Raw genomic sequence first — 46,976 nt, forward strand, 5'->3', positions numbered from 1 at the left:
GCGCCGCTTCGTCTTGCAACCACGCCGGCGCTTCATCGGCAGCGGCAGCCGGCCATGCATCGGCAGCAGGTGCCTCGGCTTCGCGCAGCCAGGTTGGGATGTCGGCAGAGGCTTCAGGTTCAGAACCGGCAGGCGTCATCCCCGAAGGAGCAGACAGATCGACACCTTCCTGCCCGGGTACAACAGCACGACTATCGGCCAGCAACGTTGGCGCGTCAGGCGGAATTGCAGGTGAAGTCGATGATATTGAAGACTCATCTTCGAGCAACCAGGAAGGTAAATCAAGACGCACCGAACCTGGTGCAGCAGGTGGCTCATCACCAGCAACATCCTGAAGCCAGGCCGGTAGAGCCGGTGCCGAAGGATCAACAGTCGGTGGCTGAGTGGAAGACAGCCAGTCAGGAACATCAGTTGCAACAACCGTCTCAGCATTTGCGCTACCGGCTCTTGCCCAGTCATCCTCTGAGGCCAGTCGGGCCAAATCATCCAGCCAATCGGTTGGAGTCTTTTCAGACGCTTCCTTCGCTTTAACCGGAGGGGTCGTCTCTACTGGTGGTAAAGACGCTAAGGCTTGCGAGACATCCTCTTCACTTAACTCACGTAACCAATCGGGAACACCGGCGTTTGGATCAGGGGGTACCGGTTCTGGCGTTTGTTCTGCTGGAGCCGACTCAACCTCGTCTTCATGGCCCATACTGCGCAGCCAATCGGTCGGGCCGACCGGCATCCGCAGGCGCGAACTGGTCGTCGGTGGCGGTTCAGACGGTATCGCCGGGTTAGTTGACGCCTCCCCCCCTAACCCTTGCAGCCAGCCGGTGGCCCCAAATGTTGAAGGACGTTCGGTTGGCGGTTCTGCCTCAACACTACCCAACCATTCAGCGGCGGTTCCGGTATCAGCAAGCGGATCGGCAACCTCTGCTTGCAATTCGGCCAGCCAGTCAGGCACACTTGCCGACTCGGCTACCGCCTCAGAGTCTGGTTCAGATTCAGTAAGCCAGGCAGGAGGATGGTCTGTTGCTGGCGTCGCCTCAGGAGGGGCAAAACTATCAATACCGCGCAACCAGGCCGGCGTCTCATCATCGGCGTCAGTTGGCGGTGGAGGCAAAGGTACATTACGCAACCACGGCGGTAGGTGTTCCATAGACATTCGGGTACCGCTACCCAACCGGATCAACGGTCGGCATACGGCATATCAAAACCAATTAGCAGACGGACTCCGGCCACCAGCGCTCCAATCGCAGAGCCAAGCAGCAGACCGCGCGCTCCGGCCGCAACCAGATAGTCATTCACCCATTGTACCGTCTGCCCAATTATTGGAATGAGTGTTAATGGTGGCAACTGAATAATCAACGCTATAATCGCCACAGCCACCACAAACACAGCCTCGAGGCGGCCACTACGCATTGCGCGCAGCATAGCACTGAGCGCAAAAAATGAAAGCAGCGCTAACAGACTGGCGGCTAACGGTTCATAAATCAGACGGAAAACAGTACGGATTGGTGGATCAGCGAGCGTTGCCGGTAACGACAAACCGGTTGCAGTACGGGTTGGGTAGAAGATTCCGGCCACAATCACCACAATCATACCGGCCAGAAGTACAAGGCTATACCCGGCCTCCGCTGATCTGCTCCGAGCACGGTGTAGATGAACGAAAAACACACTTAACACACCAATTGCAACCGCAATCGCTGTAATCAATGCTGCCCAGCGCACCAAAACGACTGCTACCGCACTTACTGCCGGGCCGGCACCAACAAAATCGAGCAGCACAATCAGACCGCTCACTCCAGCAATTAATACAGTGATAAGCTGACGAGGATTGCGCAATGGTGATGACATTACCTCACCATCCCGGTAAAGCCGTCCATCCAAATGCTATCCGGATCAGACCGTATCCGAAAGCCATCAACATGAGCCAGATGATCACCGTGCGCAGCGCATCATGAGTAAGCAGTCGGGCCTGTGGGGCGGGGGCAATCGAGAGATGTGCATCAGCAGCGTACAGCTCTTCACCAACCAGCACGTGTGGAGTTGTGAGTGTCATCAAACCCAATGCTGATGGGTGAGTACTCCCCAGTACCTGCGGTATCGCCCGCTGAGCACCGGTTTCAGCCGCCAGCAACACCTCTTGCCCAAATGCTCCGCTGAGCACACTGGCTTCCAATTGCGCCTGCTGATAATGTGCTGCAACAGCAGTCGCGTATGCCATCGCATCAGCATGCGCCCACAACTCAATCTGCCGCGGGTCAAACGACTGAGACTGCCCCAGGGCCTGATAAGCCTGCCGTACCACACCACGTAAGGCCAGATGAGCAACCGCATCAGCCGAACTAACCTCAATTGCTGCTCCTCCGGCCGCAGCCCGGCCAGCAGCCTGGCTTATCATACTCAAGCCGGCCAACAGCTCGGCTGTACTGGCCCGTTGTCCTTCTCCGGCACCAATGGTGCTTGCACCCGGCGAGAGATGAACCGGTCGCCCGGTTTCGGCACTGCGAGCAAGAGCAGAGCGCAGGACATCAAAGGCAGGTAACGACCGACGTTCCGGTAGCCGACCAGAGAGTACACGGGCATGATGCAGCCAGACCAGAGCAACAACGACAACCAGTGTAACGATTAAGAAGATTGCCGGCAGGGTCATGAATATCCGTTCCTTCCTTCCGCCAACAAGCAATCTTTTACAGACTAATGACCAATTTCTTATTGAGTTTAACCCACGAGATCGGGTTTGTCAATTATTTTCCGTGATCAGTTTTGAAGACATGCTGTTGATCAGTCTTCGCGTTGCAAACGACTCTGCACCAAATCGCGTAATGTCGGCCAATGACCGGGGACAGTGAGCGTATCAGCAATGACAGCCCAACGAGTTCCCCGCAGCAGGGGCACCAGTGTCTGTACCATCTGACTACACACCACATCAAACGGTGCTGCTATGTGCAGAAGTATCGCGACCGGTACATTAAGGCCGGCTCTTTCAATCTGATCGGCCAGTTGTTGCAGCGGATACGACGGTTGCATGGGGGGATTGCTCCACTTCGCGACGCAAAGCCTGCAGAAATTCCATTGCCAGCTTCTCGAAGCGTTTACGCTGAGTCGAATCGATGAGATGTGCCACCAGATCGGGCAACTCCAACTGATCCAGACGCTCGATACGGTAACGACCATCCTCTAGTGGGATCAGACGACAGCGATTAACACCTTGAAACGGTGGAAAGCTGATACGAAAACGGGTTGCCCGACTGAGTGGCGTATAATCAATCACTTCCATATCAGCGTGCACGAGTAGACCGTGCAACTTAAACCGATACCCCTGGCGAGGATGCTCGTTGGGAGGCAACTCAATACGCACCCGTTCAAGTGATGGCATCCAACGCGGCCAGTTGCCAAAATCATCCAGCACCGCCAGTACCCGCTCCGGCGGCGCTGTGGTCACAGTTGTTGCGGCGATCTCGTAGCGGATCATCTCGTCATACCTTTATCCTTATCCTGTCGCTAAACCTGCCATGTGATCAGAGTTCATCGCCGAAGGCAATCCCCAAACTACGCGCACAGAGCACCAAATCGCTGTGTGGACGTACCCGATTCAGGTAGCCGCAAGCTTCGGCCAACGGTACCGTCACAATGTCTTGCCCGCGGAGAGCCACCATTTCGCCATAGATACCACGGGCTGCCGCCTGCACCGCTGCCGCACCATAGCGGGTCGAAAGGAGCCGATCATAGGGCGATGGCGAACCACCACGCTGTAAATGGCCCAAAACGACGACCCGAACCTCTTTGGCGGTCAGCTTTTCGAGCTGTTCACCAACCCAGTGACCAATTCCACCCAACCGGCCTTCGGCGATATACATCTCACTACCACCGCGAGGGCGGGCACCTTCAGCCACAACGATGATGCTGAACGAGCTACCCTGATGGTCACGTGCCATGACCTTCTCGGCAACTCGCTCAATCGAAAATGGAATCTCGGGAATCAGGATAACATCAGCACCACCGGACAGACCGGCATGGAGAGCGATCCAACCGGTATGTCGGCCCATGACTTCCAATATCATAACGCGATTATGGCTGGCAGCGGTCGTGTGCAAGCGATCAATTGCATCGGTCGCTACCTGCAACGCTGTATCGAAACCGAATGTACGATCAGTTCCGGCGAGATCGTTATCAATCGTTTTCGGTACGCCAATCACCGGCGCACCCAATTTATGCAGTTCAAGAGCAATCCGCTGCGTCCCCTCACCACCGATAGTGATCAGTGCCCGCAGCCCCATCTCCTCAATCGCCTTTACCGCCCGCACATACGGATCGGCCTCTGACAGCTCATCGCTCCGGCGCGGGCAAAAATGCCCCTTGTTCGTTGTGCGCAGGATTGTGCCGCCCCGTGGCAATAATCCCTGTACGTCAGCATTGGTGAGAACCCGGTAACTCTTTGTCCCTAATAATCCCTCAAAACCATCGTGAATACCGATCACTTCCCAACCCAGACCGGACGCCGACTTGACGACTGCACGGATGACGGCATTGAGTCCTGGCGCGTCACCGCCACTGGTAAGCACGCCGATCCGCTGCTTTTTGCTCGCCATGGCTTACCCCTTTGGATTTGCGTTATCGTTTCACCCCGACAAACAAATTATACCACTCGCAACTATGTTTGCGAGTGAAAGACTGGTTTTTTCGGGTTGTCAGATAGCTATGCGAAACGCCCTGACCTGACAGCACATTACCCGGTCGTCGCCAAAGCAAGGTGGATGATCTGCGATTGCTAGCCTTGGCAGACTGTTTGCGTGCCATCATCGTATCGGCTATAATGAAAAAAAGCGTAGAGGCCAGCGTCCCTGGCGGACACTGGCCTCTCGTAGTGAAGATCGGATAATGTGTTATCGTGTCTTCACCAGGGTACGCATGCAGCGGGTGCAGATACGAACCTGGACGGATTGTCCGCCCGGTACCGTCAATGTCGTCTTCTGAATGTTGGGACGCCAGATGCGGTTCGTGCGGCGCTTCGAGAAGCTGACATTATGACCAAATGAAGGTTTTTTACCGCAAAGTTCACAGGTTGCCATACGTTTACTCTCCGAAAGATACATCTTTGTAATAGTCACACTTTGTGAGACTATACCATATTGCATTCGCTTTGGCAAACCGCTCCGGAAGACAGGGCAGACCATGGCTACAATGAAAGTTATTACCGACGGCGCAAGTGACATTCCGTTTGATATTGCGCACGAACTTGAGATTGAAGTGGTACCACTGCTGGCACGTATCGATGACCGTCTTTATCGGATTGGCATTGACATTAGTGAAGATCAGGTCTACGATCAGCTCTTCAGCGGCAACCAGCGGGTCGAGATCGTCAAACCAAACGCAACGACCTTTGAGACGCTCTACCGCAGCCTGTTAGGACGCTATGATTATGTCTTTTCGATTCATCTGAGCCGGCATCTCGGCGAGATTTACAGTGAAGCACTGGCCGGACGTTCCCGTTTGCCGGCGTCGAGTACCCGGATCGAGATCATCGATAGTAAGCTGGCCGGCATGGGGCTTGGCTCGGTGGCCATTACAGCGGCACGGGCTATTCGTGATGGTATGACACCGGCTGAAGTGAATGAACGGATCGGACAAACGATTCGCCATACCCATACGGCATTTTTCGTCGATACGATGGAGTACCTTGAGCAGAGTGGACTGCTTACCTTCAGTGGTTCACTGATTGGTTCGATGCAGCGGATTAAACCGTTGATGATTCTCGATGAAGGTGAAATCGTACCTTACGAGCGCACGCGCACACGAGCGAAGGCGATAGAAGGGCTATTCACCTTTGTCGAGGATTTTCCGCACGTTGAAGATGTGATCATTCACTACGCGACGACGCCTGAAGATGTTGAGAAACTGCTTGAGAAGCTAGACCCCATCTTTTCCCGTGATCGAGTCCAGGTATCGCGGATGGGGCCGGCAATTGCTGCCTGCCTCGGCCCCGGTGCAATGGCAGTGACCGCATTTGAAGGTTTCGATGAGGTATGACCGAGGCTGAGCGACAGCAGGTAATAGCGCTCGGCAGGTTGCTGGCCGCCGAGCGCCGTGATGGATGCGCGGATCGGGTGTCACCTGATGGCCTGGTGGCGTACCTCAACCGGTGGAATTCAGCGGCAGGAAGTGCAGCACGTTTGCCTGCGGTGCAACGTGCGCTTGGTTGTCTGGTCGGCTACGATGGCATGACGCTGGCCGAGCGTGATCAGGCTCTGGCAGAGGCAATCGACATGCTGCGCTCACTCTTTCGCGCTGCCCCTACTGCACCAGTTGAACCAACAGCGCCACCGTCGCCAGCAGTTGCCGATCCTGCACACGATACCGGCCACGTACCGGTAACCAAACGTAGCACTTCTGCCCGGCAGTCACGCAAGCGCACAGCTAACGTGGCCCAGCGCCCGCTGGCTGAACTCGGCCTCGATGCGCCGCTTGAGCAGATCGCGGGCATCGACTGGCGGCTGGTCGGTGGTTTTCGGCGCCTGGGAGTGCGTACTATCCACGATCTGCTGTACCACTTTCCCCGGCGCTACGATGATGTGAGAAATCGACGTTCGATTAGCGAATTACAAGTCGGGGCAGAGGAAACGGTGATTGGTGAGGTGACCGATGTGCGCACTATCGGCACCGGCCCCAAATTACGAGTACGGGTCGAAGTCAGCGACGAGACCGGATCAATCGAGGCGATCTTTTTCAATCAACGCTGGATTGCGCAGCAGATTCGGGTCGGGCAGACGATTGCACTTAGCGGTAAAGTGACAACCTTTGGCGGGAAGCGGCAGTTTAGCAGTCCACGCTGGGAACGCTATACACCTGATCCTGATGCACTCTTACACACTGGCCGCCTGGTGCCGATCCATCCCTTGACGCAAGGCTTGCACGAGAACCAGGTGCGTCGCTTCATCAAGCAAGTGGTTGATACAATGGTCTCACGGGTCGAGGATCATCTGCCGCCTGCTCGCATCCAGCAGGCCAGGTTGATACCGCTAAGTGAAGCACTGGCGCAAATCCATTTTCCGACCGACCATACCAGCCTGGCTGCGGCACGTCGCCGGCTGGGATTCGACGAATTTCTGTTTATTCAGATCGGTGTGTTGCAGCGTAAACGCCTCTGGCAGCAGGAGATGGGCTATGCCTTCACCATCGATATGCAGGTACACGCCGAACTCCAACGCCTGTTGCCGTTTCAATTGACCACTGCCCAACGGCGGGCAATCGAGGAAATCTTCAGCGACCTCCGCCGTCCATCACCAATGGCTCGCTTGCTGCAAGGCGATGTTGGCAGCGGTAAAACGGTGGTGGCCGCAGCCGCGCTGCTACAGGCCGTTGCCAATGGCTTCCAGGGCGCCCTGATGGCACCGACTGAAATTCTGGCCGAGCAACACGCTAAAAACCTGAAACAACTTCTCAGTCGGGTGCGTGTGCCGCGTAAGACAACCACAGCCGCTACGTCTTCTGCGTATCAGCAAGCCGATTGGCGATCACTACTCGATCCTGAAGAAGCAGCGCAACTGGCCGAGATCGTCTCCATTCTCGGCATGTCTCCCGAAGAGGATATGGATGGGCACGGAGTACGGGTCGCTTTGCTCACCGGCAGTCTGGGGACACGCGAGCGGCGGCGGGTGCTGGAAGGAATTGCGCGCGGCGACATTGACCTGGTAGTAGGAACCCATGCGCTGATCACTGAAACGGTGCAATTCGCTCATCTGGGGCTGGTGGTGGTTGACGAGCAGCATCGGTTTGGGGTAGAACAGCGTCTGCGCCTGAAGAATAAAGGCTACAATCCGCACATGCTGGTGATGACTGCCACCCCGATTCCGCGCACGCTCACGATGACTATCTACGGCGATCTGGACGTATCGGTGCTCGACGAGCATCCACCGGGCCGGCAAGAGATTCGCACAAAGCGGGTGGGCCGGGCTGAGCGGGCAAAGGTCTACCGACATATTCGGAAGCAGGTCGCTGAAGGACGCCAGGTGTATGTCATCTGCCCACTGGTTGAAGAGAGTGAAAAACTTGACCTGCCCTCAGCCGAAGAGATGTATGAACGCCTTCAGCACGAAGTCTTTCCCGACTTGCGCGTGGCATTGCTGCACGGCAAACTGTCGGCCCGCGAGAAAGACGATGTGATGCGGGCATTTCGCGATCATCAGTACGACATTCTGGTCGCAACTGCGGTGATCGAGGTGGGGATTGATGTACCGAACGCCACAACAATTGTTATCGAGGGGGCCGAACGGTTCGGCCTGGCGCAATTGCACCAGTTTCGCGGGCGGGTCGGGCGTGGCCATCATCAGAGTTACTGCATCCTGATCAGTGACAGCGATAATCAGCAGTCAAAAGAGCGATTGGCGGCACTTGAACAAACAACCGATGGCTTCAAGCTGGCCGAAATTGATTTACAATTGCGTGGGCCGGGTGAATTTTTCGGTACGCGCCAAAGTGGGACACCCGATCTGAAGATGGCCCAACAAGGCGATACCCGCCTGCTGGCCGAAGCACGGGCATTGGCCGACGCTATTCTCGTCGATGATCCTGAACTCAAGCGTTCCGAACATGACCTTTTGCGCCGAAAAGTGAACGACTTTTGGTCTGCGGCGACGCAGTCCGGTTGAAGCGATGAGGCTTGAAGATGCAGGTACAAACCATCAGCATCCCCCCAGCGTTAGGTGAGGCGACGTTACTGGAATGGCTGGTTGCCGTTGGCGAGTCGGTCACACCAACAACGCCACTTGCCCGTGTCTTAACCGTACATGCCGAGTGGGCTATCCCGGCTCAGTGCGAGGGAGTGGTGGCTGAGCATGTGGTTACCGCAGGAGAAACAATTCCGGCAGGAGGTGCGCTGGCCCGTTGTACTCCGCCACCACGGGTACGGGCGACACCCCTGGCACGCCAGCTGGCAACTGCGTTGGGAGTTGATCTGGCGGCTCTTACCGGGAGTGGCCCTGGTGGTCGCATCATGCGTGCCGATGTTGTCAAAGCTGTGGATGTAGCTTCCGGCTCATCAGACTCTCTCCCTCCACCGGCAGCGGTAGGAGATACGGCGCCTGCTAGAGCGGTAGCGGATGAAACGGTCGGTACGATTAGGTCGTCGACCACCGAGCTACGAATTGTTGAGGCGCAGCCGATACCGCTTGCCAGCGCGACGGTTGCGGCTGTGGATGTAGCTTCCGGCTCATCAGACTCTCTCCCTCCATCGGCAGCGGTAGAAGACACGGCGCCTGCTAGAGCGGTAGCAGATGAAACGGTCGGTACGATTACGTCGTCGACCACAGGGCTGCGCATTATTGATGCACAGCCAGTACCGCTCGCCAGCGTAACGATTGCAATTGATCTGCAATCGGTTTTGTACCAATGCCGGGTGCAGAACGCGACGTTTGCAAGGTATGGCCTGCAAGCGACCCCTCTGAGCGCTCTGATCGCAGCCGCAGCCAGCCTTTTTCCTGAGCATCCGCTGATCAATGCCGCCTGGACTGAGACGGCTATCGTGCTGCGCCATCGGTATCACGTAGCTGCCGGTTTAACCGATAGCCGCTGGGTGTTGATTCGCGATGCCGGCGATCTCAACGAACGCGGCATTGCCCGCGCCTTGACCGGAACGGGCCACGATCTGGGGATGGCAACCTGTGCGATTGCCGTTACTGCTGATTGGTGGCAGATCACGCCGCCCTTGCCGGGAACAGTAGCAGCATTGTCGCTGAGCGAAGCGCAGCATAAGCCGGTGGCCCTCAGTGATACGACAATTGCAGTCGGGGCAGTGGCACACCTGAGTCTCTGCTACGATGCGCGTGTGATTGATCATCTGACAGCGATGGCATTTCTGAACGCACTCTGCCGGCGACTCGGCGTCAGGGCACTGGCCGAACCGCAAGAGGATGAGGTCGGCCTTGTGTCATCAGGTATTGTCTGAAGCGCATGGTTTGGGCAACACGTTGCAGGAGCGTACAAGGCGAGTATATCCACTTCAGCGCGTGATACTGCCGCCTGTACAACGAAGTGCATCTTCCAGCATCATCCTCATACGTCAGTATCACCGGCGTCATGGTAGCTTATGCAACATGCACCCGCTACAAAACGCGCAATGTGCGTATGCTGCTCTCAGTGCTAATCTGCGACACACCCCACCCTAACCCGCCCCCGCTGGGGGCGGGTAACACCCGTGCAGGGTATGCTCCGCTGTCGTGTACTGGTTCAGTCGTGCGCTTCTCCGCCAGAAGCGGAAGTGAACGGAGTAGCGAAGAGGGCAGAGCGTACAGTTCCGGGTGAGGCGAGCCGGAGGCTCGCGCTCCCAGTAGGCTACCAGCACCGGCCTACTGTGGTGGGTCATGCACAACCGCAGTGCCAGGGCAACATTAGCTTGCGCGTCCGGCAAGGCGAGCCGGAGGCTCGCGCTCCCAGGGTCCTACCAGCATTGGCTCGTGGTTCACACACATCATCCGAACCGACCAGAGATATACTGCTCGGTGCGTTCATCCTTCGGGTTCTGGAAGATTTGTGATGTCGGGCCATACTCGATGAGTTGCCCGGCGCGGTCACTGTCCATCAAGAAAAAGGCCGTATAGTCAGATGCGCGTGACGCCTGCTGCATGTTGTGGGTCACGATCACAATCGTGTAGTGCTGACGAAGCTCGAACATCAGCTCTTCAATCTTCAATGTCGAGATTGGATCAAGAGCTGAACATGGCTCGTCCATCAGGATCACTTCTGGCTCCACGGCCAGGGCACGAGCAATACAGAGTCGCTGTTGCTGTCCACCGGAGAGAGACAGGCCATTCTGGTTCAGCTTATCTTTCACTTCATCCCACAAGGCAGCACCGCGCAATGAACGCTCGACCAGCTCGTCCATTTCGCCCTTTGAGAGCCGCCAGCCATTGATACGCGGGCCATAGGCGACATTCTCGTAGATGCTCTTCGGGAACGGATTTGGTTTCTGGAAGACCATACCGATCCGACGGCGTACATTGACCGGATCAATACCCGGCGCATAGATATTTTCGCCGTGGAACAGAATTTCTCCTTCCACTCGTGCCGAGGGTACCAGATCGTTCATGCGATTGAACGAACGCAGCACTGTACTCTTACCACAGCCTGAAGGGCCAATCAACGCGGTGATACGATTCTTCTCAATCGCCAAACTCACATTCTTCACCGCCCGAAATGAGCCGTAATAAACGCTCATGTTGCGTGCTTCCAGCGCGTTCGGATTATTCTGATCTAAGTCGTGGACTATCATTGCCAACCTTCACTTGTGATTAGTAGCGCTTCTGATAGCGATTGCGCAAATAGATTGCCAGCGCATTGATTGTCAACAAAATTGTCAGCAATACCAAAATACCGGCAGCGGCCAGCGCACGAAATTCATCCTGTGGTCGCGACGTCCAGTTGAAAATCTGGATCGGCAAGACAGTAAAGATATCCAGGATATTTCGGGGCAAGAATGGTACGAAGGTCAATGCTCCAATAGTGATGAGAGGAGCAGTTTCACCAATTGCCCGCGAGACCGCCAGAATACTGCCGGTAAGAATACCGCCGATGGATTGCGGGAGAACGACGTGCCAGACAGTCTGCCAGCGGGTCGCGCCAAGTGCATAACTGGCCTGTCGCAAGCTCAACGGTACTGCGCGGATCGACTCACGCGATGCCACAATGATGATCGGTACAACCAGCAACGCCAGGGTCAAGGCACCGGTGAGAATACTACGACCGAGAAAGAGCCAGCGGGCAAACACTTGCAGACCGAGCAGACCATAGATGATCGATGGTACTGCCGCCAGGTTACTGATATTGATTTCTACCAGACGGCTAAACCAGTTATCACGGGCATACTCCTCAAGATAGATAGCAGCCGCAACACCAAGCGGAAACGCAAACAGGATGGTTAAGGAGATAGTATATAGCGTGCCGACAATCGCAGCCTTTGCACCGGCCCGCTGCGGAAAGCGCGAGTCAAAGTTGTTAAAGAAATCCCAGGTGAGCCAGTTCGTACCACCGCTAAAAATACCGGTGGCCCGACTAATCACATCCAGTATCAGAATGAGCAGAACGCCCAAACCGAAAATAATACTCAGCCAACCAAAGATGGTCAGCAATGTTCCCTTAAAATGTCGCCACTTTAGATTACCACCACCCCGATCAACGATAGTCTCGGCCGTCTGAGCACTTACTCGAATCTGTTCCTGTGCAGACATTAATCGTAAACCTCCCGGAACTTGCGCACCATCCAATAACTAAAGATGTTGAGCACGAAGGTGAAGAGGAAGAGCGTAAAACCAACCGCGTACAGCGTGTAATAGCTGAGTGAGCCATATGGCGTATCACCCAGGCTGACCTGCACAATGTACGAAGTCATTGTCATCACCGGTACCGTTGGATCGAAGGTAAAGCGGGGATTTTGCCCGGCAGCAATGGCAACAATCATCGTCTCACCGACAGCACGGGAAAACGCCAGGACAACAGAAGCCACAATCCCCGAAATAGCTGCCGGCGTCACAACCCGGGTAGCAACTTCAAATCTAGTCGAACCCAGACCATACGCTGCTTCACGGAGCGAATTGGGTACTGCCGATAACGCATCTTCACTCAATGAAGCGACAAACGGTATCAGCATGACTCCCATCACAAGCCCGGCACTGAGTGAATTAAAGATGCTAAGGGTTGGAATGAAGTTCTTGAGAAATGGTGTTACCACTGTGAGAGCAAAATAGCCGTACACAACGGTTGGAATACCGGCAAGGATTTCGAGCAGAGGCTTCACCGTGCGCCGAATGCGATCTGAGGCAAATTCACTAAGGAAAATCGCGGACACCAGACCGAGCGGCACTGCAACCAGCATCGCGATTGCAGATGTAAGGACGGTTGCCGACACCAATGGCAAGATACCATACTTCTTAATTGAAAAGAGAGGTGTCCATTCTGTTTCGGTGAGGAACTCGATGATAGAGACTTCTCTGAAGAAGGCAATTGTTTCAAAGAGGAGAGAAAAGACGATTCCAGCAGTTGTCAAAATAGAAACGGTTGCTGCAATGATCAGTAAAACCTGAATCATTTTCTCGCCAATAGCACGAGCCAGATTTGGTTGCCCACGGAGGTCAGTAGTAGCCACACAATCCTCCCTTTAAAGTGTTTTGTTTCTCTGTTCTCTAGCCTACCATAGAGACGCGGTATGAGCAAGCGCCATGAAGCTCTGACTCATACCGCACCACGATTAGAACGTTACTTTCCTAAGTAGCGATCCAGGGTCAGACCAACCTCCTCACCTGGTTTGACCAGGGTGCCCAGCACGCGGTCGTTGAAGCGTTTGGCAATCGCGGCATACAGCTCGTCCGACAGCTTCACGTAACCGACCTGCGGGGTCTGGATAATCGGAGTGAACTCGGGGCTGAGGTAGAAGTTGACAAACGCCTGTACCTCTGGCCGCTCGGCAGCTTCCTTGCGCACGTAGATGAACAGCGGGCGCGACAACGGCTGGTAAGAGGCGTCGGCAATGGTCTCGAAGCTCGGTTCGACACAGCCATTGCCGTTGTCAATCGCAACCGGCTTTATCTTGCCCTGGTTCTCCACTACGTAGGCGTAGCCGAGATACCCCATCGCATTCAGATCACCATTCACCCCGGTAATCGTCACGTTGTCATCTTCGGTGGCCTGATAGTCACCCCGGCTTGCCTTGGCCTCGCCGTTGATCGCCTCGGTGAAGTAGTCGAACGTACCCGAGTCGGTGCCGGCACCCAGCAGCACCAGCGGTCGATTCGGGAACTCTGCACGCACCTGATTCCAGTTCGTGATCACACCCTGTGCTTCCGGCTCCCAAATCTTCTTCAGCTCGGCTACGGTCAAGCAGGTGGCCCAATCGTTCTGCGGGTTGACCACTACCGACAGACCGTCATACGCCACCGGCAGCTCGATGTACTCGATCCCGTTCTGCGCACAGATCGCCTGTTCCTCTTCACGGATCGGGCGTGAGGCGTTTGAGATGTCGGTCTCACCGTTGCAGAACTTCTTGAACCCGCCACCGGTACCCGAAATACCCACGCTCACCCGCACATTCGGGGCCAGCCGCAAGAATTCCTCGGCAGCAGCAGCGGTCGGCGGATACACCGTTGATGAACCGTCAATAATGATGTCGCCACTTAATGAAGCCAGCTCAGAGGCAGGCGGAGTGGTCGGGGCTGGAGCTGCGGTGGGCTGGGCTGCCGGTGCCGCAGTCGGCTGGGCTGCCGGTGCCGCAGTGGGCTGAGCTGCCGGCTGTGTACCACAGGCGGCAATGACCGGTACGATCAGTGCCATCAGCATGAGGCCGTAGATCCATCGTTTCGGATTTCTTACCATAGTGAGTGTCTCTCCTTCAACTACTGTCTGCAATCTGCAAGCGCAACCGGAAGCCAGGACATCACATTACCTGACTACCGGCACTTCAGGGTGCGCCACTCTGTGAGATGCAGAGAGCAACGCTTGCAGCGATACAATACACGCACTAATTTAAGACAGCATCATTGAATTGTTAAGCAAATATTAAATACAGGTGAACGTTCGAGGGACGCAATGCGAGTTGGCAGGTTGATTGCATAACAATGTAAGGTTCAATCTGCGGCAAGGTTTGTTATAGCACATTTCACTCAACAATGTGCGTCGTTTAGAATTGATAGCCGTGCTGAATTACTATGAGCGAGCCGCAGGTGGGGCATCATAGTATGAGGTATGAGCGCCGGTGCAGCACTTGCGCCACCATCAGGGGAAGGTAGCAAACGATGGTGGGCAGGTTTGTTGCCTGCCCGACACTTTTGCACGATTCACGCCATCCCGCGCCCATCATCCGATGCATGGGTGCTCAGACCTGTTGTGTACGATACAACCTTCTTGTCATGACCATCATCAGCAGAGTCACCACTGCACCATGCGTCTGCACACCAGCACGGCCGGTGCGGAAGCGTGGCTTCCGCACTCCAAACTCTGCGACACGGACAATCCTATTGGGGAAGGACATCCTCGCCAGCGTGGGATACCGCAATGTTATGCGACACGCCCCCACCCGCCCCGCCTATGCATTACCCACATGTCACGCTGCGGTAGGCTGGACTGCAAGCGCTCCCCGTGACGCGGACTTTCAGCCTGCGTGGAGGTATCATCGCCACCGCCAGCAGGTGCTGGCCGTGGCCGCTAGTGCGCAGGCACGAACCTGGTATGAGCAAATATCTACACGCGGGTAGCGCAGGCATGCCTGACCGACTCGATGATCGGCACGATCCCATCCAGCACCCCCGTGACCAGGATGGGGAACGATGTACCACACGCCGGATCGTGAGCGCGGCTGCTGCGGCAGCGTGGCTGCCGCACTCCAAACCCTGCGCCACGCACATGATGGGCGCGTGAGGCAACCCTTTCAGCACGTACTGGCACGACTGGCGCTGTGCGCTGCCACCGAGCCCGTCGCCCACACCAGCACCTATGACGATCATAACCGCTGATACGCACGTGGTTGACACCAGGTGTGGGTAATGCATAGCTGCTGGGGGCAAGAGTCACCTACTCTGACCAGACTTGATGTTACTGGATCAGCGATTGATCTGCGGGACGTAAACACTGTAGACTGCTGCAACAACCTGCACCTGCGTGCTCCCCACTGCACTGCCCGGCCCGCTGAGTGTGATTGTCAGGGGGCCGAGATCGGCAACATCTGTCATTGTCAGGGTGACCCGTAACCGCTGGCTATCAAGGAAGGTGGTTGCACGCGGTTGACCATCGATAAATGTCTGGGTAGCACTGGTAAAGTCAACGCCATGCAGAATGAGCGGTGGCGGTGATTGATTGCGGACCAATAGCGAAGGTGTTGCGACCAGAAACACCTGCAATTCAAATGCGCCGAGATCGCAGGCGTTTAGTTGCGGGCGAGCAATTCCTCGTTGATCGGTTGGCGGGCAGCCGCTACCGACGTCACGGGCCGGGCTATCAGCAGGAATAGCCATTGTCATCGTCAATCCGCCATTTGCAGCCAACGGCCTGAGCAGTGGATCGCGAAACTGGCTATCGCCCGTCTGAGATGGTGCGCTCTTGCCGGCAAAGCAGGTGACATCGTTCCAAAAGTTTGCCCCGGTGAGACGGGGCGGGTATTGCAGGCTACGACCATCATGCGTTAATTCACGTGAGCAATGCTGCTGAATGTTCCAGCCATTGCCACCGTTTCCGGCTGTGTTGTAGGCAAACAGGCTATTACTGACACTACCATTACCCGAATGACTGATTGCCCCACCGACCCAGCCAGCATAATTTTCGGCAAAGGTGCTGGATTCAATAACAAATGGCTCAGAACGATTGTTCAAGACGTATAGCGCCCCACCGTTTGCATTGAAGCCGGTTCCTTCGGCGCGATTGGCGACGAAGGTCGAATTGACAATCCGTAGACGCACCTGCTGCGGGAAAGCAATCGCGCCGCCGGAGCCATCTTCACGTGGATTACCGTCGGCACCCGGTGTGCGTCGGGTACGATTGGCATGAAACAAACTGCCACTGATAAGAATCTCAGGATTACCGGTACCGGCACCGATAGCCGTACCCCCACCGCCGATAGCTCCGCCCTGCGCACGCTGACCGCCAACTACCGCATTGGCGATGAATGAACTATCGATCACCTCCAGGCGGCTACTGTCTTCGTACAGATTAGCGTGAATGGCACCGCCCGAATTGTACGCCTGGTTCTGCTCGAAGCGACAACGGACGATACGTAAACGGCGATCCGGCCCACCCAATCCATCCGCCGAAATCGCACCACCAAAACTGTCTTGCGGACGCGCTCCAATGGCGGTATTGCTCAGAAAGATGCTATCTTCAACTGATAGACTGCTCTGCAACAAATGGATCGCACCGCCAGCTCCATTGTTGGCGTGATTGTTTTCAAACTGGCTATTGGTGACAATGACCGCACCACCACGACTGTAAATTGCACCACCACCGTAGTCATAGGCATCTCTGCCGGGAGGGACTGCGGTCAGGGTAGTTTGATTGTCGCGAAAGATCACTCGATCTATCACCAGTGTGGGAGTGAAGGTTGAATTGGCCGCTGCAAAATAACTACGAATCGCACCACCACTGCCATCGACCGCCGACTGATCGGTTCCACCACCGCTGGCCCGGCCACCGGTAATCGTCAGATTACGCAGCTCAAGGCGGCTGGGGCCAATATTCCCATACGTGAAATGGTCAATAATCCGCCCACCACCACCCTGTAAGGTGATTAATCCACCGCCATCGATCAAAGTCTGAGGTGCGTTGATGATCAGTGGCGAGGTCAGGATAATGGTATGCGGATTTGGGCCGCAATCAAAGCTAACTTCGCCACCACCGGCCACTGCGTTCACCAGTGCGGCAGCCGTGCAACTGGCCGGTGTACCGGTACCGACCACCTTTGGCGCAGCCTGTACCGGTAGCGATGGCCAGAGAAACATAACAACAGCGGACAGCAAACCCGCAAGGTGCAGCCAGCGATGAAGGTTCATAGCGCCTCAGTGAAGGTTAACACGGGTAAGATTAGCTCCTCGCCGGACAGTGTACGCTTCAGAATGAACGATCAGGATAACGCTTCGCGCAACGCACCGAGCGGCAATCCACTCAATACCTCGTCATCACTACCGGCCAGACTCGTCCAGAGCACAATCGCATCGGGTGAGAGGCGGTAACGGGCGTCGAGTTGGTGTAACAACCAGCGTAGTGCACGAATTTGTGCATCCGTATCACCGGCGTCACGGGTTGCCGGCCAGCCAGCCGGACGCTCCAGTGCGATACCGATGCTGATGCGGTTCAGGTTATACCGGACACCGCCACCGGTAGCAAACCCGGCATGCCAGGCCGCTTTGGCTTCATCAATCAGGCGGTAGATACGACCATCAAGGCCGATCAGGTAGTGGGTTGCAAAGCGGGCATTGAAGTCGGTCATGGCAGCAATCGTATCAGCCACCGCACCGGGTACAGCGTGCAGCACGACCATACTCACGCGCTCGCCATGACGCTCGCTGAAAGCCACAGCCGGTGGTGTCACCTGGGTGATGCTGAAACCACCATCGTCGGGCGGGTTCAGACTCTCTGCCGACACAGCCAGCCCGGTTGACATAGCCATCCCTAACACCGGCATCCCATGCTGACGCGCCAGATCACTCAATCGTTTCACATCACTCCAGTTTGGCACTACGTTGTACAGAACATCGAGCGCAAACGGCTGAAGCGCATACGTCGTCTGCTCAAGGGTGATCTGGTAGCTATTGGCCAGCGGAGCACCAATCGCCCACTGCCGGGCCAGTTGATGAAATGCCCAATCGGGACGATAGGTCGTACCGGCCTGTTTGAAGGTTTCAGAGAGAAGGGCATCGCGCAGCCTGACCGTCGCTGGATCGGTGGCAGTTCCAATCTGGCTCAACTGACGGACATCACTCCAGTTGGGGACAAGGTTGTAGAGCGTGTCAACGGCAAATACCTGATACGCATACTGCTTCCCGTCAACCGTAATCTGCGCACTCTTACCGACCGGCGGCCCCAGACGACGGGCGACGGCGTATTGATGAAAAGCCCAATCTGGACGAAACGGCGAACCGCCCGCTTGATAGGTAGCATCAAGCAAGGCACGGCCCAGGCCACCCGGTGGAATACTGCCACCCAGTAACTCACTCAGGGTCTTGACATCACCCCAATTCGGCACCTCGCAATAGAGTGTATCGCGAGCAAAGGGCTGATAGTTATACTCTTTGCCTGCCACAGTGAGCCGGGCGCTCGGCCCCATGGGCATACCAAGCTGGTGTTCGAGCGCATAGGCGTGAAACGCCCAATCGGCATTGTAACCTTGACCATTGGTCTTATGTTTGTACCCCTCTTCGAGGAGGGCTTCGATCAAGCGTTCATCATCAGGTGTGGGCGTACCGATTTGGCCGGGCGGTAGGGTCGGAGGTGTCGAGCTATTCAGATAGGATTCAACCTGTGACCACACCCACTCTTTGGTTACTGCCCAACCGGGACAGCTCTTTTGATTGGTGTAGTCGCGGTGAAACGAGATCAACTGTCGCGGTGGAATCTGCAACCGACGCGACAATTCCCCCATAACCGCCAGCGAATGCTGCCAAACCTTCCCGGATGGCAAGACCTTATCGAAATAACCGACCATCTCCAGGCCGATGGAATACCAGCCTTTGGCGAGTGAGCCATTGCCGGCACCGGCGTGAATGCCGATCTGCGACATCGGGGTCGCCAGCCAGATACCATCAGGAGCGGCGAAAATGTGAGGGCCAGCCGTCCAGCCTTTGCCGGCGTAGAACTTCTGTATTCCGCGCATGGTGGTCAGGCCACGCCATGAGGTTTCATCCGGTCGGTAGGTATGGTGTAGCACCAGACGGGTTGGTGTCAGCTTACCAAAATCGTAATTGGCAACGTATTCGCGCCATTCGGCAATCGTCAGCATCCGATTGATAAACGGTGGCGAGCCTTCGGTGGGAAAATCGGGCATAGTGTCGCTCCTTCCAGATTAATCGGTTGCGCTGGCCAGACGACGCGACCGAATAAGTGATGCCACCACAGACGCTAGCAAGGTGACGACAATCACCCCCAACGAGATGGTCGTCGGAATATGAACGCCATGACCGCCGAGGAACCAGCCGGAGACTAGAGGAGTGAGCATCTTGACACCGATAAACGACAGAATAATGGCAAGGCCGAAGCGCAGGTAGTAGAACGATTCCATCACCCCGGCCAGCAGAAAATACAACGAACGCAAGCCGAGGATAGCACAGATATTCGAGGTATAGACAATAAACGGATCGTGGGTAATGCCAAAAATGGCCGGGATTGAGTCGACTGCGAACAGCAAATCGGTGCTCTCAACAATGAGCAACACCAGGAAGAGGGGTGTGGCACTAAAGCGATCCGCTTCGCGCACAAAAAACCGATCACCGCGCATATCGGGCGTAATCGGCAACAAACGACGGGCCAGTCGTACCAGCAGATTTCGCTGTGGGTCTACTTCAGGCTCATCATCCTGGAAGATCAGGCGTACCCCTGTCACCAGAAGGAAGGCACCAAACAGGTAGAGGATCCACTCAAACTGCTCGACCAGCGCTGAGCCTAACAGAATCATCGTCCCGCGCATGATCAATGCGCCGAGAATACCCCAAAAGAGTACCCGATGTTGATACTGGGCCGGCACGCGAAAATAGCTGAACAGCAGTACAAAGACAAAGATATTATCAACACTCAGCGAATATTCAACCAGATAACCGGTCAAAAAATTCAGACCATCTTCCGGGCCACGCCACAGCCAGATAATGCCATTGAATATCAACGATAGCGTTATCCAGACCAGTGTCCACAAACCGGCTTCACGGATCGAGACTTTATGCGAATGGCGATGAAAGACTCCCAGATCGAGGGCTAAAACCAGAAAAACGATTGCATGGAAACCGATCCATGCCCAAAGTGTGATGTCCACAATCCCTCCAGAAAGATCATGCAAAGTGCTTAGACTTCAATGCGATCATCATCGATAATGCGCTGTGGAAAACGAATCCTGGCCCGCATCCAACCGGCTTCTTCATCGCGAATTAGCGAGAACGATCCATTCAGGTCACTGTTGACCAGTGTTTCAATAATTTGCAATCCCAATCCACTACTGTGTCGTGACGGCGGTGGCGGATGACGAGGACCATCATCGCGCAGCTCAACCAGCACATAACCATTATCACGCACCGCTTCAACCTCAATTCGTCCACCTTCCACAGCCAGACCATGGGTCAAGGCATTATCAACCAGCTCATTAATCACCAGTGCCAGCACGGTTGCGTCACGCGAACCGATGCGCACCTCATCACCGAGAATAGCAAAATCAACCCGAATATCGGTCTCGAAAAGGGTACTTTGCACGCTCTCGATCACCTGACGCGCCACGGCACCAACGGTCGTTACTCCAATATCATCACGCGAGAGCAGGTTATGAATAGCAGCAATGGCTTGAATACGCGCTGCACTCTCACGCAGAGCTTTAGCACCGGGGCTGGCCGGATCGAGTCGTCGCAGTTGCATTGACAGTAATGCCGCAATGGTTTGCAGATTGTTGCGCACGCGGTGATGCATCTCTTGCAACAAGGCCGACTTGATCCGCAAAGCACGCAAACTCTCTTCATAGAGACGTGCGTTTTCAATGGCGATGGCCGCTTCGTCGGCGAAGGTATTGAGCAGCCGTACCTGTTCATAATCGAACAGATGCGGTTCACGACGGTAGAGACAAATACCGCCGATTGTGTGGCCACGCGCACGCAACGGCATGCAAAAGAGGGAATGAAAATTCTCTGCCCGGGCCACTGCCGGCAACTGCGGAAATCGGGCATCTTGATAGGCATTCATAACCGCCAACGGACGGCCATCGCGTACCGTCTGAATGACCAGATCGCGCACGCCATCGCCTTCACCACCATAACTGGCAACCAGCTTGAGCTGACCATCTTCCGCCATTTGAAAGATAGCAGCCCGATCCACTTTTGAAAGGTGAACAGCCTTCTCAACGATCAGATTGAGCACATCCTGGAGACCGATCTGCTCGGCAATCAGTTTTGAGACCTGTTGCAAGGTGGTCAATTCACGCAATTTCTGGTGCAACCGCTCATCGGTCTGCTGATAGAGCTGGGCATTCGCGATAAAGAAGGCCAGCTCACCGGCAGCCGTCTCAACGAAAGAAATCTCCTCTTGCGTGAACTCGCGTGGTGCGATTGTTTGCACATTAATCACACCCTGCAATTTATCGGCGCTGAACTGAAACCGCTCCGCCGAGAAGAGCACAATCGGCACCGCCAGCATCGAGCGAAACATCTCTTCACCGAGCTGGGGTTCGCGATGATAGCGCGGATCTTTGTAGACATCACTCACTGCCACCGGATAGCCCAGTTGGGCAGCCCAACCGGTAACTCCTTCGCCAAGCCGGGCCACAACCTGACCAATGGCAGCACGGTTCAAACCGTGGGTTGCCCGCAGCACCAGATCATCGCGATGCTTATCGTAGAGGTAGATCGAGCAGGCTTCAACATTCATCACCTGCGCGACAGTTTCGACGACCGTTTGCAGTGAAGTATCAAGATCAAGCGTAGAATTGGCTGCTGAAATAATCCGGTGTAGACCATCAAGCTGCGTTGCTCGTGCAACTAAACGAGCCTCCCATTCGCGTGTGCGTTGCTCTTCCTGGGCCGCACCAAACGCCAGCAGTAATTCACTAACGACAATACCCTGCGCCATTGGTAGGCGGGCTGCAAGATGCAGACCCAGCTCGGTCAACACTTCAGCCATTCCACCGCAGGCGTACCACTCGGCGCCAATCTGCCGTAACAGGCTCAGCCGCAGCGTCGGGTCAGACTGCTGCTCAAGTGCATCGATCAACATCCCGATGGATGGGATCGTCTCGCGCAATACACCAACCAGATCGGGTGGTTGAGACGTAAGCACCTCATACATAGATCTGGCCGTCACATCCTTCATAGACCGCTCCTTGAGAGCCTACCCAATCCACGCAGGACTACAGACCGGGTAGGGGTTTTCGGATTGGCTCCTGGCGTGGGGTGGCGATCAACGGGAAATGGCAGTGAGCAATCATCGGTTTTCCTATCTGAATATCGGCACCGTGCAGAGTACGTCCGCGCAGCGAACATTATCGCAATCTCGTTTATTTTGAGACAATTATACCCGTTTGCGCAAGAGCGTTAGCGCCAGCGAGTCAAAATCTCTTCCCGTTGAAAGACGCTAGTTGCCAGCCAGATCAGACCTGCTGCGATCAGCGCCAACACCAGGACAAAGATGAGTGCAACCATAACATTCAACACAAAAAGACCTAGCATCTGACCAAAGAAAAGCAGCATCACCGGTACAATCAGCGCTCCGGCAATCTGTTGGGCGCTACGTGGATCGTTTACCCGTGACGAAATCATTACCGTAAGTGCGACTGAAATAATGGCTAAGAGCGGACTGGATAAGAGCAGTGCTACTACCCACCCTGATTGCAGCACAAGAGCAGGTACACTCGGATCGACCGCAATAATCAATAAACCCACAGCAAAAACGACGGCACATCCCCAGGTCAGTACAATGCCTGGAATAATTGCGGCCAACACCTTACCGAGTAGTAGCTCGCTTACCCTGATCGGCGCTGCCAGCAATGGTTCGAGGGTGCGTCGATTCTTTTCGCCAACGATACTGTACGAGGCAAGCACATTCGGAATGATCATCGGCAACAACAGAAACAGGGTCGAAAATTGCCGCCCGAAGATAACCTGAGCCAGTGCCTCCAGACCCAGATTGGCCAGCGCCGGATCGACAACCGCTGCCGGAATGTCGGCGGTATCCGGATCGCTAAACAGACCCATTGCAAAGATGAGGCCAAGTGCAAACAGCGGGAGAAAGACCGGCGGCAACAGCGTGCTTAAGAGCAATCCTCGCGACCGCTGTAGTTCCAGCCATTCTTTGGCAATAATCACCTTGATCGGTTCCCAACGCAGCATAATTATCTCTCTGGCAGAGGGGTTATTAGACGTCATCATTGACAGGCCCAAAGATCGTGACGGTAACGAACGTCGAAGCAGCAACCAGCACAGTCATCGTGCGACACGCAACCGGCACCGGACACGGCAGGGAAAGCATAGCTTCTTCACCCTAAACCATACGAACCATGTGATATCCAATCCAGCAGGTATGCATAATATGAGCTTCACATCCTCTGGTGTTGTTAATAGAAACAGCTTTGTCGCATGAACCCGTAACCACCAGCTACACCTGCCTCTGTCCGGCGACCGACTCTTGGATCAACTCCAGATACACCGCTTCGAGAGAAGGGGTAAACGGTTCGATATAGCAGACATCAGCTCCAGCAGCGACCAACGCCCGCACCAGAGCAGGATTGTCCCTTTCGGGATTGGTCAATTGCACCAGTAACGTGCGTTCATCATCAACTGTTACGTTCATGACAAACGGCAATTGCTGTACCGGCAGAAGAAGTGGTGTAGCCGGGCCAGCCAGCACCACTCGCACACTCTGCCCAAACAGGCGCGTACGCAGGTTTGCCGGGGTATCAAGGGAGATGAGACGAGTGCGGAACACCCCGATGAGATCACACAACTCATCAGCTTCGGCCAGGTTATGGGTGGTGAGAAAGATCGTACGCCCACTAGCCCTCAGACTCTTAATCACCTCACGCACTGAGCGAGAGGCCGATGGATCGAGACCAGAGGTCGGCTCATCGAGGAAGAGAACTGCCGGATCGTGTAACAATGCGCGCGCAATCGCCAGTTTCTGACGCATGCCCTTGGAAAAGCCAGCGACCGGATCATTGCGCCGTTCCCATAACTCAAAAAGGCGCAAATAGTATGCAGCCCGTTCTGATGCCTGGGTCGCTGAAAGGCCGTACAGGCGAGCAAAAAAGGTCAGATTCTCAAGCGCACTCAGCGTGTCATAAAGAGCAGGGGTCTCTGTCAGAATCCCGGTATTGGCCCGTACCGACTCAGCCTCAGTCTGAACATCAAAGCTGGCTACCCGTGCACTGCCAGATGAGGGGGCGATCAGTGCACAGAGCATCCGAACTGTAGTCGTCTTACCGGCACCATTAGGGCCAAGAAATCCAAAGATCGTTCCCGCAGGAACTACCAGGTCAAGGTTATCGACGGCGGTTATGGTTTGAAAGCGACGACTGAGCTGATTACATTCGATGGCATTCATCGTTGTATCCACAACAGAACGGTCTATTTCCTGTACATTGTACTACGCCAGGCAACAGCACTCGATACGATAATCATGTGAAAGCCAAAGGATGCTTGCTTTTAAGGGATAGATGAATCACTCTGCGCATATCGAATACGTGTATGATACATATGGGCAAAGACACACGCTACCACCTGACTTGTGATCGAATGCGCATATTATCACACACAGGCAAGAGCGAATTCTCTATAATAGCGAGTGTACTGATTATTTGCGTAACAATGGAGGGCGTATGACGCGGCAAGATCTGGCCAGTCTGATCCGGAACATTCCCGACTTTCCAATACCCGGTATTCAGTTTAAAGATATTACCACGTTGATCGGCAACGGTCAGGCATTCAGTGAGGTTATTGATCGTCTGCACGAACGTTACCGGAATCAAGAGATTGATGCGGTAGTCGGGATCGAGTCAAGGGGGTTCATTTTTAGTGCGCCACTGGCCTACCGACTGGGGGTTGGATTGGTGCCGATTCGCAAGCCGGGTAAACTGCCGGCTGCCACGTATCAGATCGAATATCAGCTTGAGTATGGCACAAACCGGCTAGAGATTCACCGCGACGCCTTCCAGCCCGGTGCACGTGTGCTGGTAATCGATGATCTGCTGGCAACCGGCGGCACGATTGCCGCAGCCTGTGATCTGATTGAAATGGCAGGCGGACAGGTTGCTGAGCTGGCATTTGTGATTGAGCTAACATTTCTCAACGGTCGTGAGCGGCTGCGTGAACGACCGGTTTTCTCACTGATCCAGTTTTAGAAGGTATCTCATCTGACAGACTACATGCGAAAGCACACATCATCCCCGTGACCAGCAGGGTGAACGGTGTGACAGGCGCATGGCAGCAAGCACGGCTGGTGCGGCAGCCATGCTGCCGCACGCCAAACGTCGCGACACAGGGATGACAGGCGGGCAAGGCACCCAATCCAGTGTATGCCAGCACGACCGGAGCTGCGCGCTGCCAACAGGCTCAGGAGCAGAATAACTGTCGTTAGCAATTGGCAAGCGTTCATGCGCCTGTACGACAGTTTGGGAGCACAATAGTACAGCTTTTTTGAAATAAGTTCCAGGAGAGGGGAACGAGGAAAGAGAAAAATAGAGGAGAGGTAGGGAGGAAAGAGAAATTAATTTCAAAAAACATCTCCTGAAAGCGATCTCAATTCATTCCTGACAGACTCTACATCATGACGAGCACATCCAGCATCCCCGTGACCAACAGGGTTAACGGTGCACCACACACCAGATCGTGAGCACGGCTGCGGCGGCGGCGTGGCTGCCGCACGCCAAACGTTGCAACACGGGGATGACAGGCGGGCAAGGCACCCAATCCAGCATATGCCGACACGACCGAAGCTGCGCACTGCCAACGGACAAGGAGCAGAATAGACTGTCATTGATCATTGGCAAGCGTGCACGCGCTGGTGCGACAGTTTGGGAACACGATAGCACAGCTTTTGTGAAATAAGTTCTACTTGCCTTGATCTTGACATTTGTGTTATACTATCGCTAAATCCCGAACACAATACAAGAGTAGCGTCCTGATAGAACGGTGCTGTCAGCGCTATCGAAGAGAACTCCCCTGTGTTGCATAGCCGTTCTGGCACTACCAGATAAACATCTGCGCATTTGAGCATAACTTGCTGGTTTCATCACATTGTGCAAAAACATGGTGCGTTGCTATTTTTCATCTGTCGCCCCTGAGATAACGACACGACAGATGAAAATCATTCACTGTCAGATACAGGGTCTACTTTCTATCTCATTGACTTCAAGGAGCATGCATCGTGATGACAGTTGCTGAGCTTGAAACAAAAACTCTCGCCGATTTGCGCGAAATGGCGCGTAAACTTGACATTTCAGGGATCAGCTCATTGAAAAAACGCGAGCTGATCGATAAATTAATTCAGGCGCAGACGGCAACGCAGACAATAACAGTTACCGAGCCGCCAGCTCTACCAGATCTCAATCCGATTGAAACGTCAACCGTTGACCGAACGCCCATCGAGTTCGGCACGATTTACAGTGATGGCATCCTGGACATTATGGCAGAAGGTTTCGGTTTCTTACGGGGTAATCGGATGCTGCCCAGTCCAGAAGATGTCTATGTCTCACAATCACAAATTCGTCGCTTTGCCCTACGCAGTGGTGATCGGATTTGGGGGCAAATTCGTCCGCCAAAAGAGAGTGAGCGCTATTATTCATTGTTGCGGGTTGAAAAGATTAATGATCAGGACCCGGAAACTGCTCGTAAACGACCATTTTTTGATCAACTGACACCCATTTTTCCCAACGAACAGATTAAGTTAGAAACTGAACCAAATCTTCTGCATACTCGTCTGGTCGATTTGATTGCCCCAATCGGTCGTGGTCAGCGAGGTCTAATCGTTTCACCTCCCAAAGCAGGAAAGACGATGCTTTTGAAGGCAATTGCCAACGGCATCACGACCAACTATCCTGACATCATTCTGATGGTACTGTTGATTGGTGAGCGCCCGGAAGAAGTTACCGATATGCGCCGTTCTGTACGCGGCGAGGTTATCTCTTCAACATTCGATGAACCGGTCGAGAATCATACTAAAGTAGCCGAGATGACGCTGGAACGGGCCAAACGTCTGGTAGAAATTGGACACGATGTGGTTATTTTAATGGACTCCATCACCCGACTGGCCCGGGCGTATAACGTTGCCATGCCACCGAGTGGACGTACCCTGTCTGGTGGTATCGACCCGGTCGCTCTGTATCCGCCAAAACGCTTTTTCGGTGCTGCCCGCAACATTGAAAATGGTGGATCGTTGACGATTATTGCCACCTGTCTGATCGATACCGGATCACGCATGGACGATGTGATCTACGAAGAGTTCAAGGGTACCGGTAACATGGAACTTCACCTTGATCGGAAACTGGCCGAAAAACGTATCTTTCCGGCAATCGATATTCAGCGCTCTGGTACGCGCCGCGAGGATCTCCTGCTCAGCCCTGACACGTTACGCCAGGTATGGACACTACGGCGAATGGTAAGCATGCTTGGTGAGAATGAAGGTACCGAACTCATGCTAACCCGGATGGCGAAAACCAAATCGAATGCCGAGTTTTTACAGACTCTCAGTAAGAGTTAGGACGATGCAACTTTGGTTCACTGATGTACGTACAGTATTGCACCTGGCATGATACATCTGGCAACAGGAGGTCTTGGTTATGAATTGTCCACAGTGCGGCGCTCCGGTAGCTCCAAACGCTCGCTTTTGTACAAATTGTGGCGCTCGCTTGACACCAGCAGCCGCAGCGCCGTCTCCGTTTATCCCGCCATCAGGTGAGTCGGTCAGTATGGCTGATGTGTACGATAATCGTCCCGGTGAACGACTCGATCTCCCTGAACCAACGATTGCCGGTACTGGTGTCGGGGCAAGCGGCGTGCGCTACAAAATCATTGGCACGACGATGCAGGCTGTTGTGCTTGAAGTTCCTGCCGGACAAACGATCTTTTCAGAGCGCGGTGGCATGAGCTGGATGAGCGCCAACGTACAAATGCAGACAAATATGGAAGGCGGTCTGGGTGGCGCATTTAAGCGCATGTTCTCTGGTGAGTCGATCTTCATGGTCAACTTTACACCACAGGGAGGGCCAGGTATCATCGGTTTTTCGGCAGAGCTGCCGGGCAAAATTGTGCCACTGAATCTGGCAGCGGGCCAGACGATGATCTGCCAGAAAGATGCGTTTATGTGTGCCGAGCGGAGCGTCTCGCTCGATATCCACTTCCGGCGCAAGCTCGGTGCAGGGTTCTTCGGTGGTGAAGGTTTTATCATGCAAAAGCTGACCGGTCCAGGGCTGGCATTCGTGGAACTGGATGGCGAGATCGTTGAATACACGCTCGAAGCCAATCAGATGCTCAAGGTAGATACCGGCCACGTGGCGATGTATGAGCCAACGATCAACTTCGATGTCGAGATGGTGCGCGGGTTCAAGAACATTCTCTTCGGTGGCGAAGGTCTATTCCTCACGACACTGCGCGGGCCGGGTCGGGTCTGGCTCCAGACAATGCCGGCGATGAATCTGGCGAAGAAATTGGCCCAGTATATGCCGACAACAAGCAGTTCCAGTAGTGGCGGTGGGATCAACCTCGGTAATCTTTTCACAAACGATTAAGGAAGGTAGCGGTTCTTGAGAACAACGGGAGGAGTATCAGGTTGATGCTCCTCCCGTTGTGTTGGGCAACGTACAAGACACTTGGAGATGCATGTGTTGAGAGAAATGTGGAAACGCTGCCGCTGGTGCCAGTTGTACACATGTGTCATCAGGCAACGAGCCGGGTGGCAATAAGAGGTGATCTCACTCTCTGTTGTCGGGAGCTGTGCTGATGCATACGTCGCTGGCAAGTCACCTTATGTCAAATCCTGACGAGAAGTTATCTCATTCATTACTGCCAGACTCTATGATCGTGACAAGCCCATACAGCATCCCCGTGACCAGCAGAGTACACAGCGTGACACGCGCCTGACACGAAGCACGGCTGGTGCGGCAGCGTGGCTGCCGCACTCCAAATGCCGCGACACGCGCATGATGCACGGGCAAGGCAATCAATGCAGCGGGTGATGGCACTATAAATGGGCGTCGGCGCTACGCTCTTCCATACCGACGTGATATGCTGTCGTTTACGCCTATACTGCAACCGGAGAGCACGACAGCACAGCTTTTACGAAATAAGTTCTAGCGTGCTGTAGGTTTTATTAAACCAGATTTGATGTAACGGGCAGACACAGCGAGAGACGTAATCAGACGGCATAAGGGTAAGCGCACAGAAGTATCACTTCCGCACCTTACCCCGTGTCCATCATCAGTGGCACCTGATCACCGCTCGTGCCCGGCCTACCAGCTACGACGAACAGTCGTAGTGACTAGCGAGACACAAACAGCCCGCCAGTGAGCGGGCTGCATGAGCATCTTCCCGGGCTGGCTGAGCGAGCAATGGCTAGACGAGATTGACCAGCTCGTTCGCCGTGCGCCGCATATCAAGGAAGACCAGACCCAGCTTGGCCCGGCTCTGCGCCAGCGCAGTCAACACTGCTTCCTCACCAATTGCCATCAGGATAACGTAGCCATCTTCCCCACGCACAAAGACCTGATCGAGTTGCCCGCGCCGCAGCTCGCTTGCGATTCGCTCACCCAGCGAGAGCATCGCCGCGCTCATCGCCGAGACACGATCTTCTTCGACATCTGCCGGCAGCGCCGAAGCCATGATGAGGCCGTCGACGCTTACCACGGCGGAGGCCTCAATGTCGGGCGTGTTCATCGATAGGGCCTTTAGATGCCGCACCATCTCTTCGGTTCTGCTTGCCATTCATATCCTCCTTAGAGGCCGTCAGCCAGTTCGGGACAGGAACGAAACCGTGTGGGCCTGAACAATTAGCTAATAAGTGCAGAACTAACATCACGACGGCCTACACGTCGCTTATTCTACTACATCTTCTCACGCACGGCAACTAGGTTTACCGACTTCTTACAGGATTGTTGTTATGTTTGGTGATTATCAGGCGCCATATATGCACTTTTGGTGCGAGGTTCCGGTACCGTCCGCTACATACAGCGGGTTTCCTGGCAATAAACCCGGTCAGGTGTAGAGCACTGAGAACGCGGTACCCTATTCTCGCTTTATATGTGCCTGATAACCCTGATTCATGGCAGTAGGATACCATGAAACATCATAACAGGCAAGCGCTTTCCAGCAGTCACCTCATTCATTGTCATTGACAGGTCAGGTGATCAAAGCGAGAAGGCACATCGTCTCAAGACTAACAGGTATCGGTACAACACGCATCCTGGATTGAGCACAGTGAGTGCGTTATTGCTCCGTTTCCGCTCTTTTTCCGGTGTTACAGTGATTGGACGAGCACCAGCTCAGGGTGAAGCTAATCGACTACGCAGAAATTCATCGGCCAGTGTCACAGCCTGTTCAGGTGTCAGTAAGCCGCGTACAGCATTGAGCTGCATCTCAACCAGGGTTGTCCAGACTATCTCGTGAGCAACACGATCAGCAGGCATCGGCAAGCCGTTCTGCGCCTGAAGGCGAAAGGCACGGGCGGCGGCCAGTTGGACGCTATCGGCGAGGTCGTTATCACTGAGCTGGAGTGCGAGTTGGGTAGGCTGGCGTCCGGCCACCAGCAATGCCCGCTGGCTATTGATATCAAGCATGAAGCGAATGAAGGTCTGGGCCGCCGCCTGCTCAGCCTGATTATCGAGACGAGCATTGAGTGCGATCACATCAGCCTGTACATACGGCTGGGGAACACGATCTTCGGCACTCAAGACCGGCAGCGGTGTCACCCCAAGTTGATCATTCCAGATTGCCCGGTACTCAGCCTGAGCATGTGCCCAATCGATAGTCATGATGGCTTCGCGGGCCTGTAATGCTCGATCAACCAGCACGCCGTCGAGCGTCGCCAGCAACTGCTCATCGCGATAAAGCTGGCTTAACCAGGTTAACCAGCGTTCGGTACCGGCGCGACCACTGCTTCCCAGCACAACAGCGCCATTTTCATCAAATACCCGGCCGCCGAAGGCGTAGAGATAGCCAATTGTTCGATCCAATGACAGATTGTAGGCCAATCCCCAGACTGGTGGTGTCTGATTACGGTTCGTGAGGGCGCGGGCGGTGAGGAGCAGTTCTTCGGTACTGGATGGTGGTTGCAATACGTTGGCCCGGTTATAGTAGAGGGCGAGGGTATCAAACGTAATTGGCACCCCAAACAGCACTGGCTGACCAGCGACGGAGACCTGAGCAGCACCAACCGCAGCGGGTAGCAGGCTGTTTACCTCGCTGTTTGAGAGCATATCGTCGAGTGAGCGCAACACACCAGCCTGGACGAGCATACCGAGCATGTGACTCTGTACAATGACCAGGTGCGGACCGCCACCTTCACTGATCGTGGTTGCCACATCGGAGGGGAGTGACACTGCCGGACGGGATTGGAGGACAATCTGAGATTCAGGATGAGTCTGGTTAAACTGATCAACCAGCGCTTGTAAGACACGGCTATCGGCTGCCGGCCAGGCGTGCCACAGACGAAGAACTACGCGCTCGGAGGTTCTTACCGGCGCAGTAGACGGTAGCACGGAACAGGCAGTCAACATTAATGCGCCAAGCAGTAGTAGACGATAAAACCAGGACTGATGGTGCACAACTTCCTCGCTGTAACAGTCGGGCTTCTTCATTATAGCAGGATGCATCATATGTAGCCGGGGCATAGATGAAGATACCCCGTCGCTCCCAACCAACATTGAACAGGCAACGTACCAGAGCTGTCGAGAGCGACTTACGCGCCAAACTTGTCTTTACCTGACCGGCGTGATGCAAGTGAAGATAGACGTGCAGACAAGGTAACATCGCAGGGCAGGGTTTTGCGCACAGGTAATCGTCCCTTTCACATGGTCGACACCCAATGATCGCTAGTGACACATCTCTGGCAACACATCTGAAACACTGCTGCTACTAACTGAACGCCAGGTAAGGAAGCATCGCTTGATCAACCGTATGGCTGACATATCGGTCGGTACCACCAATCTACTTTCCATCGCAAGACTGATTGACAAAATGGATGTTGCCGGTTAGTCTGAAATTTCAGTCATCACGATCAGGGAGGTACAACAATGCGCGTCGGGCTTGACTTCGGCACGACTAACTCAAGCGCAGCGGTATATGACGGTCAGCGTTTGCGTTTAATCGATCTCGATCCGGTGAATACACAACCGGCTATTCTCCGCTCGACGCTCTTCATCACCCGCGAAGGCGTACCGTTCATCGGGCGTGAGGCGATCAATCGCTTCACCGAAGGAAATGTTGGGCGCGAGATTGAATACGTCTGGCGGTACATCGGCGATGCCGAACTGACCTTTGCCGAAAGTGGTACGGTGATGCAGGCATTGTACGTAAAGGTCGACGCCAATGCCCCGGGGCGACTGTTTCAGTCGTTGAAGAGTCATCTCCGTGATCGTAGCTTTCAGAAGACGAATGTGTTTGGCGTCTACTATACGCTGGAAGAGTTGATTGCGCTGGTCTTGCGTATGATTATCGAGCGGATCGAGCAACAACTTGGCGCTCCGATCAGTCACCTGGTAATTGGCCGACCGGTGCATTATGCCAGCGATCCGGCCAGTGATACACTGGCTTTTGAGCGCATGCAGGCTGCGTGTCGGCTGGCCGGCTTGCAATCCTTCAGTTTTCTCGAAGAACCGACCGCAGCGGCACTCTCGTATGCGCGCACAAACCAACGCGCCCAGCGCGTGCTGGTGTTCGATTTTGGTGGTGGTACCCTTGACATCACGATTATGGAGCTTGATGAACGGGGCCGGCCTTCGTTCCTGGCAACCGATGGTGTGCCGGTAGGTGGCGATCTGCTCGACCGCCGGATTGTAATGGGGCGGCTGTTACGTCATTTCGGCGAGGGCGCTACGCTGGGAGCACGACGATTACCGTTTCCCAATCACGTGTTGGAACACCTCAGTGAATGGCAGACGATCATCGATCTTACGCAACCGAAGTACCTGGCGATTATTGATGAAGCAGTGGCGATTAGCGACCGGCCACGCGAGTTGCAGGCATTGCGCACACTGGTACGCAAAAACTACGGGTTGCCGATGTACGAAGCGGTTGAGCGCACCAAAGTAGCGTTGTCGCAGGCTGATCGAGCAACGTTTGAACTTGATATGGGTGAGATGACGGTACGCGATGAGATTCCGCGCTGGGACTTCGAGCGTCTGATCGGTCCTGACGTGCGGGCAGTTGAGGCGTGTATTGATCGCGCTCTGAAAACCGCCGGTCTGCGAGCAGATCAGATTGATGTCGTTCTCCGTACCGGCGGCAGCTCGCGTGTACCTCGTTTCGTGCGTATGCTGAGCGAGAAATTCGGTGCCGAGAAGTTGCAGGAGATCGATGTGTTCACCAGCGTCGCGGCAGGGCTGGCATTGAAGGCAAGCGAATATGACGCGGTAACCGGGTGATGGTACTCCTGGTCACTTTTTACCCCTTGAGGCAAATCGTTATGCGCCATGGGTAGCGGTATCTGGCAGGTATACAGGTAAACACACACCACGAACGCCGCTACCAGATCACCTCCAGAAGGGTTTTGATGCAGTTGTGACACATTGCGCTCTTAGTGGCCGGTGGGTTGGCCCACTCCACCGCCTGGGGGCGGGCAGGGCAGTGGGCGCGGATGGCTGCCGCACTCCACACCACGCGACACATGGATGGCGCCGTGCTACAGCGCTTCGGTGCGGCACGGGGTAGGGCGAGGATTACCGGTGGACTGGCCTATCCCACCGGCTGGGGGCGGGCAGGGCAGTGGGCGCGGATGGCTGCCGCACTCCACACCACGCGACACGTGGATGACGAGCGGGCAAGGTAATCAATCCGGCGTCTGGTGGCACCGGCGATGGTCATCAATCCTCCTCAAAGAGCGTTCAGTCACTCTCACCCCCACCCGACATGCTATGTAACGCCAGCGCGTATAATAGGCGCGAGAATATAACCTACGGAGAGCCTATGTCATTCCAACAGCAACTTGATGAAGCCATTGCGGTCTTACAGGCATGTACAGCCCTGGCGCCGGCCATCGACCAGATCACAGAACTGGTGGCCGATGCAATACTGAGTGGACACACGTTATACACTGCGGGAAACGGGGGAAGTGCAGCAGATGCTATGCATCTGGCGGAAGAGTTAATCGGACGATACCGCCATAACCGCCGACCATTGCCAGCCATCTGCCTGAACGCTGATGTCGGCGCGATGACGTGTATTGCCAACGACTTTGGCTACGATGAGGTCTTTGCCCGCCAACTGACGGCGTTGGGCAAACCTGGTGATGTGTTGATCGTGTTCAGTACAAGTGGCAATTCGTCAAATATCATTAATGCGCTGAGTACAGCCCGTGCCAGAGGTATGATTAACATTGCCCTGCTCGGCAAAGATGGTGGAATGGCCCGTAATCTAACCGATCACGCTCTGATCGTGCCGAGCCAGAATACCGCACGTATTCAGGAAGTTCACACCCTCTTTCTGCATGCCATCTGCGAGCAGGTCGAACAACGTCTTGACAGTGCTAGCGAGCCATACGTTTGAGAGGAGTCTATGAACCGGATTCTCGTTACTGAAAAGATCGCTGCCGAAGGACTTGCCGTTTTGCGTCAGGCCGGGACAGTTGATGTCCGGCTTGATCTCGACAAACCGACCCTGATCTCGATTATTGGTGAATACGATGCCCTGGTTGTCCGTTCGGCGACGAAGGTAACCGCCGAAGTCATTGCTGCCGGCGAACGATTGCGCGTGATCGGACGCGCCGGCACCGGGGTTGACAATATCGACGTTGAAGCGGCTACCCGACGCGGGATTATCGTGGTCAATGCCCCGGCCTCAAACAACGTTGCGGTTGCCGAACTGACGATTGGCCTGCTGATCAGTCTGGCCCGTCGCATTCCCCAGGCTCATGCATCGTTGCAGAGTGGACGCTGGGCGCGAAACGACTTCGTCGGTTGGGAAGTTCGCGGCAAGACGCTCGGATTGGTCGGGCTGGGGCGAATTGGCTCGGAGGTGGCACGACGGGCACGGGCGTTAGAGATGGAAGTGCTGGCGTATGATCCGGTCGTTTCGTTTGACCGCGCCGAACAACTGGGAGTTGCGCTGGTTACCCTCGACGAACTGGTGCAGCGGAGTGATGTGATCTCACTCCACGTTCCATTGATCGAAAGCACACGCAATCTATTCGACCAGCAGCGGATTATGCAGATGAAGCGGGGCGCCTACCTGATCAATGCCAGCCGCGGGGGGATCGTTGATGAAACCGCGCTGATTGAGGCGCTGAACAGTGGTCACCTGGGTGGCGCTGCGCTCGATGTATACAACCAGGAACCACTACCGGCGGATAGCCCGCTGCTTGGTCACCCAAAGATCATTACTGTGCCCCACATCGGCGCATCAACCACCGAAGCGCAATTGAGCGCCGGGACTGAGATGGCGGAAGGCGTGGTAACTGCGCTGAACGGTGGCACACCACGCTATGCAGTGAATGCGCCCTTCGTGGCACCGGAGGCATGGAATATCCTGCAACCGTACCTCAATCTGGGCCGTCTGCTCGGCACACTGGTCATGCAACTGGTGCAGGAGCCAGTGCGCAGCTACGATCTCGAACTGGGTGGTGAACTGGCCGACATGGACACCCAACCGGTGCGCCTTGCCGTCTTGCAAGGCTTGCTGGCCGCCAGCAGCTCAGAGCGGATTACCCCGGTGAATGCACCGATTATCGCCCGCGAGCGTGGTGTGCGCATGACCGAACGGGTCTCACCGGAAGCGGAAAACTACGCCGGCCTGATCACCCTGCACGTGCAGACAGCGGAACGCACCCGCACATTCAGCGGCACCGTGTTGCGCGGCGAACCACACATCGTGCAGATGGACGGCTATTTTGTCGATTTCGTCCCCCAGGGATCACTCTTAATCACCTATCATCACGACCAGCCGGGCATGATCGGTAAAGTTGGGCAATTACTCGGTGCAGCGGATGTGAACATTTCGGGCATGTACGTTGGGCGGCGTGCCCCCCGCGAACGAGCAGTGATGGTCTTAACGCTTGACGAGCCGGCACCACCGCAGGTGATGGAGCAGGTAGCGACTATTCCCGGTATTCAGGCTGCGTTTAGTGTAGAGTTGTAAGTGACGAACGAATGACAAAGGGGGGCGGACGATTCCGTCCCCTTTCGTTTGTGGCTCTCAGGCAACACTCTCGGCTTCAGCCGGTGATCGAGATGGCATTGAGAGCAACCGGCGATCAAGCCAGAACATCGTGATGATACCGAGTACCTGTACCACGGCCAGCGCGGCCAGGGCGACGAAATAAACCGGCGAGAACTTCTCAATCAAACCGTTTTGTACCAGACCGACGTGCAGGAAAAACATACCGAACACGAACAGACCCACTGCCGGACAGATCAGGCCATACGCACCAGGGCTGCGCGCCGGCCCGTTTAGATACGTTCGGAAATAACCTACCCGTCGTAGCACCGACAGCCCCAACAAACCTGCCAGCAGTTGCAGACTGAAGAACACCGCAGTGATCAGTAACCGGTGTGAGGCTTCAATGTGCAGTTCAAAGCCATTATGCAGACCATGACTTATACGCAACACCGCGATGCCGATCAGCGTCAACAACGGGATCGGCATCCAGAGACTGGTGCCAGCCTCCACAGCCAACCCATTCGTCAGCATCGACCGTACTCCCAACACCAGCAGGATCAATGCGATGACGATTGACGCAGTAATGAAGAAGATCGCCCCCAACACCGACAAACCAATCGTCAGCTTGACCGTGCTCATTGCTGCCGGTGCAGCCATTCCTACACCGACCATTGCGAAGGCAAACGCAGCCAGCAATTGGGTCAGGTTATTGTTGCGCGTGCAATCGAAATGACCGTTCGCCAGTACACGCCCGAAAATATCTGTAAACGTGCGCAGGGCCAGCACACCAACGAGGAGAAACGCCGTCATTGCGAAGGGGAACAGATATTCGACCACGTTCCACAAACCGGGCACAAAGACTGCGCCGCTCACAAATGCCACATTAATCGTCATCGCCAGGGTCAGGGGTAGTGCCATCAACATCACAGCACCGTTCGTTTCACGGAGCCGGAGATAAGGACTGCTGCGGCGAAAACCGCTGAATTCGCTCAGATTCCAGATGAGTGACCGGAGATGACGGATGGCAAAGATGGCCACACCGGCCAGGGCAATCAGCAAGAGAATGTGACCGATCACATCCGTCTTAGCCCACAAAGCAGCAATACTGTCGAACGTCACAATCGGCGTGTTCGGATGGGGAACGAGAAAGTTCAACCAGATGAAAAAGGTCACGGTCATACCACCGTTACCGAGTGCTGCCAACCAATAGGTTGGCGTATAGCGCTCACCCAGCGAGCGCAAACCCGTTAGACGAGCAACCACATGACGCATGAGTTTGTAACCTCCTCCTTTTGTCAATTCCTTTGCAACCTTTTGTCTATAAGATGCAATGAATTGGGAAGAAGTTACACCATCCAACTAATTAAATGGGGAGAACGGAGATACTAACTTGCCCGCACTAGAACCTATTTCAAAAACATGCACAAGAGGCAATCTCATTCATTACCAACAGAGTCTATGCTCATGACGAGCACACAGCATCTCTGTGGTCAGCAGGATCAACAGCGTGACTCGCACCCAGCACGAAGCACGGCTGGTGCGGCAGCAGCTACCGCACTCCAAACGCTGCGACACGCGCATGACGAGCGGGCAAAGCAATCAATTCAGCACGATGGCACCGAAGATGGATGTCAGCCCTCCTCGCTGCTGTACCAGCAGACCGGGAGTAGGCTATGCTGTCGTTGGCAATTAGCAAGCGTTCGTGTACCTGTGCGACAGTCGTTAGCACGACAGTACAGCTAAGTTCTACTGTTTTGCCGCCGAAAGTGACCGCCGCCCCCGCATGACCGGACGCTCAACCGGCGACGCGACCAACCAGAGCAGGGTGGTCATTGTGATTGCCGAGAGCAGACACCAGAGACAGGTCGCTCCAATCACGAATGGTTCGAGGAAGGTCAGGTAGAGCGACACGAGTGTGCCGACCAGAACGAATCCAACTAACAACTGGCGGGCTACCCGCCAACCACGAACATAGTTGAGCATCCAGGCTGCAAGAATGGCCAGGTAGCCGGCTACTCCAATCAATCCGACCGGAATCCCTGCGATACGGGCATAAGGACTCTGGTGTACCAGATTACAATCGCCGATTGGACCGCACACAGCGCTCTGCTGACTCAATTCAACCACGGCCAGATAACCGGCCAACACCAGACCAACAACCGCAAACACCGGTATGAGGCGATTGCTGGAGGCCGGCAATCGCCGATCAAACGGCCAGCGCAGGCGTCGAACGGTGATGAAGATAACGATCACCATGCCGGTTAGGACCAGTAATGCCAGCGTGTTGGCCGGATCGCGACTGAATGGTGACGCAGAGGCAGATGGTAGTGATGGGGTATCGGCTTCAAGACGGGTGACATACGGCTCAAGACCGGGAATTGGCGGCCACCGGCTCCCACCCGCGGCCATCGCTTGTTCGATCAAACCCGGCAACTGTGCAGGAATTTCCGCACTACCGACCAGATGTACCTGCTCGAAAAAGAGCGCTGGTACCCCCAAGCGTTCACGCGGAATAGCAAAGGTGGTGATGGCCGATTCGTACAGTGTCAGGCCATCGGGAGTTGTGACGTCGATGGTCAGAATGTGCAACTGATCACCGTAGCGAGCTTGCAGGGGCGGCAAGACCTCACCTAACACCACGTGGCAATGAGGACAGGTGGGTGAGAAGAAGAGAACAGCCCGCGCCACCGATGGCTGGGCAAAGGCGCCAGGCAGCGACAACCATTCAACAATTACCAGCAGGCTACTGAGCAAGCCTACCCATAACCAACGTGTTCGCATAGGAACCTCCTCTGTTTGAGCGATTACCATGCATTGTATTGGTTGTTAAAGTCGCTTTGAAGCCTGAATTAACTAACAAACTGGTACATGTTCCGCAACACAACCTGCTCATCCACCCTGCGAGGTCGGCTCCGAGAGAGACTGGAACCCATTTTAAAAACATTTACGAGAAGTTATCTCAATTCATTCCTGACAGACTCGATGATCGTGACGAATACACCCAGCCTCCCCGTGACCAGCAGGGTCAACGGCGTGCCACGCCCTGGATCGTGAGCACGGCTGCTGCGGCAGCATGGCTGCCGCACTCCGAACGCTGCGACACGCGCGTGACGAGCGGGCAAAGCAATCAATTCAGCACGATGGCACCGAAGATAGTCGTCAGCCCTTCTCGCTGCCATACCGGCAGACTGGGAACAGGATATGCTGTCGTTAGCGATTGGCAAGCGTTCATCCGTCTGCACGACCGTCTGGGAGCACAACAGCACAGCTTTTATGAAATAAGTTCTATACCTGCCTGGTTGCCAATCGGTGCGAGTCCCCCACGACAGAACGTGTGGTATCGGTGCGTATGAGCATCAGATGCAGCGGGTTCATCTGCCCCTGATGCTGAAACCGTCATGAGCCGGGCAAGCGCGGTGTGCGTGTAGACGTTTTGTAGACGCCGCTTGTGTATGCTGAAAGCAAACGCGAACAAATTGCAACCACACCGGAGAAATGTATGGAACACCATAACACTGTACTATCGTTACCCACGTTGCGTAATCTGGCAGGCAAGTGCACGTGTGGCTCCCCAAATATCCATTCTCAGCCCATCGCAATGAGAAGACACCCTGGTCAGGGAGGAAGCATCATCGAGTACTTTTCCTGGGGCTGGATCGTGATGGTGATTGTGGCTGGTGTGGTTGGTGGATGGCTTATGCATCACAACGCCCGGCCAACACTGAGTGCTGGTCCAATCGTCGTCACTACCACCGATGATGAGCTGAACAGCGACGGTGACTGTTCTTTGCGCGAGGCGATCCAGGCAGTGAATACGAGCAGTCCGGTTGACGGCTGTCCGGCTGGTAGCGGGAATAATAGCATCACCCTGTCGACGGGCATCTACACGTTGAACATCGCCGGTGCGGATGAAAATGACAATGCTACCGGTGATCTCGACGTCTTTGCAACGGCCTCTGTAGTGACCCGTACCCTCATCATTCAAGGTAGTGGTGCTTCGACCACGGTTGTGGACGGCAATCAGCTTGATCGGGTGTTCCATCTCATTGCCAACGCACCGGCAAGGGGGGATCGCCTGGTGCTGCGAGACCTCACCGTGCGGAACGGTCGCCTGCCTGCTGCGACAACAATGGGCGGAGCCGGATTGCTAAGCTGGGGCCGCCTCGAACTCTACAACGTGATCATCGAAAACAATGCCACGACCGGTACCAATGACAGTAATACTGGTGGCGGCTTTTGCATTGGCTGTGGTCCAGGCACCGGTAGCGGATACCTGGAGAACGTTATCGTGCGCAACAATGCTGCCCAAAGAGGCGGCGGCGTCTTCAGCAACCGTCCGCTGGTCATCACCGCCAGCAGCATCATCAGCAACACCACAGTCAATGGAGGGGCCATCGCGAATTACGGTGCCCTGACACTGATCAATGTCACGGTGAGCGATAACACCACTAGCAGTTATGTTACCGGCGGAATAGTACATTCTGCCGGCTCGCTTAGTATACTGAACAGCACAATCAGTCACAACACGAACAATGGGATTTCCTTTCTTGCACCGGCAACGCTCAAAAATACCCTTCTCGTCCACGAAACGTCCGGCAGTAACTGCGTTATCTCTACCCCGCCAACATCACAGGGTCACAACCTGAGCAGCGATACCAGTTGCACCAGCGTGTTCACGGCAAGCGGTGATCTGAACAATGTTGATCCGCAACTCGGCCCATTGCAGAACAACGGCGGCGTCACCCCAACGCGGGCACTTGCCCTGACCTCCCCTGCGGTTAATGCCGGTACGAACAATGACTGTCCGGCCACCGATCAGCGCGGCATCGCTCGCCCCCAAGACGGGACATGTGACATCGGCGCGTATGAGCTTCAGGTGCAGCGGGTTCATCTGCCCCTGGTGCTGAAACAGTCATGAGCCGGGTAAGCGCGGCGTGCATGTAGACGTTTTGTAGACGCCTCCTTGCTACGCTATGAGGTATCGCGATGTAGCTATCTCCCTGCCATTCAGGAGGAGGCAAGCTGCGGAACGATAATTGCAATGGCAACGTTGGCGTACATCAACGACTGGAGGGCGCACATGATCACAAAATTGTTTAGCCGTCTGACAGGTGGCTTCATCATGATCATCGTCGGGGCAATCTTCGTCGGGGTCGGTCTCTTCGCTCGCGACTGGATGGTACCCTCACCGCATCTCTCGGCAAATGGGATGGTTGTCGATCTGGTCGAGGTGCGGAGTTCCAGGGGCAGCACCGGCTATAAGGCCGTGGTGGAATTCACCACCAGTACGGAGCAGGTTGTGCGGTTTCAAGACCCGACAAGCAGTAATCCTCCAGCCTATCGCCGCAACCAGGAAGTGACCGTGCTCTACGATCCGGAAAATCCGGAATTCGCGGTGATCGACTCGCCCTTCACCTGGCTCCCGTCTACCGCATTTATTGGTTTTGGTGGATTGTTTGTGATGCTGGGGATTTTTGCCCTGCTCAATTGGCTCCTCGTCTTGGTGAAGCTGGGCGGGATATTGGGCGTGCTGGGTCTGCTGCTGCGACGATTCCGGTCGCCTGCGAGTCATTAATTACTCACCGCGCATTGGACAGGCATACGTATAACCGGCGAGCCAACGGGCAGCGCATTGACTACCCGAAAGATATGAACAGATAGTTACCACATACGCACAGAGACACATGATTTCATTGCAGTAATACACATTGTTCTGATGAACAGGCGATGACGTGGTTACTGTCGATGAGCAAACAACCAGACATTGATCTGCCGTCAACCTTTGATCGCTTGTGCAAGGGAGACATACAATGCCCATCGCTCGTTTCGTCCTGGTTGCAGTGACCCTGGCTTCGTCCGCCTGCTCGTCAGGCGGCAGTTCAACGGTTGAACCGTCACCGGTAGCGGAGAACCCCACACTGACGGTTCAATCGTCGCCCGTGGTGGCGAACCCTACACTGACGGTTCAACCGTCGCCTGTAGCGCAGAACCCTACTGAACCTGTTCCACCTGTATCTGCCGTCGGTCATTGCCAGAACCCCTCCTACCCCGTAGTTCAGGGTGCCACCTGGCAATACCAGATCAGCGGCACGAGCAGCGATACGTTCGTGCAGACAATCACCCGGGTTCGAGAAGATGGCTTCGACGATCAGGACGATCAGGATGTGTTCAGCAGCGGCGCTACCCGCCAGGGAAGCTGGCGGTGTCAGCAGGGCAATCTCATCGGTCTATCAGTCGATTCCAACCCCAGCTTCGCTCTCTCCGACCAGATGAACTTCACGTTTCCGGTGGAGTCCAATACCGGCATCTCTTTCCCCGCCGATCCTCAGCCAGGCGCTGAATGGATGCAGACCATCGTCTATAGCGGTCAATCTGATATTGGCGGCACAACTGTAGTATTACGCAACACGATGCAGTTGTCGTGCAAAACCATCGGCGTGGAACGGGTGAGCGTGCCGGGCGGCGACCGCGAAGCCTTGCGGGTTGACTGTACAACCAGATTTGACATCTCGTTCGCAGGCGCTACAGCTTTGCGTACAACCACAACTGGTTCCGCCTGGTATGCGCCAGGGGAGGGTCTGATCAAATCGCGGGACTCCAGCCATACGGGCGTAACCGAGATCGTGCTGCTTGCCTCTTCCATCCTCTGACGTGCATTCAGTAAAAGGAGTAAAGACCATGTGGGACTTCAGTATCGGCAAGGCTTTCAGTTTGCTGATCCGCACTACCCCGTTTATCGGCTTCCGTTTCGTCATCTACTTTGGGATTACCCTCGCCTACATCGTGGCAACCGGTGGCGGCGCTGGCGTCGGATACCTGATAGGCAGCATCCTTGGCGATGCCGAGACCGCAAGCGGCAGTGCATTTTGGGGCGGATTGTTCGGCTTCGGGTTCGTGTCAGGCGCGTTGTACTTTGCCCGCGAGTATCTGCTGTACATTGTCAAAGCGGGACACATTGCGGTACTGGTGCACCTGATGGATGACCAGCCCATACCGGAAGGAACGGGGCAGATCGCGTATGCTTCCCAGATTGTGAAATCGCGCTTCGCTGAAGCCTCACTGCTCTTCGGCCTCGATCAGCTCATCAAAGGGATCATCCGCACCTTGAACAGGACACTGCTGACCATCAGCAGCTTCCTGCCTATCCCAGGACTAACCAACGCCATGGAGTTCGTGACAGCCGTGATCAAATTCTCACTGACCTATGTAGACGAAGCGATCCTCGCCTACATCATCCGCACCAATCAAGCCAATAGCTGGGCCAGCGCCCGTGACGGCGTAATCCTGTACGCCCAAAACTACCGGCTGCTGCTCAAAAATGCGGTCTTCCTCACCATCTTTGCCTGGATATTGACCTTTGTGATTTTTCTGATCGTGATTGCACCGGTTGCTGCTCTCGTGAGTGTGATGCCGGGTTTGGGTGGGTTCTGGACGTTGATCATCGCCATCATCACTGCGTATGCGCTGAAGGCAGCGTTGATTGACCCCTTCGCCATGACGTGTATTGTCCAGGTCTACTTCCAGGCTATCGCAGACCAGACACCGAGTCCGGAATGGGTCGACCGTCTGAATTCGGTCTCGGCCCAGTTTCGGGAATTAGGCGAAAAGGCCGCAGCCGCTATGGGCGGCAGCAGTCGCCTGCCTGCCTCAACTTTGAAGGGCTGATCACAGACGATTGGTCGCAGGCTACCAGATACGCTATCGACGCCTCACGGTGTTGGCCGCGCCGGTCGTTGCGAGGCGAAGGTGACGTACTCGAATTCGCCAACCTTATCCTGTAGTGAAAACGCACAGAGCCACACGCCGTTCAGGTACGCAATCGTGACAGGTACAACTCAGAAGGCTGTATGACGATCACCCGATTTCCTCGTACACCCGCTCTTTTGATTGTGATGGCGCTGATAGCCGGAGGAATACCCGTCCGTCCGATGCATGCAGCGGGCTTTGTAGTGAACAGTCTGGGAGACACTGCAATGCCCACGGCGGGGGATGGATTCTGCACCCTGCGGGAAGCCATCGCATCGGCGAACAATGCCGGCAACGGTGACTGCGGCCCTGACAGCGCCGCTGACGACACCATCACCTTCAACGTGAGCGGGACAATTACTCTTGCTTCCGTCTTGCCCCCCATTGCCAGCGGTGCAGGAGCGCTGACGATTGACGGCGGCGGGAATATCACCATTAGCGGCGACGGCAGCGAGCAGGTGTTGCTTATCAACCCCGGCACGAACCTGACGCTGCAAAGTTTGACCATTACCAATGGGGATTCCTTTGGCTTCGGCAGCGGCATTCAAAACAGCGGCACGCTGACCGTCACCAACAGCGTGCTCTCGAACAACGCAGCAGGCTACGGCGCGGGTATCGACAACACGGGAACGCTGACCATTACGAATAGTATATTCTCGAACAACGCAGCAACCACCAGCAGCGGCATTCTCAATGCAGGCACGCTGACCATCACAAATAGTTCGTTCTCGAACAACGCAGCAACCACCAGCAGCAGCGGCATTTACAATGCAGGCACGCTGACTATCACGAACAGCCTGCTCTCGAACAACACGGCAGACTATAGCGCGGGCGTCTTCAACGGCACCGCCGACACGCTGACTATCACGAACAGCAGGCTCGCGAACAATATAGCAAGTGACAGCAGCGGCGGCATCGCCAACTCGGGGACACTGACTGTCACCAACAGCACCTTCTCGACCAACCAGGCAGGCACCCTCGACGGCGGTGGCGTCTACAACCAGGGCGCGTTGATTATCGCCAACAGCGTGCTCTCGAGCAACGCAGCAACCACCAGCGGCGGCGGCATCGCCAACTCGGGGACACTTACTGTCACCAACAGCACGTTCTCGAACAACGGAGCTCCTAACGGCGGCGGCATTCACTCCACCGGCACGTTGACGTTGAACAATACCATCATCGCCAATAGCTTCGTTGGCGATTGCCGGGGATCGGTCGCATCTGCCGACCACAATCTGATCGAGAACACAGGTACTGATGCCTGCAACCTGACTAATGGCGTGAACGGCAACATCATCGGGCAGGATCCGAACCTGGGCATACTCACCGGCACGCCTGCCTATTTCTCGCTCAACACCGGTAGCCCGGCCATTGACAAGGGGAGCAACGCCATCTGCGCCGCTGCGCCGGTCAACAACCAATCGCAGAACGGCGTCACCCGTCCGCAGGACGGCAATGACGACAGTAGTGCGACCTGCGATATTGGCTCTTACGAATTGGATGTAACTCCTCCCACGGTCACTTCTATCACCCGCGCCGACCCCAATCCGACCAACGCCACCAGCGTGAATTTCACGGTCACGTTCAGTGAATCCGTGACCGGCGTGGATAGCAGCGACTTCAGCCTGAACCCGACTGGCGGTGTGAGCGGTGCCAGCATCACCGGTGTGAGCGGCTTCGGCAGTTCCTACACCGTCACGGTCAATACCGGCACCGGCAGCGGGACGCTACGTCTGGATATTCCTGCAACTTGGTCGAGGCGTCGTCGTACACAGAGTATTGGAACAAGCCGGCAGCGGGACGCTACGTCTGGATATTCCTGCAACGGCCACGATTACCGACCTGACCGGTAACGCACTGATCGGTCTGCCCTTCACCACAGGTGAAAGCTATCTGGTCAGATCGTCTTTCGTCTACCTACCGCCGGTAGTGTAGACACCGTAGGCACACGCTGACGCGCAGGTTCTGTGGTGAACCTGCGCGTCGTCTGAAGGCCTGGCGATGATCTGATGGCCCTCACACCCGGCCCCTCTCACGCTGTGCGCTATGCATTACCATAACTTGGATATTGCATAGCTCGCGTGCGGGAGCAGGGGTGATGGTCAGCGAGTCGGCGGGTTACAACGCTACCTCAATTCATAGAAGCCCCTTCGGAGCTGCCTGACGGTGGGAAGTGGGGGCTGGGCGTGCTGCGGGGTAGCCCCGGCAGGGGCTTGCAGGTTGTGAGGCAGAGCGTCAGCCCGCACGATCAGATCGGCGGGTTGGGTGAGACGGAGGGGCCGTCATGCCCGACCATGGGACAGGTGTCCACCCTGCGCACCAGCGGCTACGGCGAGATCCTGACGGGGTAGCGGGAATGACTGCAACGCGGGCTTCCCGCCTGCGTCACGGGGAGCCACCACATGTTACATTCGACACCCCACTGCCTACCACGTGACTTATGGGTAATGCATAGGACCGACTGGGGGCGGGAATCGCCAGTACGGGATGACTCCCGCTAGCACGTGGTGGGTCAGGTGGTAAGTGCGCCGGAGGCGTGCGCTCTCAGGGAATACAGCCACGCCCCCACCCTCACCCGCCCCCGCTGGGGGCGGGAACTATCGGTACAGGATGACTTCCGCTTTCACAAGCTGGTTCAGATGACGAGTGCGCCGGAGGCGTGCGCTCCCAGGGAATACAGACACGCCCCCACCCTCACCCGCCCCCGCTGGGGGCGGAAACTATCGGTAGGTGACGAGTGCG

The 46,976-nt window shown here is 55.4% G+C and carries 35 protein-coding genes and 1 pseudogene; 14 read left to right on the forward strand and 22 right to left on the reverse strand.

Features of this window, described 5'->3' with window-relative positions; all coding sequences use genetic code 11:
• From VAE57_RS06405 to rpmB, 7 genes and pseudogenes are all read right to left on the reverse strand, one after another.
• Positions 1-1,141 (reverse strand): annotated as a pseudogene (locus tag VAE57_RS06405) (hypothetical protein); the annotation flags it as partial.
• A 29-nt stretch (positions 1,142-1,170) separates the two neighbouring features.
• Complete coding sequence (locus VAE57_RS06410) at positions 1,171-1,839, reverse strand: hypothetical protein (RefSeq protein WP_322821056.1); 669 nt, start codon at positions 1,837-1,839, stop codon at positions 1,171-1,173.
• Between the two features lie 4 nt (positions 1,840-1,843).
• Positions 1,844-2,638, reverse strand: a complete 795-nt coding sequence (locus VAE57_RS06415; RefSeq protein WP_322821057.1) for a DUF6754 domain-containing protein — start codon at positions 2,636-2,638, stop codon at positions 1,844-1,846.
• Positions 2,639-2,769: 131 nt separating this feature from the next.
• Positions 2,770-3,015: a hypothetical protein gene (locus tag VAE57_RS06420; protein WP_322821058.1), complete on the reverse strand. Its 246-nt coding sequence runs from the start codon at positions 3,013-3,015 to the stop codon at positions 2,770-2,772.
• On the reverse strand, positions 2,972-3,460 hold the full coding sequence (locus VAE57_RS06425) for an SRPBCC family protein (RefSeq protein WP_322821059.1): 489 nt from the start codon (positions 3,458-3,460) through the stop codon (positions 2,972-2,974). The genes VAE57_RS06420 and VAE57_RS06425 overlap by 44 nt, the downstream gene beginning before the upstream one ends.
• Before the next feature lie 46 nt (positions 3,461-3,506).
• On the reverse strand, positions 3,507-4,577 hold the full coding sequence (locus VAE57_RS06430; protein WP_322821060.1) for an ATP-dependent 6-phosphofructokinase: 1,071 nt from the start codon (positions 4,575-4,577) through the stop codon (positions 3,507-3,509).
• A 294-nt stretch (positions 4,578-4,871) separates the two neighbouring features.
• The gene (gene rpmB, locus VAE57_RS18780; RefSeq protein ID WP_416208436.1) at positions 4,872-5,057 is read right to left on the reverse strand and encodes a 50S ribosomal protein L28; all 186 of its coding nucleotides are present in this window, start codon (positions 5,055-5,057) and stop codon (positions 4,872-4,874) included.
• 103 nt (positions 5,058-5,160) lie between these two features.
• On the opposite strand from rpmB, the gene VAE57_RS06440 reads away from it, so the two are divergent.
• The 3 genes from VAE57_RS06440 to VAE57_RS06450 are packed head-to-tail and all read left to right on the forward strand — an operon-like array spanning position 5,161 to position 9,928.
• Positions 5,161-6,015: a DegV family protein gene (locus VAE57_RS06440; protein WP_322821062.1), complete on the forward strand. Its 855-nt coding sequence runs from the start codon at positions 5,161-5,163 to the stop codon at positions 6,013-6,015.
• On the forward strand, positions 6,012-8,633 hold the full coding sequence (gene recG, locus VAE57_RS06445; RefSeq protein WP_322821063.1) for an ATP-dependent DNA helicase RecG: 2,622 nt from the start codon (positions 6,012-6,014) through the stop codon (positions 8,631-8,633). Before VAE57_RS06440 ends, recG begins: the two co-directional genes overlap by 4 nt.
• Positions 8,634-8,650: 17 nt before the next feature.
• A complete protein-coding gene (locus VAE57_RS06450; RefSeq protein WP_322821064.1) occupies positions 8,651-9,928 on the forward strand; it encodes an E3 binding domain-containing protein in 1,278 nt (425 codons plus the stop codon).
• 522 nt (positions 9,929-10,450) lie between these two features.
• On the opposite strand, the gene pstB is transcribed toward VAE57_RS06450, so the two are convergent.
• From pstB to VAE57_RS06500, 10 genes are all read right to left on the reverse strand, one after another.
• On the reverse strand, positions 10,451-11,251 hold the full coding sequence (gene pstB / locus VAE57_RS06455; protein WP_322821065.1) for a phosphate ABC transporter ATP-binding protein PstB: 801 nt from the start codon (positions 11,249-11,251) through the stop codon (positions 10,451-10,453).
• A 19-nt stretch (positions 11,252-11,270) separates the two neighbouring features.
• On the reverse strand, positions 11,271-12,206 hold the full coding sequence (pstA, locus tag VAE57_RS06460) for a phosphate ABC transporter permease PstA (RefSeq protein ID WP_322821066.1): 936 nt from the start codon (positions 12,204-12,206) through the stop codon (positions 11,271-11,273).
• Positions 12,206-13,120 carry a phosphate ABC transporter permease subunit PstC gene (gene pstC, locus VAE57_RS06465; protein ID WP_322821067.1) on the reverse strand — a complete coding sequence of 305 codons (915 nt, stop codon included), beginning with the start codon at positions 13,118-13,120 and terminating at the stop codon, positions 12,206-12,208. Before pstC ends, pstA begins: the two co-directional genes overlap by 1 nt.
• A 110-nt stretch (positions 13,121-13,230) precedes the next feature.
• Positions 13,231-14,343: a PstS family phosphate ABC transporter substrate-binding protein gene (locus VAE57_RS06470; RefSeq protein ID WP_322821068.1), complete on the reverse strand. Its 1,113-nt coding sequence runs from the start codon at positions 14,341-14,343 to the stop codon at positions 13,231-13,233.
• Between the two features lie 1,223 nt (positions 14,344-15,566).
• On the reverse strand, positions 15,567-17,504 hold the full coding sequence (locus tag VAE57_RS06475) for a choice-of-anchor Q domain-containing protein (protein WP_322821069.1): 1,938 nt from the start codon (positions 17,502-17,504) through the stop codon (positions 15,567-15,569).
• 71 nt (positions 17,505-17,575) lie between these two features.
• Entirely contained in the window at positions 17,576-19,495 is a 1,920-nt protein-coding gene (locus VAE57_RS06480) for a peptidoglycan recognition family protein (protein ID WP_322821070.1), read from the reverse strand.
• 18 nt (positions 19,496-19,513) lie between these two features.
• A complete protein-coding gene (locus VAE57_RS06485) occupies positions 19,514-20,473 on the reverse strand; it encodes a TerC family protein (protein WP_322821071.1) in 960 nt (319 codons plus the stop codon).
• A gap of 29 nt (positions 20,474-20,502) precedes the next feature.
• Positions 20,503-22,506 carry a GAF domain-containing protein gene (locus VAE57_RS06490; protein WP_322821072.1) on the reverse strand — a complete coding sequence of 668 codons (2,004 nt, stop codon included), beginning with the start codon at positions 22,504-22,506 and terminating at the stop codon, positions 20,503-20,505.
• A gap of 221 nt (positions 22,507-22,727) precedes the next feature.
• Positions 22,728-23,522 (reverse strand): ABC transporter permease subunit, encoded by a 795-nt coding sequence (locus VAE57_RS06495; protein WP_322821073.1) that lies wholly within the window; start codon positions 23,520-23,522, stop codon positions 22,728-22,730.
• Positions 23,523-23,787: 265 nt separating this feature from the next.
• Positions 23,788-24,732, reverse strand: a complete 945-nt coding sequence (locus tag VAE57_RS06500) for an ABC transporter ATP-binding protein (protein WP_322821074.1) — start codon at positions 24,730-24,732, stop codon at positions 23,788-23,790.
• Between the two features lie 274 nt (positions 24,733-25,006).
• Between VAE57_RS06500 and VAE57_RS06505 the strand changes: the two genes are divergently transcribed.
• The 3 genes from VAE57_RS06505 (at position 25,007) to VAE57_RS06515 (ending at position 28,912) form a co-directional block, all read left to right on the forward strand.
• Positions 25,007-25,528, forward strand: a complete 522-nt coding sequence (locus VAE57_RS06505; protein ID WP_322821075.1) for an adenine phosphoribosyltransferase — start codon at positions 25,007-25,009, stop codon at positions 25,526-25,528.
• Positions 25,529-26,556: 1,028 nt separating this feature from the next.
• Positions 26,557-27,885, forward strand: coding sequence for a transcription termination factor Rho (gene rho / locus VAE57_RS06510; protein WP_322821076.1), 1,329 nt, complete (start codon positions 26,557-26,559; stop codon positions 27,883-27,885).
• Positions 27,886-27,964: 79 nt separating this feature from the next.
• Entirely contained in the window at positions 27,965-28,912 is a 948-nt protein-coding gene (locus VAE57_RS06515; RefSeq protein WP_322821077.1) for a TIGR00266 family protein, read from the forward strand.
• A gap of 823 nt (positions 28,913-29,735) precedes the next feature.
• On the opposite strand, the gene VAE57_RS06520 is transcribed toward VAE57_RS06515, so the two are convergent.
• Positions 29,736-30,104 (reverse strand): roadblock/LC7 domain-containing protein, encoded by a 369-nt coding sequence (locus VAE57_RS06520; RefSeq protein ID WP_012256185.1) that lies wholly within the window; start codon positions 30,102-30,104, stop codon positions 29,736-29,738.
• A 557-nt stretch (positions 30,105-30,661) separates the two neighbouring features.
• Positions 30,662-31,975, reverse strand: coding sequence for a sugar ABC transporter substrate-binding protein (locus VAE57_RS06525; RefSeq protein WP_322821078.1), 1,314 nt, complete (start codon positions 31,973-31,975; stop codon positions 30,662-30,664).
• A gap of 435 nt (positions 31,976-32,410) precedes the next feature.
• Between VAE57_RS06525 and VAE57_RS06530 the strand changes: the two genes are divergently transcribed.
• Entirely contained in the window at positions 32,411-33,760 is a 1,350-nt protein-coding gene (locus VAE57_RS06530; RefSeq protein ID WP_322821079.1) for an Hsp70 family protein, read from the forward strand.
• Positions 33,761-34,070: 310 nt separating this feature from the next.
• On the opposite strand, the gene VAE57_RS06535 is transcribed toward VAE57_RS06530, so the two are convergent.
• Complete coding sequence (locus tag VAE57_RS06535) at positions 34,071-34,199, reverse strand: hypothetical protein (protein WP_322821080.1); 129 nt, start codon at positions 34,197-34,199, stop codon at positions 34,071-34,073.
• A 102-nt stretch (positions 34,200-34,301) separates the two neighbouring features.
• Here VAE57_RS06535 and VAE57_RS06540 point away from each other — a divergent pair, with 102 nt between their 5' ends.
• The gene (locus VAE57_RS06540) at positions 34,302-34,880 is read left to right on the forward strand and encodes an SIS domain-containing protein (protein WP_322821081.1); all 579 of its coding nucleotides are present in this window, start codon (positions 34,302-34,304) and stop codon (positions 34,878-34,880) included.
• Between the two features lie 9 nt (positions 34,881-34,889).
• Positions 34,890-36,467, forward strand: coding sequence for a phosphoglycerate dehydrogenase (serA, locus tag VAE57_RS06545; protein WP_322821082.1), 1,578 nt, complete (start codon positions 34,890-34,892; stop codon positions 36,465-36,467).
• Between the two features lie 57 nt (positions 36,468-36,524).
• Here the strand turns inward: serA and VAE57_RS06550 are convergent, their stop codons facing one another.
• Both VAE57_RS06550 and VAE57_RS06555 read right to left on the reverse strand, forming a co-directional pair.
• Positions 36,525-37,760, reverse strand: coding sequence for a TsoY family (seleno)protein (locus VAE57_RS06550; RefSeq protein ID WP_322821083.1), 1,236 nt, complete (start codon positions 37,758-37,760; stop codon positions 36,525-36,527).
• A gap of 474 nt (positions 37,761-38,234) precedes the next feature.
• The gene (locus VAE57_RS06555) at positions 38,235-39,269 is read right to left on the reverse strand and encodes a vitamin K epoxide reductase family protein (RefSeq protein WP_322821084.1); all 1,035 of its coding nucleotides are present in this window, start codon (positions 39,267-39,269) and stop codon (positions 38,235-38,237) included.
• A gap of 718 nt (positions 39,270-39,987) precedes the next feature.
• On the opposite strand from VAE57_RS06555, the gene VAE57_RS06560 reads away from it, so the two are divergent.
• From VAE57_RS06560 to VAE57_RS06580, 5 genes are all read left to right on the forward strand, one after another.
• Complete coding sequence (locus VAE57_RS06560) at positions 39,988-41,406, forward strand: CSLREA domain-containing protein (RefSeq protein ID WP_322821085.1); 1,419 nt, start codon at positions 39,988-39,990, stop codon at positions 41,404-41,406.
• Positions 41,407-41,568: 162 nt separating this feature from the next.
• Positions 41,569-42,063: a DUF3592 domain-containing protein gene (locus tag VAE57_RS06565; RefSeq protein ID WP_322821086.1), complete on the forward strand. Its 495-nt coding sequence runs from the start codon at positions 41,569-41,571 to the stop codon at positions 42,061-42,063.
• 235 nt (positions 42,064-42,298) lie between these two features.
• Positions 42,299-43,138, forward strand: a complete 840-nt coding sequence (locus VAE57_RS06570; RefSeq protein ID WP_322821087.1) for a hypothetical protein — start codon at positions 42,299-42,301, stop codon at positions 43,136-43,138.
• A 28-nt stretch (positions 43,139-43,166) separates the two neighbouring features.
• Positions 43,167-44,153: a hypothetical protein gene (locus VAE57_RS06575; RefSeq protein WP_322821088.1), complete on the forward strand. Its 987-nt coding sequence runs from the start codon at positions 43,167-43,169 to the stop codon at positions 44,151-44,153.
• Between the two features lie 182 nt (positions 44,154-44,335).
• On the forward strand, positions 44,336-46,087 hold the full coding sequence (locus VAE57_RS06580; protein WP_322821089.1) for a choice-of-anchor Q domain-containing protein: 1,752 nt from the start codon (positions 44,336-44,338) through the stop codon (positions 46,085-46,087).
• Positions 46,088-46,976 lie beyond the last annotated feature (889 nt).

Source organism: Chloroflexus sp., from assembly GCF_034434295.1.
Taxonomy (GTDB): Bacteria; Chloroflexota; Chloroflexia; order Chloroflexales; family Chloroflexaceae; genus Chloroflexus.

Bases quoted from the DNA above. Each gene is read 5' to 3' on its own strand.
- VAE57_RS06475 (WP_322821069.1), bottom strand. From the start codon at position 17,504: ATGAACCTTCATCGCTGGCTGCACCTTGCGGGTTTGCTGTCCGCTGTT.
- VAE57_RS06430 (WP_322821060.1), bottom strand. From the start codon at position 4,577: ATGGCGAGCAAAAAGCAGCGGATCGGCGTGCTTACCAGTGGCGGTGAC.
- pstA (WP_322821066.1), bottom strand. From the start codon at position 12,206: ATGTCTGCACAGGAACAGATTCGAGTAAGTGCTCAGACGGCCGAGACT.
- rho (WP_322821076.1), top strand. From the start codon at position 26,557: ATGACAGTTGCTGAGCTTGAAACAAAAACTCTCGCCGATTTGCGCGAA.
- VAE57_RS06470 (WP_322821068.1), bottom strand. From the start codon at position 14,343: ATGGTAAGAAATCCGAAACGATGGATCTACGGCCTCATGCTGATGGCA.
- VAE57_RS06480 (WP_322821070.1), bottom strand. From the start codon at position 19,495: ATGCCCGATTTTCCCACCGAAGGCTCGCCACCGTTTATCAATCGGATG.
- VAE57_RS06540 (WP_322821081.1), top strand. From the start codon at position 34,302: ATGTCATTCCAACAGCAACTTGATGAAGCCATTGCGGTCTTACAGGCA.
- VAE57_RS06505 (WP_322821075.1), top strand. From the start codon at position 25,007: ATGACGCGGCAAGATCTGGCCAGTCTGATCCGGAACATTCCCGACTTT.
- VAE57_RS06415 (WP_322821057.1), bottom strand. From the start codon at position 2,638: ATGACCCTGCCGGCAATCTTCTTAATCGTTACACTGGTTGTCGTTGTT.
- VAE57_RS06530 (WP_322821079.1), top strand. From the start codon at position 32,411: ATGCGCGTCGGGCTTGACTTCGGCACGACTAACTCAAGCGCAGCGGTA.
- VAE57_RS06560 (WP_322821085.1), top strand. From the start codon at position 39,988: ATGGAACACCATAACACTGTACTATCGTTACCCACGTTGCGTAATCTG.
- VAE57_RS06535 (WP_322821080.1), bottom strand. From the start codon at position 34,199: ATGACCATCGCCGGTGCCACCAGACGCCGGATTGATTACCTTGCCCGC.
- VAE57_RS06420 (WP_322821058.1), bottom strand. From the start codon at position 3,015: ATGCAACCGTCGTATCCGCTGCAACAACTGGCCGATCAGATTGAAAGA.
- serA (WP_322821082.1), top strand. From the start codon at position 34,890: ATGAACCGGATTCTCGTTACTGAAAAGATCGCTGCCGAAGGACTTGCC.
- VAE57_RS06500 (WP_322821074.1), bottom strand. From the start codon at position 24,732: ATGAATGCCATCGAATGTAATCAGCTCAGTCGTCGCTTTCAAACCATA.
- VAE57_RS06490 (WP_322821072.1), bottom strand. From the start codon at position 22,506: ATGAAGGATGTGACGGCCAGATCTATGTATGAGGTGCTTACGTCTCAA.
- VAE57_RS06525 (WP_322821078.1), bottom strand. From the start codon at position 31,975: ATGAAGAAGCCCGACTGTTACAGCGAGGAAGTTGTGCACCATCAGTCC.
- VAE57_RS06425 (WP_322821059.1), bottom strand. From the start codon at position 3,460: ATGATCCGCTACGAGATCGCCGCAACAACTGTGACCACAGCGCCGCCG.
- rpmB (WP_416208436.1), bottom strand. From the start codon at position 5,057: ATGGCAACCTGTGAACTTTGCGGTAAAAAACCTTCATTTGGTCATAAT.
- VAE57_RS06515 (WP_322821077.1), top strand. From the start codon at position 27,965: ATGAATTGTCCACAGTGCGGCGCTCCGGTAGCTCCAAACGCTCGCTTT.
- VAE57_RS06410 (WP_322821056.1), bottom strand. From the start codon at position 1,839: ATGTCATCACCATTGCGCAATCCTCGTCAGCTTATCACTGTATTAATT.
- VAE57_RS06495 (WP_322821073.1), bottom strand. From the start codon at position 23,522: ATGCTGCGTTGGGAACCGATCAAGGTGATTATTGCCAAAGAATGGCTG.
- VAE57_RS06580 (WP_322821089.1), top strand. From the start codon at position 44,336: ATGACGATCACCCGATTTCCTCGTACACCCGCTCTTTTGATTGTGATG.
- VAE57_RS06565 (WP_322821086.1), top strand. From the start codon at position 41,569: ATGATCACAAAATTGTTTAGCCGTCTGACAGGTGGCTTCATCATGATC.
- VAE57_RS06555 (WP_322821084.1), bottom strand. From the start codon at position 39,269: ATGCGAACACGTTGGTTATGGGTAGGCTTGCTCAGTAGCCTGCTGGTA.
- VAE57_RS06450 (WP_322821064.1), top strand. From the start codon at position 8,651: ATGCAGGTACAAACCATCAGCATCCCCCCAGCGTTAGGTGAGGCGACG.
- pstB (WP_322821065.1), bottom strand. From the start codon at position 11,251: ATGATAGTCCACGACTTAGATCAGAATAATCCGAACGCGCTGGAAGCA.
- VAE57_RS06570 (WP_322821087.1), top strand. From the start codon at position 42,299: ATGCCCATCGCTCGTTTCGTCCTGGTTGCAGTGACCCTGGCTTCGTCC.
- VAE57_RS06550 (WP_322821083.1), bottom strand. From the start codon at position 37,760: ATGCGTCATGTGGTTGCTCGTCTAACGGGTTTGCGCTCGCTGGGTGAG.
- VAE57_RS06520 (WP_012256185.1), bottom strand. From the start codon at position 30,104: ATGGCAAGCAGAACCGAAGAGATGGTGCGGCATCTAAAGGCCCTATCG.
- recG (WP_322821063.1), top strand. From the start codon at position 6,012: ATGACCGAGGCTGAGCGACAGCAGGTAATAGCGCTCGGCAGGTTGCTG.
- VAE57_RS06575 (WP_322821088.1), top strand. From the start codon at position 43,167: ATGTGGGACTTCAGTATCGGCAAGGCTTTCAGTTTGCTGATCCGCACT.
- VAE57_RS06440 (WP_322821062.1), top strand. From the start codon at position 5,161: ATGGCTACAATGAAAGTTATTACCGACGGCGCAAGTGACATTCCGTTT.